Raw genomic sequence first — 57,505 nt, forward strand, 5'->3', positions numbered from 1 at the left:
ATTGTGTGAGACACTTCATATCGAAATTCCAAATGAGTATAGATAACTGCAAATAACAGTTTGTAGGGGAGTTCTGATACTCCCCTATAAAAATGGCTATTTATCAACTGTTTGTTGTGACATAGCCAAAATATTTAACAGGCAAACGCCGCTCCTCCGGATTCTCCTAAAACATGGTAAACTTCATCTTTTCATGGCCGCCGCAGGGAAGGCCGGAGCTCCCATGAACTCCTGTATTCCCGGAATAAGGCCATCTTCATTTTCAATAACAAATACATCAAGCAACATGAACCATCCCTATCTGGACCCCTCCTTCCTCGTTTCCTGGTCACGGCTCACGCCGGACGCCATCAAGCCGGACGTTACGGAAGCCATCTCCCGCGCCAGGGCGAACATCCAGGCCATCTGTGACCAGCCGCTGGACTCCCTGACCTATGAAAGCACCTTCGGCGCTCTGGAAAAAGCCTCTGAGGAACTGCACCTCGGCTGGGGCCGCATCATGCATCTGGACTCCGTCAATGACGAACCCGCCCAGCGGGAAGCCATCGGGGAAATGCTGCCGGAAGTGGTCGCCTTCTCCTCCTCCGTTCCGCTGAACCCGTGCCTGTGGACGGTCCTGAAAGCAGCCGCGGCCTGTGACTGGGTGAAAAACCTCTCCCCCGTCAGGCAGCGCTTCATTCAGGAAACGCTGGCGGACTTCCGTGAAAGCGGGGCGGACCTGCCGGACGAGGTGAAGCCGGAATATGCGGAAATAGAAGCCCGGCTCTCCCTGAAGACCAAGAAATTCGCGGAAAACGTGCTGGACTCCACCAACGCCTGGGAACTCATCGTGGAAAATGAAGCGGAACTCTCCGGCCTGCCGGACTCCGCGAAGGAAGCCGCCCGGCTGGACGCCCTGGCCAACGGCCACGGCACGGAAGAAGCCCCCCGCTGGCGTTTCACGCAGAAATTCACCTCCCTCCAGCCCGTCATGCAATTTGCGGACTCGGACGGACTGCGCCGTAAAATGTGGGAAGGCTCCTGCTCCATAGGGAAGGACGGGGAATATGACAACGAGGCCCTCATTGCGGAAATCCTGGAACTGCGGGATAAAAAGGCCCATCTGCTGGGGTATGGCTGCTTTGCGGACTACGCCACCTCCCGCCGCATGGCCGGGAGCGGAGCCAACGCCTTGAATTTTATTAATGACCTCCATGACAAGGTGAAGCCCTCCTTCCTGAAAGACATGGAAGCCGTACGGCGGTACAAGGAGGAAAAAACCGGAAAACCCGTGGAAAAGCTCTCCCCGTGGGAAACCGCCTACTGGTCTGAAAAACGCCGCCGCGAGCTCTACTCCTTTGACGAGGAAGATTTGCGCCCGTACTACTCTGTGGAAAAGGTGATGGACGGCCTCTTCTCCATCTACTCCGGCCTGTACGGCATCACGGTAATGCCGCGCCCTACGGTGGCGTTCAAGCCCGGTGAATTCGGGGAAGTGCCGGAAGGCGCGGTGGAAGTATGGCACCCGGACGTCCTGTTCTATGAACTGCATGATGCGGAAAGCGGGGAACATCTCGGTTCCTTTTATGCGGACTGGCATCCGCGGGACTCCAAGCGCGCCGGAGCGTGGATGAACTACCTCAGCGTGGGGGAACCCCCGCACGGCGGCAAGCCCCGCGTGCCCCATCTGGGCCTCATGGTCGGCAACATGACCAAGCCCGTTGGGGACAAGCCCGCGCTGCTGTCCCACCGGGAGGTGGAAACCATCTTCCATGAATTCGGCCACCTGCTGCACCAGCTCCTCTCTGATGTGGAGGTGAAATCCCTGGCTGGCACCAACGTGGCCTGGGACTTTGTGGAACTGCCCTCCCAGATCAATGAAAACTGGTGCTGGGAGCGGGAATCCGTGGACCTCTTCGCCGCGCACTATGAAACGGGTGCAACAATCCCGGACGAACTGTTCTCCAAAATGCGCGCCGCCCGCAACTACATGAGCGGCACGGACTTCATGCGCCAGCTCTGCTTCGGCAAGCTGGACCTGGAGCTTCACGTGAACTGGCCGCGGTACAAGGGCACTCCGCTGGAAGAAACGGATGAACGCATCCTGGCGGACTACCGGGTGCCGATGACGGATCGCGGCCCCTCCGTGGCACGCCGCCTGACCCACATCTTCGCGGACCCCACGGGCTATGCCTCCGGCTACTACTCCTACAAATGGGCGGAAGTGCTGGAAGCGGACGCCTTCAGCCGCTTCCTGAAGGAAGGGGTGCTGAACCCGCAGACCGGGCGCGACTTCCGCCGCTGCATCCTCAGCAAGGGCAACAGCAAGCCTGCCGCGGAACTCTACCGCGACTTCATGGGCCGTGATCCGGACGCGGAAGCTCTGCTTGTCAAATCCGGCATCCTTTAAATCAATCTCTCTAACACAATCCTCATGCCTGAACAAAAAAGACTCTCCCTCGCCGGCATCGGGTGCGGCTCCCGCACGCGCACCTACATGAAGCTGGCCATGGAACAAAAAAACCGCTACCGCATCGCCGCCGCGGCGGACCCCGTAAAGCAGCGCACGGAAGCCGTGCGTGACTTTGCCCCGGAGGAGGAGCGGGACTCCATCCGCCTGTTCAAGGACGCCGCCTCCCTGCTGGAGGAACCGCGCCTGGCGGACGTAGCCATCATCGGCACGCAGGACGACTACCACTACGCCCCGTGCAAAAAGGCCATGGAGCTGGGCTACCACGTCCTGCTGGAAAAACCCATCGCCAAGACGCTGAAGGAAGCGCTGGAACTGCGCGACCTGGCGCGCCAGCTGAAACGCCGCGTGGCCGTGTGCCACGTGCTGCGCTACACCCAGTTCTACCGCACCCTGAAAAAAATCATCGCCAGCGGGGAAATAGGGGACGTCATCACCTTCAACGCCAATGAAGGCGTGGGGGCGTGGCACTTCGCCCACTCCTTCGTGCGCGGCCACTGGGGGAACAGCAAGACCTCCACCCCCATGATCGTGGCCAAATGCTGCCATGACATGGACATCCTCTACTGGCTCATGGGGCGGCGCAAGTGCCTCTCCGTAGCCAGCTTCGGGGAGCTCACCTTCTTCACGAAAAAAACGCTCTCTTCCCCCCGGCCGGAACGCTGCACGGACTGGACCACCCCGGTGGGGGAAGACCCCTGGGACGCCCGCAAATACGCCACGGACGACGAATGCAAGCGCTGGCTGGGCATGGTTTACGACCGCGCGCAGGAAGCCACCGCAGAGGAAATCTGCGAATGGCTTGAAACCTCCCCGTGGGGCAGGGACTACCTCCAGTGCGACAACGACCAGCCGGACCACCAGGTTTCCATCATGCGCTTTGAAGGCGGCCTGACCGGCACCTTCACGATGACGGCCTTTGAACAGGGCCGCCATATTGAAGTATACGGCACCAAAGGCAAAATCCGCGCCGGAGCCTTCTACAAGGAAAACGGCCCCGGTGAAATCACCGTCACGCCCCACTTTGGCGGAAAAACCCGCGTGGTGGAGCTGGAGGAACTGGCTGGCGGCTACCAGGGCCACGGCGGCGGTGACTGGGGGCTGGTGGAAGCCCTTTACGATGACATGCTGACGGTTCCCTCTCCGGCGAACATGACCACCTCCATTGAAGAATCCGCCCACTCCCATGTCATGGCCTTTGCCACGGAACACGCCCGGCTGACCGGCCAGGTGGTGGACGTGGCCGAATTCGAGCGCCGGGTCATGAGAGGTGAACTGGACTACTGATCCGGTAGTTCAACACTTCAATTTCCAGAAAACGGACGGGAAACCGTCCGTTTTTTATTGCTGGTTCCGGATGTGAAACCGTAGATGGCTGCAACCATCTTCCTCCATGAAAAACGGAATAATTAATGGAATTCGTGGAAATACAGAAAAAGAATATTTGGTAAAGTCTGGAAATCATAAATATTCCGGTTTTAAATGATAAAAAATAACTTATTGGTCAGGACAGGGTTATAAAACGGACGGATTTGGAATCCGGAGTCAAGCCTACAAAATTGAAAGAAAAACGTTTTAAGGAAATTTGGCTTGGCAATATCCTGGAAATTGCCGTAGGGATTTCCTGATATAACAGGCTTTCTTTTTGTTCCGCAATCATTACTGACCGTCTTTGCATGTTGGCGGCGGTAGTCGTCAGGGCCGGCGGTATAAAGCTGTGAAAAGGGGGAATGGGGAAATGTTGCAGAGCATCAGGAAGAACAATTTTTCACGGCTGTAACATCCATACCGGATTCCAAATCCGGCATATATCTTGTGAATTGGCTAAAACCATGAAGAAATCATTCATTCTGCTATTATTGGCAGGCGCCGTCTCCGCGGCTTCTGCGGCTTCCCTGAAAATTAATCTGGGTTCTTCCTCTGCGGGGGATCCGGATTGGATCAGTGTGGCTACCCAGGCTTCCTCCATCACGGGAGGAAAAGCCACCTCCTACGCCTCCATTGCTTCCTTGAGCAAAAACGGGGGAAACGTTTCCCCGTCCGTGGTTCTCGGCAATCTGGGCGGTCAGGACGTCACGCTCACCATGGCGTACAAAAGCACCGCCGCCATGAATGCGGGTTACCTGGACGCGACAGGCACGTCCCCCTCCATCAACTCCCTCTTCCCGGACAGCATGGCGCAATCTTCCATTTCCGGCAAGTGCAACGGGGTGAAGGGACAGACCGTCGGCCTGCAATTCACGTTGAGCGGCCTGGCGGCCAATACCACCTATTATCTGTACGTTCTGGGCAACAACGGTTTCTCAACCAATAAAACCAGCATGGCCCTCTCGGGCGGTGTCAGCAATGTCACAGGCAGCCTGATGGACGGCTATGAAGGAGCGGGAACGGTGACCGGTTCAACCTTCCAGGGGACGACGGATTCTTCCGGCGTGGGGATGGAATGGGCATTCACCACAAACAATTCGGGCCAGGTGACGCTCACTTATGAACGCTCCGCCGGAGCGGCCGCGGATGTGGTAAATGCAGATGTCAGCTTGAACGGATTCATGCTGGCAACCGAACCCATTCCCGAACCGGCCACGGCATCCCTGGGGTTGCTCGGACTGGCGGCGCTGCTGTTGCGGCGGCGCAAAAACTAAGGAGCATTCAGCATTATCTTTGACGAGATGTCCGGAAAGAAGGGATGGACCGCCCATGTTGTTCATCCCTCCTTTCCGGCATTTTTTATTTGCAGAAGTCTATCTGTTAGATTATTTAATAACCTTATATCTATGAAAAAGAAATATCTCTTCGGCGTCCTTGTGGCGGTGGCTCTCTCCGCTCTGGGGAATCCGGGGCAGGGTGCGGGAACGGTGGAATCCTTTGGCGTGGACTTCGGCAATGCGGCTTCTGCGGCACAGCCGGGCTGGACGAATATGGGGGTGGTGACCACCACGCCATCCTCCACGCTGAAAAGCGTGCCCCTGCGGAGGAATAACCTGGAAGCCTCTTCCTCCCCCGTGCTGGCTGGAACGCTATTTGGCCGCTCCGTTTATCTGGCGGTAACGGCCAAATCGGAAGCGAGCGTGGGAAACATGTGCTATAACAACGCCAATTCAACGTGGCGGGAAAAGGGGGAAACCCGCGGAGGGCAGCCGGGCGGCGTGCTGCAGGCGGAAAGCGCCTTCTCCTTTCCGAATCATGGGGAAGCCCTGAATACGAGTTTGCAATTGTTTACCAACGGCATGGCGGTCCGGGCCGGCACGGTGCGCGTTTCCCTCTCCGGACTGGCGCCCGGCAAGGAATATGCCGTTTCTTTTTTCCTGGGCAGCGGCAAGCCCGCGTACCAGTCCGTTTCCCTGGTATCCGGCGCTCATGTGGACGTAAAGGCGCTTCAGACCTCCACCGGTTCCCGCACGGAAGACACGTGGAAAGGGGGCGTCAACACGGCGGACGCGGATACCTATATGGCGGTGGAATGGACCGCGGCAGCGGATGAGGCCGGGACGCTCGTTTTTGACGTGGTGAAGGAAGGCAGCTCCGCCGGAACCGGAACCCTGAATCTGAATGCGCTGACTGTCCGCACGGATGATACCCCGGCCCCTCCCGCTCCGGAGCCGAAGCCCGTCAGCGTGCTCCACAACAGGGTGCTGACCGTTCTTTCCTCCCCGGTGGCGCTTCCCGTGCCTGCGGATGCCTGGACCGGAACGGGGGAAATGACTTGCGAACTTTGGGTCAGGCCGGATGGGGACGCCGCCTCCGGCGCTATTCTTTCCCTGGGGGCTTCCACGCTCTCCCTGAACGGAGGCCGTCTGCATCTGGAATCCGGGAATGCGGAAACTCCCGCCTCCGTGGAGGCTTCCGGCCAGCCCTTCGCCGCCGGAACCTGGCACCATGTGGCCGTGGCCCTGGGAACGGAAAACGTCAGCCTGTATGTGGACGGAACATTGGCGGGAACCGCTCCTGCCGCGCCTTACCTGGCCTCCATGAAAAACGGCTGGACAGGCCTGGTGCTGGCTGCGCAGTTCAAGGGAGCCCGGGACGAACTGCGGTTCTGGAATGCGGAGCTGGGGACCGGAGCGGACGACTTTTTCCTGACGGGGCCGCTGCCCATGGCCCACCCCAGGTATGGCCGCCTGGTGGGGCTGTGGCGGCTGGACGGAGACTTCCGGGACGCCAAGTGGACGGAATTCGCGGACAAAACGGGCAGCTCCTTCACCCGCCCGTACCAGGCGGTGACGCCGTCCGGCACGGAATTCTCCATCGTCATGGACAACAACACCTTCCGCTACATGCTGGTGACCGGGTACGTCCGCGAAAGCCATATCATGTGGAACTGGCCGTCCCGTCCCCACATGATCAATAACTCGGATATCATTTACATCGGCGCCGCTTCCGCCGCCGCCAATGGGGACATCAGCTTTTCCTACCCGGACAACGACGTGACGGAAAGCCGGGGCGTGCAGCTTCTCCCCGCTGACGGCGCGCGGACGAACGTTCTGGAATTCACCGGAGAAGACGCTTATATGAACGTGGGCAACGGACTGCTGGCGGGCAGCAATGCCAACGCGTTCACGATTGAAGTGAACCTGGCTCTATCCGCCGGGGAGCAGAACGTCACCCTGTTTGAAAACGACAGCGTGTCCATGACGCTGGCGTGGGCGGACGGCCATTACAAGGCGCGCCTGCAGGCGGGCTCCACGGCTGCCTGGGAGGCGGACCTGCCCGCCGTAGCCCTTCATGAATACTTCTGGCTGGCCTTCATCCGCAATTCCACGGCGGGAACGGCCGTCTTTTACCTGAACGGCGCCCCCCTGCAGACGGCGGCGGTTGCCGCCGGGGAGATGAACGGCACGCCGAATGCCGTCGTGGGCCGGAACCTGAAGGGGAAAATAGACGACATGCGCGTGTGGCATCTGGCCCGGCCCGTCAACCGTTTGGGCACGGAAGTACAGCCCAACTGGAATGACCGTCTCATCGTGGCCCACTGGGGGAACAGCGACGTCTTCGGCCGTGATACCGCCTCCTGGGCGGAACATGTCCGCACGCTGCGCGGCATGACGGAAGGGGTGGGAGGCATGCGCATCCGCCTGGGCATTGCCGGAGGCGCGTGGAGCGCCATGCTGCCGGATGCCGCCGCCCGCCAGAGGTTTGCGGACGGCATCAGGGACCTGTTGAAAAAATATCCGCTGGACGGCGTGGACCTGGACTTTGAATGGCTGTACCAGGGGGACGGAAAATGGACCAGTTACGGCCAGCTGGCCCAGGCCATCCGGAAGACCAATCCGGACATGTTCTTTTCCATCTCCCTGCATACCGTCGCCTACTGGTTTCCCGCGGCGTACATGCAGTATGTGGACTACTTCACCTTCCAGAACTACGGGCCGTCCATTGACGTGAATACTTATAACAGCATGGTTTCCGCCTGCGGAAAATTCCGGAACCAGGGCTTTCCGGACAACAAAATCATCCTGAGCGCCCCATTCCAGGGAACGCCCGGAACCGCCGGGCTGCCTGACGGCAAAAAACCGGGGGACTACATCAAGGGCTACAGGGACATAGCCGCCAACTGTCCGGAAGCGGACAACCCCGATCATGACACGGCCGTTTATTCCTATTCCGGCCTCAATCTGACGCTCCATTACAACGGCGTCACCACCGTCAAAAAGAAAGCCAAATACATCAGCGACCAGAAGCTGGCCGGCTTCATGTACTGGGACATGGGGCTGGACGTGGCGGACGCTTCCGGAAGCAATAACTACTTTGACCGCCGCTCCCTGCTGCGGGCCGCCAACCGCTACGTCTCCTCCACGTCCTTTCCTATGACGGCTTCACCGTTCGGCCTGTCCCGGGTGGGGGCGTCCGTTCCCGCCGCCGGAGGGGCGGTGGATGTGGAAGTGCAGATGGAAGAGGAAGCCCTGGGCTGGGTGGTGGCGGACTCCCCGGAATGGGTTTCCGTTTCCGCCGCTTCCGGCATCGGCCGGACCACGGTCATCCTGACGGCGTCGGAAAACAAATCCGCCGCCGGACGGTCCGGAACGGTGGTGTTCCGCGCTTCCGACAAGCAGGAATGCGCCGTCACCGTCACGCAGGCCGGGGCTGACCTGGCGGGCTATGACAAGTGGGTGCAGGACTCCTTCCCGCCGGACGCCACGGCGGACCGGACGGCTGCGGATGCCGCTCCCGCCGGGGACGGCGTCACCAACCTGATGAAATACGCCACGGGCCTGGACCCGCTGAAACCCTGCGGAAGCGTGACGAAGGTATCCGTGGAAGAAGGCGTTGAAGGAAGCAGGCATCTGGTGTTGCGGTGGCCGGTAAATCCTCAGGCGGCGGAGGTAAAGCATGAAGTGGAAGTCTCCCCGGACCTGGTTAACTGGACTTCCCTGGGGGAAGTGGAAACCGCCGGAAAAACGTCTGCCGAATTCCGGGATGCGGAGCCCGTGCAGGACAGCGCCATGAAGCGGCGCTTCCTGCGCCTGAAAGTGACACGGGAATAACTTCAGCAGCCCTCCTTGTGGAGGTGCCTTTCCGCCCCTGCTTACGCCTTGGAAAGCAAAATCCGTCCCGGCACGGCATGGCCGGAACAGGGAGCGCCATATACCCATGCGGGCGGCCCGAACAGCCACGCATGGCAGAATGCACGAACCTTGAATGGGCCTCCTCATCTTAAAAACAGGGAATGTCCCGTTGAAGAATCGCGCTCGCTTTCCTCACCTCATTCCCAGCCGGCCGCAGAGGCCTGCGGCGCTCCCTGCTCCCGCAAACCCATTCCGGGGCATTCACCGGGCAAAGGCGCAGCCTATTTCCCCGCCTTCTTCTTAATCTTTTCCTTCACCCGCTCCACATTGGCGCGGGCGTCTTCATTCCCCAGCTCCGCCGCCTGTTCATACCACTTCCTGGCTTCCGCCAGGTCCTTGGCCACGCCCGTTCCGCGTTCGTACATGGAGCCCAGGTTGTTCATGGACTTGGCGTCGTCCTGTTCCGCTCCCTTAATGTAAAACTGGTAGGCCAGGGCCATATCCTGCGGAGTGCCGAGCCCTTCCTCATGCAGGTAGCCGAGCAGGAAATACATGCCGGGCACGGCATGTGTCTGGTTCTGTTCCAGCTTGGTCAGGATGTCCATCGCCGTTTTCGGGTCCGGCTCCATATCCTCTCCCTTGATGAGCAGGCGCGCCTTTTCCACCAGGGCTTCCGGGTCTTTGGTTGCGGCGGCTTTCAGCACATAATCCTTGTGAAGCTCCTTGTTCGGCTGCACGCCGATCCCCTGCTCGTAATACCGGGCCAGCCTCTTGAGGCCGCGCACGTCCTCCTTCTTCACCAGCGCGGTGGCCGCCGTCATGGCGGAGGCCAGCAGCTGCTGCCGTTCCGCAGGGTCCTGCACGTTCCCGGCCACGGTTTCATAATAATTGGCCAATTCGTCCAGGGCGGTCAGGCTGCCGAGTTCCACGGCCTGTTCCCAGAACTTCACGGCTTCCGGATTGATGGTTTTCGGGGCAGGGGCCTGGCGTTCCCTGCCGGACGGCGTCATCCAGGGGGGGACGGCTCCGGCGTCCGTCAGCGTATCTTCCGCGTTATCCTTCTGCCCCGGCTTGCGGAGCCACGGCGGGGTGTTTCCTTCCTCGCTATTCAAGCTCAGCTTGACCTGCTGGTAGGCGGAATGGGAGGTATTCCGGCTGGCGTTCTGCGCCGCCGTTTCCGCCGTATCCTGGGGATAGGCCGCCTGGTTGGCGAGGAAGAGCAGGGAGGGAATGTGGCCCCGTGCCGCCAGGCCGTGCATCATGGCGCTGTAAGGCTGAAGGTTTTCATTATTGGAGCTCCACATGTCCGCCGCGTCCACATGGCCCTTCAGGGCCCCCCGGAACATCCAGGAATCCCCTTCCGCCATGCGTTTTTCCAGGCCGAATTCGTAAATAAGGGCGCGGCCCAGCACGTACATGCCGCAGGGATCCCCCTGTCCGGCGGAAAGCCGGGCCCAGGCCAGGGCTTCCGGATAGCCGGATTCCTCGCTCCTGTAGCTGAACAGCATCAGGTAGGCCAGGTCCGCCTGGCTGCGGGCGTCCCCTTCCTGAGCTTTTTTGCGGAGGCTGGCGGTCAGCTCCTCCCACTGTTCCGGCGTGACGTATTCGGAAATGCCTCTCAGCGTAATGAAGTCCCCGGAGGCGGCTTTCGCCAGGCAGTCGGTCAGCAGCGTTCTGGCGGGTTCCGCGGCCGGCTTGTCCATCAAATCCGGGTTTTCCATCTGGGCCAGGCGCAGCTTGGCCAGGGGATGGCCTTCTTCCGCCGCCTGCTTGTACCACGTGCGCATGTTCTCCTGCGCTTCATGGGCTTTGCCTATGGAATCCATGGTATTGGCCAGTTCCTCCTTCCACAGCTCGCCCAGCTGGACGCTGGAATCCGCGTCTCCAAGCTGGGAGGCCAGCTCCAGCTCCTTGTGCGTTTTGGCATAGGGGGGAAGCTGGTTGAGCTTTTTCTGGGGAAGGGAAAGCGGTTCCTTCAGGAAGGGCATGCCCCGTTCGTCATGAAGGGCCAGCAGGTCCAGGGCGGCCTTGCGCAGCTCCTGCTCCTGCGGTGGCTTCGCTTCGGAAACCAACTGGGCGTACCAGGCATAGGCATTATTGCTGCCCAGCTTGCGGGCCTGGTCAAACAGGGTCTGGAGCAGGTAGCCGTCCACGGTTCCCCTTTTCTCCTTCATGCAGCCGGAGAGATCGCCCAGCAGGGTTTCCAAATCTCCCCTGGAGCGCAATTCCGCCAGAAGCTTTCCGGACTGCTCCGCGGCAGTACCCTTCGTCATCTCCGCCAGCAGGCGCATGGCTGCCGCGTGTCCCTTCTCCGCGGCCTGGGAAAGGGGCTGGACGGCCATGTCCCGCCACTTCCTGCCGTCCGGATCGTTGCCGGAGGGCCCCCCGCCCAGGGAAAGGGCCAGTTCCCCCATCCGGGCCAGAAGAACCGGTTTGGCGTTTTTCCGGTGCTTCTCCAGGGACTCAAGCACCTTGCCGGGGTCTTCCTTCAGCCAGTCCACCCTGATAAAGGCGAGCTGGGCAAGCGCGTCCTGGTCGCCGGAGGCGGCTTTCTTTTCCAGAGGGGCGAGGTAGCGCTTCAACTCGGCTTCCGGCAGGTCCGTAACGGTGTACAGCGCCGTGACGGCGTCCATGTCTCCCTTCTCGGCCAGCTTGCGGCAGGCGTCCAGCCATTCCGCATGCTCCGGCTGCATGGACTGCGCCTTGAAAATCCCGAAAATCCCGTAGGGGTCCGTCATCATGAGCTTGGGAGCCGGATGACCGGATTTGGCGGCCGCTTCACGGAAGAAATGCTGCATGTGCTCCAGGCAGGCCAGCGGCAGGTCCCCCCGGTTCAGGTAATAAAGCCCCATCCAGTACTCCCCGGCCAGCATGTTGGCCCGGAAGTCTCCCGCGGCAGCCTTGCCGAGCAATTCCCCGTACGTCCAGCCGCCGTCCATGGGCAGCTGGGAAAGGTCCCGGACCGGGACTTGCTCCACCTGCACGGGTGGATTTGCCCCTGCCTGGGACGGAACGTCCTGGGCATGAACCGGAACGGAAAAAATAAAGGGAATAAGCAGAAGACGGGCACGCATGGATCAACTCTTTTCTAACAGGAAAAACCTCTGCCCTACAAGCGTTTTTCACGTGCCTGAATGTTTAATTATTGATGATGTCACGTTCTTTTTTTAAAGAAGACAAATGAAGCTGTGACGGGAGGCTCCGGGCACGTGTGCGGCAGCTCCCAAGGCAAAGGATAATGATAGCCGGGAAAGGCGGAATGGACAAAGTAAACAAGGGATATTAAGCCCCCCTGTGCCCCTTCCGTCCATCCAGTCCATCCAGTCCATCCAGTCCATCCGGTCCATCCGGTCCATCCGGTCCGGATTATTTAAAAAAGAGCCCCTGGAGGATGCGCCTCACTAAACCTCCCGCAGTTTTTCCGGGCATTCCTCCAGCAGCGCGCGCAGCCGGCGGCGGTCCAGTTTTCCCATCACCGTCAGGGGAATGGGCGTTTCCATGACGGCCCGGATGCGCTGGGGGCCGGGAGCAGCTGCATTCCATTCGCGGCACGCGCGTTCCAGCGGCACAGCGGCGGGACCGCAGGCGACCAGCTCCATTCCGGCCCGCGGGTGCGGAACGGCCTCCACTACCGCCTCCGGAACACGGCGGCGCAGCGCATCCTGGACGGCGTCCGGGTCCACCAGTTCCCCCAGGACTTTGACGAGCCTGTCCGCCCGGCGCAGGAAGGTCAGCAGACGCCCCTCCAGGCGCACCAGGTCGCGGGTGCTCCACCACTCCTGCGGCTCCACCCGTTCCAGCAGAAAACCTCCATGAGGCTGCGTCAGCAGGCGGCCGCACAGCTTGCCTTCCCCCTGGAAGCGCAGGAGGCCGTCCTCGTCCGTCTTTGCTTCCCAGTGGGGTAGCAGGGAAAGGCGGTCCGTGTGGTACGGATCGCCGGGGAAAGCCGTGGCGAGCTGGGAGCCGGACTCCGTCATGCCGTAGCTCTGCACCACGGGCCAGCCGAGGGCGCGGGCTTTCCTGCCCGTCTCCATGTCCAGCGCCCCCCCTCCTACGATGATGCATCCGGCGGTGGAAGGCGCGCGGAGGCGCAGATTGACCAAGTCCACCACCTGCGTGGGAACCAGGGAGGACCAGCAGGCCCCGGAGCTTTTCATCAGGTCCGCATAGGCCTGGGGATTCCACCTGCCGTGAAGCGCATGGACGTCGGTCCCGGCCAGGGCCGCGCGCAGGTAAATCATGGCGCCCCCCACGTGCCAGACGGGCAGGGGGCAGCACCAGTCCCCGCATTCCGCGTGCAGGTGTTCCAGGGCTCCGCGCGCGCAGACGTCCAGGGCGCGCCGGGTGAATAAAATGGCTTTGGGCGGCGAACCGGAAGAACCGGACGTGGCAAAGGCCGTGACCTCATCCATGCCCCGGCGGGAAAGGAAGGCGGCGGCCTCTTCCGCCCAATCCCTCAAATGGGGGGGGGCCATCACGCAGGGGCCGTTGTCCCGGTCCCAGGGCAGGGGTGTTCCGGAGGCGGACATGGCGGCGGCAGGCTACCGGAGGGCTTTTCTGCGCAGGGTGTGCCAGCGTTCCTCCATGCGGGGCTTCAAATGATGTTCAATCCAGGCATAGGCCGCTTCCAGGCCTCCTGCCTTGAAGGTGCGGCCTATTTCCGCTTCCACGCCTGTGGCGTTGTCGGTGCGGCGCAGGAAATCATTGCTGGTGAATTCGATGAAAAGCTTTCCGTTGATCGCTCCTTCCTCCGCCAGAATCCATTCCCTGACGTACAGCGCCAGAATGGCGTCCCCTACCCATGCCTCCACGCGGAGGCGTTCTTCTGTGGCCTTGTCCATATGATGGTTTATGAAAATCTGGCAATGGCGGTTTTCCCTCCCAGCGGATCCTTGATGGGCGGCGGGGGCACACCGGGAGCCTGGTTCCCGGCGGGGGAGGCCGGCTGGCGGTTTTCCCGCGGAAGCTCCGGCAGGTTGTCCGTGGGGGTGGATGCGGGCGCGCCGGGCGCCGGGGGATTCTCCTTGCGGTCCTGCGGCGCGGGGGCGGCTCCCGGCGTAAGGGGCACGTCCAGCACCCTGTCCTGGGCCGCGCGGCGGTTGACCGCATCCTTGGCCTCCAGGGATTTGCGGAGCGCCGTCTCCGATTCCGAATTCCAGTACCCGGAATCCAGTTCAATGTAAATGTTGGAATAGGGGAGGGATGTCTTGGTCTTGATGACCAGCACGTTGAACTGCTTGGCGGCGTCTTCGATCAGGGAATTGATCGTGCGGCTCATCAATTCAAAATGCTGGCGTCCCGGAAGCATTTTATTGATATTATTGCGGTAGCGCTTGATGCCGGGGGCGTAATCCTCCGTAACGCTGCGCAATTCCGAGCTGATCATGATGCGGGGCACCACGTGGGCTTCCTCCTCCAGCATGTTCAGCACGTCCAGAAGCACTTCATCGGACGTCTTGTCGGAGACCATGGTCTTGATGCCGGCTCCCGTATAGGCCGGGAAGGAGGACTCCGCAATGACAATCCAGTTTCTGGCTCCCACGATCGCCAGGTTTTTATATAACTGGTCCTTCCATTCCCGCTCTGCCGGGTTGGCGTCCTGGCAGCCGCTGAGCAGGCTGATGATACATACGGGCAGGATGAGGGGGAGTCGGGTCATGGGAGGGACCCCGCCTTGCGGGGCTGGAAAATGGGCTAGAATTTATGGGACCGGGGTTCGCGGCAGGCGCTGGGGCAACGGCCCTGTTCCGTGGCGAACGGCGCTCCCTGGGTGGGGGCCGCCTCCGTAAAGGCGACGCCCGGCAGTTCAGTAGGTACGCCCTGAACGGGGAAATCCTTTCGCAGGGGGAAATAAGGATAGCCTTCCCACATCAAAATGCGGCGCAAATCCGGGTGGCCGGAGAACTTGATGCCCATCAGGTCCCATACTTCACGCTCGTGCCAGTTGGCGGACTGGAAGATTTCCGTGACGCTGGGCACTTCCTCTCCGTCGTCCACCTTCGTCTTGAGGCTCAGGTTCACGCCCGTTTCCGCCTGCGTCAGCGTATAATTGACTTCAAAGCGGGGGCTTTCCCCCATGTTGTCCACGGAGCAGAGGTTCACCATCATGTCAAACCCGGCGGAATCCCGCAGCCAGCGGACTACGTCCGCCACGGCATGGCGCGCGACGGTCAGCGTGATGTCGCCCCGGAACTCGTAGCGGTCCGTGATGACGTCTTTCCCAAAGCGGTTCTGGGCGTTGTCTGCGGCGGTCTTGATCTGTGATTCTAGAGAAGGCATGGAGAAGAAATGGTAAAAGATGGAACGGAGTAAAACGGTCGGAAAAGGTTTATTCGAGAGGCATTTCCGTCTCGACCGGCACGGGGGCATTGGCTTCGCGCGGTTCCTCCTTCTTGAAGAACGTGCGTGCGGGCTGCTGGGTATCCAGCTTCTTGCGGAGGGTAAGCAGGGCTTCCAGGATGGCCTCCGGGCGGGGAGGGCAGCCGGAAATGTAAACGTCCACGGGAATAATCTTGTCCACGCCCTGGAGCACGGAATAGGAGCGGAACATGCCGCCGGTGGAGGCGCACGCGCCCATGGCGATGCACCACTTGGGTTCCGGCATCTGGTCCCAGATGCGGCGGACGGCCAGGGCCATCTTGTAGGTGACGGTGCCGGCCACGATCATCACGTCCGCCTGGCGGGGGGAAAAGCGCGTTACTTCCGAACCGAAGCGGGAAAGGTCATACCGGGAGCAGGCCACGGCCATGAACTCGATGGCGCAGCAGGAAAGCCCCATCGGCATGGGCCAGAGGGAATTTTTACGAATCCAGTTGATGGCGGCGTCCAGGGTGGTGTAGACAAAATTGCCTTCCGCGTTGGAGTCCAGTACTCCTGTTTCGTAAACATTCGGTTCGTTCGTGGTGACCATGATAACAGATGATTCTTGCTGAAGCCAGATTAGCGAGATGCCTTCAACTCTCAAGCCTTAATTTGGTTCAGCCATGATTTTCTGCGGCCTGTTCCGGCCCTGTTTTCCGGGTGCCCCGGAGCGGGGATGAATAAACCCGCACAGGGTTTCCCCCGTGCGGGTTTTTATCCAACTATATTACCTATGAAACTCAGAACTCCCCATAATGGGTGGCGGTCTCTCTACCTCCCGCCGCCCGGTTTGTTACTGATGCAGGTTAGAGTCCCGGGTGGGGGCTTGCGTTCAAAAAGGAGAAAATTTTTATGACAGGCCCATGGAAGGAAATACAGGATGCTTTGAGAATGAATGCATCATGTTTTTACTGCCCTGAAAGTGGAAATAGAGGGTAGACCCGGTTTCCCTGCAATGTTGGCGTGAAGGGTGCTTTTGGGAAGGAGGGAGGATGCTTTATCCTCGGTTATCCCTGTGCCGGGAGGAGCGGATGACAAGGTGCGCGACTAGCCAGAGGCTGAGGGCAATAGTGGCTAAAAGAGCCGGCATGCTTTCCGTGATGTCTCCTAACAACAGCACGGCCAGGTCCGCTCCCAGAAGAAGGATGCCCATGAAACGCCAGTACGGGGATTCCCCGTCATGTCTGGCGCGCGGGGAAAACTCTGCTCGAAGGGACGGGATATCCAGCAGAAAGGAAAGAAGGTCAAACATGGTTTTGTGAAAGGAGTTGGAAGGAGGAAGTTGGTGGATGAGCTTTGTTATCGGAAGGCCGGGATGTTATGGACTAACTTATTTACAAGGGCCGGGAGGCCCTTGTTCCCAAAAGCGCGGTCATGATAGGAAATCCGGGATGGGACAATTCCAATGACATGCATGAGAAGCGGTCGCCTGGGAACGAAGGCCTCCCGGCCTTCGTATCTAAACTTCCCCTAGGCATAACCACGGCAATTTTATTTATAGTCATGATTCCGGAGGGATTGGACAATAATATAAGCGATCAGCCAAAAGGCAAAGACCATGCCGAGAACAAGAGCCGCCATGCTGTTCATATGTATCCATAAGAGCAGAGATCCCATGACGATTGCCAGGAGAATAATACCCGTCCATTGACGCCTCCGGGATTGTTCGTCATCCCTGCCACTCCCGGGAGGTCCAATCAATGAGGATAAAATATCTTTCAAAAAATCGGAAAGATCGAACATAGGGGCACACAGGAAGTTTAACGATGCAAATTCGGGAAAGGAATGACGAACATTACAGCCGTTCCTGGATCAGCACGTGGAAATGGCCTCCTGCGCCGTGTTCGTCCGTCAGGAAGGCGTCCTGCGGCGTGTTCTCCGCATAGGGGAGCAGGTAATCTCGCTGGGTCATCAGGGTGACCGTATCCCCCAGGCAGTTGCGGGAAAGCTCCAGCAGGTCCGTAAAATTGACGTCGCAGGTCAGGTCCGTGAGGCCGGGGTGCCGGTACAGTTCCTCCCCGGTCAGCACCTGGTGGCTTTTATACCCGCGCAGGGAACCCTGGGGGCGGCGGTAGTAAAGCCGCTCCATTTCGTCCCCGTAGTCGATGACCGTCATGACGCCCATGTTCCAGAGGGGCAGCCAGCCGGTGAACCAGCGTGCGTAGGAATCGTGAATCTCCAGACGCTGCCCCGGCTGGGAATCATATTCCAGCATGTGGGAAAAAAGCGGCTGTTGGCGGACGGGGCGCAGTTCCTCCCGCACGGCTCCGTCCTTTACGGTAAGCCCCACTTCCCGCCAGCCCTCTTCCGTGTACTCAAACACGCGGGCCGGGAAGGCGTCCACCAGCTCGTTGGAAAAAATGAAGGCTTTGCCGCCGCAGTGCTTCAGCGCCTTTTCCATGGTAGCATAAATTTTGGCCTGGCTTCCCAGCAGAAGGTGCTGGAATTCGCGCAGCCGGGGGGAGGACTCCACAATCACGTAATCCGTATTCAGGCGGTTCCAGAACCCCAGTTGTTCCAGAACCTTGACGGCCAGGGCTCCGGAGCCGGCGCCTATCTCCAGCAGGGGCAGCCGCCTGCCGCAGCGGGCGCAGGCCTCCTTCCAGCGTGCGGCGACGGCCTTTGCCAGAATGGGGGACAGCGTGGGAGTGGTGGAAAAATCCCCGCGGCTCCCGATGTTTTCAATGGAGGAGGAATAATACCCCTCCTGCGGGTGGTGCAGGGCCAGCTGCATGAAGGCTTCCAGGGAAAGCCAGCCGCCGGCGGCCGCGATGTGGTCGGAAAGGCGTATCATGCGGGGGAAAAATGGGTCAGGATTTGGACTGCTCCAGCATGCGCAGCAGCGGGGCTTCCGCCCTCTTGCGCAGGTCTTCCGGCAGCTCCAGGGCGGGGGAAAGGTCCCGGAGAGCCAAGTACAGTTTTTCCAGCGTATTCATCTTCATGTACGGGCAGGTGCTGCAGGAGCACTGCTCCGTGGGGGCGGGAATGAACTCCTTGCCCGGCACCAGCTTGCGCAGGCGGTGCAGGATGCCGGATTCCGTGACGATGATGAAGGATGAAGCCGGGCTTTCCGTGCAGTAGGGAATCATCTTCTCCGTGGAGCAGATGTGGTCAGCCAGCAGGCGCACGGCCTCCGTGCATTCCGGGTGCGCCACCACCAGTGCGCCGGGGTGCTTCTCCTTCAGGGCCAGAATCTGGTCCCGCGTAAATTCCATGTGCACGTGGCAGGCCCCGTTCCACAACTCCATGGGGCGTCCCAGCTGGCGGCCTACCCAGGCGCCCAGGTTCTGGTCCGGCACGAACAGGATGGGACGGTCCTCCGGAGCCTGGGAGACAATCTTCACGGCGTTCCCGGAGGTGACGATCACGTCCGCCAGAGCCTTCACGCCGATGGAGCAGTTCACATACGCCACCACGTAATAATTCCTGTCGGCGTTCTCTTTCAGGAAGGCTTCCAGTTCCCCGGCGTCGCAGGAGGCTTCCAGGGAGCAGCCGGCGTCCGCGTCCGGCAGGATGACGGTTTTGTCCGGATTGAGGATCTTGGCGGTCTCCGCCATGAAATGGACGCCGCAGAAGGCGATCACGTCGCAATCCGTATGCTGCGCCTTGTAGGCCAGCCCCAGGGAATCGCCCACGTAGTCGGCCATGTCCTGGATGTCCCCGGTCTGGTAGCTGTGCGCCAGAATGATGGCGTTGCGTTCTTTTTTCAGGCGTAAAATTTCCTCTTTCAGGTCAAAAGGTGCCATGCGGGAAAAGATGGGGGGAAGCCCCCGGCAAGTCAAGCATCATGTCCCATGCAGGGCGCACTTGTTGACGGGGGGCGGGAAATGTGGCACAGTCTGGCGCATCATACGATTATGTTTTCACTTTTAGCTGATAAACTGGATAACACGTTCCGGAAGCTGCGGGGCCTGGGCAAGATTTCTGAAAAGAACATTGCGGACGCCCTGCGGGACATCCGGCTGGCCTTGCTGGAAGCGGACGTGGAATTTGGCGTGGCCCGGGAATTCATCGGCCGCGTGAAGGAGCGGGCCATGGGGCAGGAAGTGCTCAAATCCATCAAGCCCGGGGAACAGATCGTCAAAATCTTCCGTGATGAAATCGCCGCCCTGCTGGGCGGAGACGCCGTGGGACTGGACCTGACGGACCCCGCCAGAATCATGGTAGTGGGCCTGAACGGCGCGGGCAAAACCACCACCAGCGCGAAGCTGGCCCTGCGTCTGAAAAACGAGGGGCGCCGCCCCCTGCTGGTGGCCTGCGACCTGGTGCGCCCCGCCGCCGTGGACCAGCTGGCTACGCTGGCGGAACAGATAGAAGTGCCCGTGTACAAGCCCGCTCCCGGCAGCCGGGACGTGGTGGCCGTGGCGCGTGAGGCCCTGGAATGGGCCCGGACCCAGAACGGGACCGTCATGATCTTTGACACGGCGGGCCGCCAGGAAGTGGATGAAGCCCTGATTGACGAGCTGCGCCACCTGCACGCCTTCCTCTCCCCGCGGGAAACCCTTCTGGTGGTGGACGCCGCCACGGGCCAGCAGGCCGTGAACGTGGCCCAGACCTTTGACCGGGCCGTGAATGTCACGGGCATCGTCCTGACCAAGCTGGACGGGGACGCCCGCGGGGGCGCTGCCCTCTCCATGCGTTCCGTGACGGGCAAGCCCATCAAATTCTCCGGCGAGGGGGAAAAGCTGGACCAGTTCGGCCCCTTTGTCCCCGGCCGCATGGCGGACCGCATCCTGGGCATGGGTGACATCGTGGGGCTGGTGGAGCATGCCGCCGCCCGCATTGACGAGGAACAGGCGGCCAAATCCATGGACCGCATGATGTCCGGCAAATTTGACTTTAACGACTTCCTGGACCAGATGAAGATGATGCAGAACCTGGGGCCGCTGGAAGGCCTGCTGGGCCTGCTCCCCGGCTTCGGCAAAATCAAGAAGCAGCTTCCGGACGGCGCGCTGGACCCCAAGAGGATGAAGCACATGGAAGCCATCGTGCTCTCCATGACGGCGAAGGAAAGGAGCAATCCCAACCTGCTGAACCCGTCCCGCCGCCGCCGCATTGCCGCCGGCTGCGGCCGCTCCCTGATGGAGGTGAACAAGCTCATCAAGAACTTTTCCGAAATGCGCAAGATGATGTCCGGCAAGGGCAAGATGGGCGCCATGATGAAACAGATGGGCGCCATGAAGGGGAAAGGGGGCAAGATGCCCGGCCTTCCCGGCATGGGCGGCGGTCTTGGCGGCCTGAAAGGCCTTGGTGGGCTTGGTGGTGGCCTGGGCGGTCTCTTTGGCGGCCGCAAATAGGCGGAAAAACGGATTTAACCCGGGGCGCGGCGAAACATGGCCGCGCCTTTTTTAAAGAAAGGGCGGGGAGTGCCGCAAACCCTTGCGCCGGCTGAAATGAATACATCCGTCAGGACGTCCTGTTCTTGGGAAAAAGAATTCACCGCCGCCCGCCTTTATCTTCCGTTCCCGCAGGGGCCTGCGGCGCTCCTCTTTTATTGAAAGAACGGAATGCTGCTCCCCGTACTCCCGGAATGATGAATAAGGGGCGTTTTTACCGGATGGCGGCGTGGCTGGCTCTGGCCGGGTTCCTGAACGCCGGCATGGCGGAAATGCTCCCGGCGGAGGAGGTGCTGCTCCCCGCGCCTTCCGCATGCAGGTCTGACCGGTCCGCTGTGGCGCGTCTCCCGCTGCGGCTGGCGGTCTATGCGCCGGAAAAGGATGTTCCGGCGGTGGAGGCTCTCCTTAATGTGCTCAACGCCCAGGGCGTCCTGTCCGGTCTCTCCATGACCGGGGACAGGGACTCCGCAGACGTGGTGTGTTCCGTGGAAGGAACTCCTGCGGGAACGGGGGAAGGGTATGAGGCGCGCCTGGACGCCGGGCAGGGGGGCCGGGGCGTGCTGCGCCTGAAAGCGGCGGCTCCGCGGGGCCTCTTTTACGCGTGGCAGAGCATGGTGCAGGTACTGAACGCCAACCGGACGGAGGACGGCTTCTCCGTGCCCGTTTTCTCCATCAGGGACGTACCCCGCTTTGAATGGCGGGGCATCATGCTGGACGTCTCCCGCCACTTCTTCACCATGGCGGAGGTCAAGTGCATGATTGACACCATGTCCCTGTTCAAGCTCAACCGGCTTCACCTGCACCTGACGGACGGCCCCGGCTGGCGCATGGAAATCAAAAAATACCCCCTCCTCACTTCCATGAGCGCGTGGCGCGTGCCGCTGGCCAACGGGGAATGGAACTGGCAGGAAGTGAAGCTGGCCATCCAGGAGCATGACCCGGAGGCCACCTACGGCGGCTTTTACACCCAGGATCAAATGCGGGAAATCATCGCTTACGCCCGCAGCCGCCAGGTCACCATTGTGCCGGAAATAGACCTTCCCGGCCATTCCTATGCGGCCATGCATGCCTACGGGGACTTGATCTGCGACGGGGTGGACTTTCCCGTGGAAGGGAAAAAAGGCCGGGACGCCGTCTGCATGGGGCGTCCGGAAACGCTCCGCTTCGTAAAAGACGTGGTGGATGAACTCAAGGCCGTCTTCCCGCCCGGCTCCCCCATTCATCTGGGCCATGACGAGGTATCCGCGGAAGCATGGAAAAAATGCAGGTACTGCCAGAACCGTTTGAAAGACCTGAACGAGACGGATCTCAAGGCCCTGAGCCGGGACTTCCTGCAACAAATTGCGGACTACGTGCGGAAAGACGGTTATGACGCCATCGTCTGGGATGAGGCAGGGGAACTGGAGGCAGACAAACACATCTTCGTCATGGCATGGCGCGGCAATGACTTTGCCGCGGCGGCGGCCAGAAAGGGGCATCCCGTCATCCTGGCCCCGTGCTCCCACTTCTACTTTGACTACTACCAGTCTTCTGCCCCCACGGAACCGAAGGCCATCGGGGGCCTCATACCGCTCAGGCAGGTGTACGGCTATGAACTGCCGGAGCTGTCCCCGGAGGAAGCCTCCAAGGTGCGCGGCCTCCAGGCCAATATCTGGACGGAATACCTGTACGACATGGGGCTGGTGGAATACATGGCGTGGCCCCGCGCCCTGGCGCTGGCCGAACGGGCCTGGAGCGACTGCGACCCGCGGGACTATAAATCCTTCCGCAGCCGTGCCGCCCTGGCTCTGAAGCTTCTGGAAAAACTGGCCGTGAAATACCGTCCCATGGATGAAGAGGATTAAGGCCCCTCCCGGGTGGCCGTTCCTTTAAAAGGGTTTTCATGGACCTGCCGCGCCTTTTCCTTTTAGCATTCCCGGACGGCTCCGTTCTCACGAACGGTAACAGGGAAAACAGGCCGGAGGCCCCTGTCCCTCCCGTGCGCTTCTGATAAAAAGTTTCCACCCTTGTCAACATCCCTGCCGGGATATTTCCGGATGCAGGGAGGGGGGAATTTCCTTCCGTTTCCGTTCTTCCTGACCGGGGGGATGCCGGAAATCTGCGTTCCCTCTCCTGCCGCCTCAACGAGGAAGGCGCCGGTTTCCGGTCTTGAGCGGTTTGTTTCCTGGGTTTTATTGACAGCGGATGCCGGGTCATGTATGAAATGACTCTAGCTGATTGCCTGTTTATGAAGAAACACCGGTTCCTGTTCCTCGCTTCCCTGATGGCGCTCGTGCTGCTTGGCGGCATGGCGGTAGTGGCTTGTTCCAATAACTTCAAGCATGTGCCCCGGACGGGCTTCGTGACTCATCAGGTAAAAAATTGCGACTCCCATATCCCGTTTGATGCCTACTGGAATGCTGATGATAAAAAAATCTGGAATGACAAGGTAAACGGCGTGGACGGCAAAAAAGTCCTGATGGCCGTCGTTCCGGTGGATACGGTGCACATGGATGTGAGGCCGGATACCGCGGAAGGATTTGATGCCCTGCACCGTCTGGCGGAATACTTCCGGAAGAGCGTCACGGCCAGCATGGAAAAGGAAGTTGCCGAAAATCCGCACTTTGAGATGGTGCCTCCGGGAACCAGGGGGGCCTATACGCTGGAGCTCGCCATCATTTCCATCACGCCCACGAACGCCAAAGCCGGCATTTTTGTCACGGCGTTGAGCGGCATCAAGGGGGGCGGCCTGGTCAAGCGGTTCATCAAAAAGGGCCACATCGCCATGGCGGGACGCCTGCGGGATGAGGACGGCCGCATCGTTTCCGAATTTGCGGACTACGAGGAAGACCACAGCGCCCTGCTGGGCGTGGATACCAAGGATTTTAAAAAATACGCCCACCACCAGCGCACCATTGACGAATGGGCCCGTGAAATTACGGATGTGTATTCCTCTACGTACGGGCACTGGACGCAGAAGCGCATGATCTCATTCAACCCCTTTTAAGGGATAAGCCTCCGCAGACCGTATGCGGGGGAATTGCCCCGCAACCGGGTAACCGTCCTGAAAGGAGAACCGTGAAATGCGGTTGAAACGGCATTCCCGGCGGAACGCGTGGCGGAAGGAATAGCCCGCGCTTCTATTCTCCGTATTCCGCCCAGGAACTGCTGGTCTCCCACACGCGCACGCGTTCCAGGGTGACGCAATCCCGCACGGGGTATTCGCCGGAACCTTCCCTGGCCTTTTCCAGCGCATGCCGGGCGAAGTTGAAAATGGTGCGGGCCATTACCTCGCTGGTGGGGTCCTCCCGGTCAAACGGGATGATGCGCTCTCCGTACGCGGCCACGAAGGCGGCGTAATTGGGGTCATCCGTATTCACGCACAGGGAATGGTCAAACTGCTGTAGAAAATCCCCCATCATCTGCTTGACGGCCTTGAAATCCACCACCATGTCGTTGGCGTCCAGCGTATCCGCCCGGAACACCATCTCCACGGAACGCGTATGGCCATGGGGGAATTTGCAGTTGCCGGGGTGCTTGGACAGAAGGTGCCCGCTTTCCAGTTCAATGGATTTGCAGATTCGGTAGGCCATGAAGGCAGGATAGCGTGGGAAGGGGCGGGGGGCAATCCCAATCAGAGTCTGCCTGCGGTCCGGTTCTCTGTGTGCGGAACGGGGTTCGTAACGGATTCTGCCGGCCGTGGGCGGCTTTTCCTTGCGGGCGGCTGTGATTTCTGGCAACCTTCGGAAAACCAGACTCTTGCCCTATGGCCTACCTCTCATGGTCCTTCCTGAAAATGGGAGAAAAATCGGATCGCAGGACAAGCCTCCTTTTCCTGCTCATGGCGGGCATTCCCATCATTTTTACCGCCTTCTTCGTCTTCATGCTGGGGGCGGCCACGGTCTGGTACGCCTGGCCTGTTCTGCTGCCGATGCTTCTCCTCCTCTATCTCCCCTTCGCCCTGCGGAAGGAAAAGGTGCAGAGCGTCCATTCCAGGAATATCCTCTTTGGCCGGGACCCGCTGACAGTCGTCTTCAGGCCGGTGGTGAGGAACTGGGTATATGCCGTTTATGCCGTGCTTCCGGCGTTGCCCCTCCTGTTTTCCGGTTGGAAAATGCCCTTGGACAGTCTCGGGAACGGAAGGAATCTGGCGGAATTCTTCCTGATGTGGATATCCCTGTATGCCGTCTTTACGGTGCTGACGGTTTTCCTGGGAAAGGCACGGTATTTGAAGCCGGGCAGGCTGCTGCTGGCCGCTGGCGCCAATCTGGCGCTGATGCTGCTTTATTCCCTGCTTGCGTGAAGCGGGCGCACTGTGTATCCGGCGTGTTCCCCTGCCTTCCCGTGGACGGGGGCTTTTCCGTGGCGCCTGCTGCAATGGGGGAACCGCGTTGCCCTGCCAGCCTGGCGTCCATCTCCGGAGTTGTTGGAGTGGACGGGCTCTATTGCCGTTCTTTCCCTGAAACGCCTGCCCCGGGCATGGGAGAATGGCATGAAAAGACAGGAATACTCTCCGGGACGGGGAAATTTGCTGAAATTGAAAATCTTGAAATAATATTGTTTTTCTGTAAAATATCCGCACCGGGTTGATCCCGGATTAAAAAGGAGGTGTACCATGTGAATGACTGTATCATACTAACCAGGCTGATTGAGTTACTCATTGTAATGTTCAGTTAACGAAAAGCCCCGTCCTGCTGACACAGGACGGGGCGATTTATTAGAGGTAAATGTGATTTGTATGATACTAACCGGAACCACTATGAAAAATTTCCATAAATAGTCAAGCAGGAAAAACTTCCGGCAATGTCTTACAAACGGTTTTTTAAAGGCTGGAGATTCTCCCTGTAACGGGTGGCGGATTCCACCTGTTTATATCTGCGCTTCTTCCTCCTTCCGGATTTAATGAATGCTTGAAACAGCGTGCCGGGGATATTCGGAAGAATCTACCCAAAAGCTCAAGGGAAAAAGGAGGGGAGATAAAACGAGTTTTCCCGTAAAGGACCGTAAAAAATCCCTGTTCCGCGCGGCATGGCGGAACAGGGAGAAAAAATCCGGCGCTCTGTCCGGGCGGCTTAATGGGCGCAGCCGGCGCAGGCCCAGCCTTCGCGGATCTTCGCGAAGAAATCGTTGCCCTTGTCGTCCACCAGAATGAAGGCGGGGAAGTCCTCCACCTCAATCTTCCAGATGGCTTCCATGCCCAGTTCCGGGTATTCCAGCAGTTCCACCTTCCTGATGTTATTCTTGGCCAGGATGGCGGCGGGACCGCCGATGGAACCCAGGTAAAAGCCGCCGTGCTTCTGGCAGGCGTCCGTCACCTGCTGGCTGCGGTTGCCCTTGGCGATCATGATCATGGAGCCGCCGTTTTCCTGGAACAGGTCCACGTAGGAATCCATGCGCCCCGCGGTGGTAGGGCCGAAGGAGCCGGAGGGATACCCTTCCGGGGTCTTGGCCGGACCGGCGTAGTACACGGGGTGGTCCTTCATGTACTGGGGCATGCCTTCACCCTTCTCCAGGCGTTCCTTCAGCTTGGCGTGGGCGATGTCGCGCGCCACGATGATGGTGCCGTTCAGGCTCAGGCGCGTGGTGACGGGGTACTTGCTCAGTTCCGCCAGCACTTCCTTCATCGGGCGGTTCAGGTCAATGGAGACGGCCTCGCTGGAGGTCATGCGCAGCGCTTCCGGAATGTACTGTCCGGGATTGGTTTCCAGCTGTTCAATGAAGATGCCTTCCGGCGTGATCTTGGCCTTCGCGTTGCGGTCCGCGGAGCAGGAGACGCCCAGGCCCACCGGGCAGGAGGCTCCGTGGCGGGGCAGGCGGATGACGCGCACGTCCAGCGCGTACCACTTGCCGCCGAACTGGGCGCCCAGGCCCAGCTTGCAGGCTTCCTCATGCAGTTCCTTTTCCAGCTCCAGGTCGCGGAAGGCGCGTCCGTACTCGTTGCCCGTGGTCGGAAGGTTGTCGTAATACTTGGTGGAAGCCATCTTCACGGTTTTCAGGCACTTTTCCGCGGATGTGCCGCCGATGACGAAGGCGATGTGGTAGGGCGGGCAGGCCGCCGTGCCCAGCGTGCTCATCTTCTCCACCAGGAACTTCTTCAGCGTGGCCGGATTCAGCAGGGCCTTCGTTTCCTGGTAAAGGTAGGTCTTGTTGGCGGAGCCGCCGCCCTTGGCGACGAAGAGGAAGGAGTACTTCATGCCTTCCACGGCTTCAATGTCAATCTGCGCGGGCAGGTTGGTGCCGGTGTTCTTCTCCGTATACATGTCCAGCGCCACGGTCTGGGAATAGCGCAGGTTGTTCTGGGTGTAGGCGTCGTAAACGCCGTGGGAAAGCTGTTCGCAGTCGTCGCAGCCGGTCCAGACCTGCTGTCCCTTCTTGCCCACGATGGTGGCGGTGCCCGTGTCCTGGCAGAAGGGCAGGATTCCGGCGGAAGCCACTTCCGCGTTGCGGAGCATCGTCAGGGCCACGCTCTTGTCATTGGCGCTGGCTTCCGGGTCGTCCAGAATGGCGGCCACCTGCTTCAGGTGGGCGGGGCGCAGGAAAAAGGCCACGTCATGGAAGGCTTCCGCGGCCAGCAGGCGCAGGCCCTCCGGTTCCACCTTCAGCATGGGGTGTCCTTCAAAGTCACCCACGCTCACGTAGTCGGACGTGATGAGGCGGTACTGGGTGTCGTCCTTTTCAATGGGAAAAGGATCCTGGTAATGAAAATCCGGTGTTGCCATAACGGGAGGCAATATAGCGGAGCGCCGCCCCCGGTTCGAGCAAAAAAATCAGGGGCGGTTCAGGCCCGAATCAATCATTAAAAAAGGCTTCTGTTCGCCCAGCGTACGGAAAGGAACGCAGTTTTTAAAGAACCACGGACTGACGGGAAACAGCATATCCCTGGAGACGTGATACAGGAATTCCCGGTGCATGCGCCGTTCCTCTTCCGGAGTGAGGATGTAAATGACGGAAATGGGCTGAATGAATGTGATCACGGGGATTCCCCACATCTGCAGCAAGCTGTCTCTGATCTTGAACATCTGGTGAACCTTCCCCTGAAAGACAATCGCCGCGGCCACGGTTCCCGCAGGGCTTGCGTCCATGAAGGCATGCATTTTTTCCCATGCACGGGGCAGCAGTTGGCAGGTAATCGTGCCGTCCTGCTCCCGTGCCGCGTACCGGATATCCTCCGGGCCGATCAGGGATTCCGGCCGGATAAAGGCCCAGGATGGAACAGGCTCCGGGAAATCAGGGCGGGTGTAGGGGATGGAGCGGAACCCGCTTTTCAGATGAATGGTTTTCCCTTGCCGGAGTTCCGGGAGGAACCGCTGTTCCAGCTCCGTGCTGCGGGGATGCACGGGATAAACGGCCAGCTTCTTTTTCACCTTCCTCTGCTGTTGTTCCGTGAGCGGCGGAAACTGGGTATTGATGGCCGCGCAGAGGGCATCCAGCTGGCGGTCATCTCCCGGCACGGGAATGAGGGTGGCGTGGGAAGGCATTTTATGGAATACGGGCGTAGACAGGATGGCGCCGCGCAGGACCACGGCCATTCTGTCCTTGCCGGGCCGGAGGGCGGCGCAGGCCTGTTCCAGGTTCCTGTACGCTTCTTCATTCCAAACGATGTCCAGATGCCCTGGATAATCCAGATTGGGGCGTGCGGACTGGGCGTAATCCCCGGTGACGATGGGGGCGTTCCCCAGAAACAGGTATTCCTTCTCCGCGTCTTTTTCTTCCTCCGCGCCCGGGCGGCTCCAGAGCCGGTAGCCCGGTACGGAAAGCGTCCCTTCTTCCACCAGCCGGGCGTTCTCCGGATGGATGACGTACAGGGCCAGATCCCGCGGAATGAAAGGGGTGGTTTTCCCCGTGGCGGTCCGGTGGTTGAGCAATTCCGCCAAGTTGGCGGCTTCATTCTCCCCGTCCAGTCCGGAAATTTCAAAAGCACGGGAAATAATGGCCTGAACCACCGGGGCCGAATTGACTTTTCCCTGAACGACGACAGCCAGCCTGTCATGTCCCAGCCTCATGGCGGATGTAGCCGTTTTCATGGCCCTCCCTCCCGGCGTGTTCAGGGTGATGTTGAGATGCTCCGGTCTGCTCGGATCGACGCCTGCCCGTTCCACCTCCGCCTCCGTAATGACCGGTTCATCTTTCAGGAACAGACGTTCCCGCTGCATCTTTCCGTGGCGGTCGCGGAATTCATACACATAAGGCGTGTATCCTTCCGGAACCGGTTTTCCTTCCCGGTCCAGCTCCAGGCTGTCCGGATGCACCATCCTGACGGCAATGGAGGGAACGGCCGGCGGAGCCGCCTCCGCACGGGCGGAAAGAGGGAGCCAGAAGGCGGAAATGAACAGCAGGCAGAGTAGTTGTCTCATGGTCAATATGATAGAACCCCTCTAACACGTCAGGCAAGAAAAAAGAGCGGACGGGAGCGGCGCAAGCCCCTGCGGTAATTAATATCCCCATCGTGCCCTGCGGATACGCGTATTTTAAATCGTTTGCGGAAACCCATCCCGGTTTCAGTTGCCGCAAGTGTTTGAGTCGTTCCCGGGGCCTTGACAGGAAAATCCCCCGGAACCGCAGGGAGCCGGGGGATTTCAGCCGAAGGGGGGCTCAGCGGGAGGGCGGTGTCCCTGCACGGGGGGTGCCTGCCATATCCGCCATGGGTTATTGCCGCGGCTTGCGGCGGGGAGAAGAAGGTTCGGAGAATGAGGAACTGGAAGAGGAGGAAGGCCTGGGAGCGCCGTACTCCTCCGGAATTTCCGCTGCCAGAGGGATGTCGTTCGGGAGGCTGCTTTCGTCGTCGTAATAATTCTTCATCCTCTTCTGGGCGTCCTTGATCAGGGTGGCTTCCGCCCATTCCTCCACCGTCATGTTGTCTCTTCTGGCGGCTTCTTCGATGAGTTTGTAATCCTCGGCGCTCAGCATGACGGCGAAGGGTTTCCAATGGGCTCTTGCCGCCTCCTTCAGTTTTTTCTCCCTTTCCGTCTTTTCCATCATGAGCCGGATGAGAGCTTCCTTGTCTTTGGGAATGGCTACCTTGGCAAGCCAGTTGCGGACCGTGTTGGGAGACACGAAGCATTCCTCCGCAAAATCATTGCGGGAGATGTTCTGCTGTTTCAGCCAAGCCTTGATCTGCACTTTGAGTTCATCCTGATTCTCACTCATGCATATCTTTGTAACGAAAATGGTGCGATTTTTCAACCTTTTTTGCATAATATCATTTTAACGGCATATTTTCGTTGACTGAAATACCGTTTCAGGTGCATTATTGCATCGTAAGCGGGTTATTGAAGCCCTTATTGCACCAAAAGAAGGATTTTTATGAAGACGGGAAATAAGAAAAAGAGTCAGAAAAAAATTCAAATCAAGGGAAAAATGCCGTTATCCGTCCATTTTTTCCGGGATGCGGAAGCGGACGCCCTGAACGTGGAGCGCTGCCAGCTTGATAAGGCTACCCTCATTGCCTGTGCCGTCAAACGTCTCCGGGAAGATCTGGGCAACGTCCCGGATTCCGGTAAAAAACCTTCCGCATGACTCAGGAGATTTACTGGGAACTTCTGGCGTGGCTGTTCCGCTCTTTTCTGGCGGTGACTACCTTCGCCTTTGTCGTGGCCGGGTACCAGGCCCTGCGCTGCCGTCCGCGGGACGGCAGCAAGCGGAGAAAGTAGGGAATGGCAAAAAGGTCCGCGGTTCCCCGCCGGCAGGCCGGGGAGGACGCCGGGGAGGTTGACTCACGGCTTCGTCTCCCTTATCTTCCGGGAATGTCCCGCCGTGTTTCGGATGAAGCCGCCCTGTCCGCCATGAGCCTTGAAGAACTCTGGCGCTTGTTTCCCGTCATCCTGAGCGAATCCAGGCCGGAGTGGGCGGAAATCTACCGGAGGGAGAAAAAGATGCTGGAATCGGTGGTGCCCCTCTCGCGCATCAGCCGCCTTTCCCACTTCGGGAGCACGTCCGTTCCGGGCCTGGCGGCCAAACCCACCATTGACATTCTGCTGGAAGTGCGGCCCGATTCATTTGTTTTTGAAACGCTTCCTCTGCTGGAAAAGTGCGGCTACCGGGAAATGCACCGGGACGAAGCGCAGATGCGCCTGGTTCTGGTGAAGGGCTATGCCGCGGACGGCTTCCGGGGGCAGGCGTTCCATCTGCATGTGCGGCCCTGCCGGGATTGGGATGAATTGTACTTCCGGGACTACCTGGCCGCGCATCCGGATGAGGCGGAAAGGTACGCCGCCCTCAAGCGTTCCCTGAAAGAGAAGTTCGAATTCAACCGGGATGCCTATACGGAGGGAAAAACGGAGCTGATCGCCGCCATGACCCGCCGGGCGAGGGAAGAAATGCCCGGCAGGCACGTCCCGGCATAAGGCCGTTAAACCGGGTTGCTTTTTATAGGGCAGGGGATGCGCGGAAAGACGGAAGGAAAGGGCAGGCGGACATTCCAAACTTGCTTGATGGTGAAACTTCCATTGTCGTCCACAAGGGCATGGATTTGGCACGACCTTTCCGGAGGGACATCTGCTTTGAACCACCCTTTCCATGTTTGGGAAACTGCCCAAAGAGCGGAAGTCTAATTTTTATCCTTCCGGGCAATACTCGCCCGCCGCGGCATTAAAAAGCCTGCTTCCGGCTGTTCGAGCCATGGATACGTTTATTTTGGCGGCGGGAAGAGGATTAAGCCGGTTGGAAAGGAAGGCCTTTCCGGGGGTGAAAGAAATTCCGCCGCTTCCCGCAGCGTGGATGAGGCTGAATGACAGGCATGTTTTTAAGGTCCGCTCCGGATGGAAATCCGTATTGCCAGAAGTGGGGAATGGCGGTAACATTCCGCCGCTATGAGTATTGAGAGTTTCGCAAACCGGCATGTGCTGGAATTGGTGGCTTACCAGCCGGGCAAGCCCATTGAGGAGACGGCCCGGGAACTGGGCCTGGATCCCCATGATATTGTGAAACTGGCGTCCAATGAGAACCCGCTGGGGCCGTCCCCCAAGGCGGTGGAGGCCATTGCCCGCGCGGCGGCAGGCGTGAACATTTATCCGGACGGCGCGGCCTTCCGCCTGCGCTCCGCCATTGCGGAGTTCTGCGGCGTGGAGTTTGGCCAGACGGTGGTGGGCACGGGCAGCAGCGAGGTGATTGAGCTGATGTGCCATGCCCTGCTGAATCCCCGGGCGGAGGTAGTGGCCGCCAGGCACGCCTTTTCCATGTACCCCATCATGTCCAAGCTGTTCGGCGCCACGTACGTGGAAGTGCCCAACAAGCCGGACTGGACGCACGATCTGAACGGCTTCCTGGATGCCATTACGGACAACACGCGCATCGTGTTCATTACGAATCCCACCAATCCCGTGGGCACCGTCGTGACCCAGCAGGAGATTGACGATTTCATGGCGAAGGTGCCGGAACACGTGCTGGTATGCTTTGACGAGGCGTACCGGGAGTTTTCCGACAATCCGCCGGATACCCTCAAGTTCGTGCGGGAAGGCCGCAACGTGATTGTTCTCCGCACCTTCTCCAAGGCTTACGGTCTGGCGGGCCTGCGCGTGGGCTACGGCATTGCCCCGGAACACGTGTGCAGCATGCTGCACAAGGCGCGCGCGCCGTTCAACCTGCACGTGCTGGCGCAGGAGGCGGCCCTGGCCGCCCTGGAAGACCGGGAGCACGTGCGCCGCACCGTGGAGAACAATGCCGAGGGCATGCGTTTTTACGAACAGGCTTTCCGGGACATGGGGCTGGAATGGATTCCCAGCCAGGGCAATTTCATCCTGGTGAAGGTGGGGCAGGGCAGGAAGGTGTTCCAGGACATGCTGGCCAGGGGCGTGATCGTCCGCGCGCAGGACGGCTACGGGCTGCCGGAGTGGATCCGCATCAGCATAGGCACCCCCGCGGAAAATGCCCGCTGCATTGAAGTTTTGAAGGAAGTACTTTAAACAGTTTCGCCGTTTTTCCTGTCTCACCTTTTATGATCTCTCCGGAACAGTACATTGACGGTCTTGAATGGCGTTACGCCTGCAAGAAGTTTGACCCCGAAGCCCGCATTGAGAAACCCACCTGGCATGCGCTGGCGGAAAGCCTGCGCCTCAGCCCGTCTTCCCTGGGTCTTCAGCTCTGGAAGTTTGTGGTGGTGACGAACAAGGAATTAAAGGCGCGCCTGCGGGAAGTCTCCTGGAACCAGTCCCAGGTGGAGGACTGCTCCCATTACGTGGTGCTTTGCGCCCGCAGGACGGCCACCCAGCGGGACGTGGACCGCTACCTGGCCCAGATTGAGTTCACGCGCCACCCGTCCGCGGAAAAGCTGGCTTCCTCCGCTGATTTCTATACTGGCTATGTAAAATCCCTGACTCCGGAAAAAATGCACACCTGGCTGGATTGCCAGGTGTACATTGCCGCAGGCTTCCTGCTCAGCGCGGCCGCCGCCCTGCGGGTGGATTCCTGCACCATCGGCGGCATGGACCGCGATAAGTATGATGAGATTCTGGGCCTGGACGGCACGCCGTACCGCTCCGTGGTGAGCGTGGCGCTGGGCTACCGCGCGAAGGACGACGATTACGCCCGCGAGGCCAAGGTGCGCTTCCCCGCCGGGGAGGTGATCGACATCCGCGCCTGATTTCTCCTTCCCTTTTCCCCCTGTCCGGGGCCGGATTTCCTGATTGGAGGTCCGGCCCCTTTTTTTGTCCGGCAGGGCGTTTACCTTCCGGGCGCATGGTCTTTTTCCCGCGTCCGGAGCGTGCCTGTTTTTTAATCTCGCCAAGAACGGGATGTTTGAGATAATAACTTGCCTGAACAAGATTGGCCGGTCCTCCCGGGCCCGGCGGTTTTCCTTCATGAAACCTGACGCGCGGCAATCCGCCCGGCGGAATGCCTGCCCGGACGGCGGAACGAAGGAGAATTCACCCGCTTTTTCCCCTTTCCCTGCAAGAAAAGGACGGCGGGCGCGTAGTTCTTGGCACGAACCAGATCCTCCTTTTCCCTGAAACGACACGATAACATGAAGAAGAACCTATTCCTGATGATCGCCGCTTTTGCCGCATCTCCCTTGATGGGGCAGGACGCCAAGCAGATTGCGGATTCCCTCACCATCCCTCCGGTGAAAGCGGGCGCAAAACAACTGCCGATGCCAAGCGCCTCCGGAGCCCAGATCAAATTCCTGGGGGCCGACTATGAGCAGCTTGTTAACAGCAAGGGAAAGATAGCCCCCGTTATTTCAGACACCCCCGTCAACGTCAGCTTCAAGGTGACCAAGGACGGCAAGGAAGCCATCAGCAAGGATTATGAAATCATGCTGCAGGCCCCGGACGCCGCCCAGGGCAATCCCAAGCCGCGTATCATTCCGGAGATCCTGCAATGGAAGGGCGGCCAGGGCGAGTACAAGCTGGGGAACACGGTTTCCGTAGCCTGCCCGGAAAAAGAGCTGGCGCAGATATTCACGGCTGATCTGGAAGACGTGGCGGGGAAGAAGGTCAAGCTTGTCCCGCCCGGCGCGAAGGCGGATATTTCCTTTTCCCTGCTGAAAGGCGGCAACCTGGGCAAGGAGGGGTACAGGCTCCAGGTGACCAGGGACGGCGTCCGCATTGGCGCGGCTACGCCCACCGGGCTGTTCTGGGGCACGCGCACGCTGCTGCAGATGCTGCGCCAGACCCCCGGCAGCGTTCCCTGCGGCACGGCAGTGGATTTCCCGCGCTATGAGCTGCGCGGCTTCATGCTTGATATTGCGCGTACGCCCTATCCCCTCAGCTACCTCAGGGACGTGATCCGCACCATGGCCTGGTACAAGATGAATGATCTGCACCTGGTCATCAACAATAACTTCATTTTCCATGAAATGTATGTGGACAAGGGCCGCGATCCGTTCAAGGAGCTCTATGCCGCCTTCCGCCTGGAATCCAGCATGAAGGGCAAGGACGGCGTTCCTCTTACGGCGAAGGACCTTTTCTACACCAAGAAGGAGTTTGCGGATCTGGTGGATTACGCCGAACGCCGCGGCATCAGCATCGTTCCGGAGATTGACACTCCCGGTCACGCGCTTTCCTTCACCCGCCTGCGCCCGGACCTCATTTACAAGGGACCCATGAACCATGAAAAGCGCCGCAGCGAGATGCTGGACGCCGCCAACCCGGAGACGATCAGCCTGGTGGGCAAGGTATTTGACGAGTATTTGCTGAAAGACCCCAAACTGGGCCGCCCGGTGTTCGGCAGCAAGGTGGTGCATGTGGGCGCGGACGAGTTTTACGGCAACAAGGAGGATTACCGCCATTTTGCGGACGCCGTGCTGAAGCACGCCCTGAAGCGCGGTTATACGCCCCGCATCTGGGGCAGCCTGAGCACCAAGCCCGGCAAAACCCCCGTGGTGAGCAAGGGCGTTCAAATGAACCTCTGGAGTACCGGATGGATGAGGGCCTGGGAGGCCGTGAACCAGGGCTATGACGTCATCAATACCAATGACGGCGCCCTGTACGTGGTGCCCTACGCCAACTATTACCGCATGGACAGGAACCACAAGGGGCTTTATAATAACTGGATTCCCAACCGCATCGGGAATGAAACCCTGCCTTCCGGCCATCCCCAGCTCATCGGCGCGGCTTTTGCCGTCTGGAATGATGAGACGGACCTCAAGCACTCCGGCTATGCCCCCTATGACATTTGGGGCGTTATTTCCGGCTCCATGGACGTGCTGGCCCAGAAGATGTGGGGGAAGGCCAAGGCTCCGGATTCTTTTGAAGAGCACCGGGAGCTGGTCAAGGCCATCGGGGAAGCCCCCCGTACCAACCCCCTCCACAAGTGGAAGGATTCCAAGCCCTTCTCCGTGGTTCCGGGCAAGCTGCCCCAGCAGTTGAACCAGCCCGCCCTGGGGCCCGGCTACCGCCTCACCATGGAGCTTGAGCTTTCCGCCGCTCCGGAAGGGAAGGAGCAGGTTCTGCTTTCCGGCCCGGAAGGGAAGCTGTTCGCCGTCATGAAGGACGGCACCATGGGCTTCCGGCGGGATGACTCTCTGGAATTCTCCTTCGGCGCCAAGCTGCCCGTCGGCAAGAAGGTGAAGGTGGAAATTGTGGGAGAGCCGGAAAAAACCACCCTCCTCATTGACGGCAAGCCTGCGGGCACCATGGTGCTCAAGAGCTTCCGCAATCCGGACGAAAACTTTGAACCCCGCACGAAGGGCGTGCGCTCCACCTTCGTTCTCCCGCTGAAGGTGCTCGGCTCCTCCTTCCAGGGGAAGGTGTTTGATCTGAACGTCCAGCCGTTGTAACGGCCCGTGCCGGAAGCGGCGCGGCCTGGATAATCCCGGGCGGCTTTTTCCGGAGCCGGGCGGCCTCATGCGCCGCACTCTTTCCAGCGCCCCGCAGTCTCCGGACTTGCGGGGCGTTCCTGTTCCCGGCGCCGTTCTGGAGCGCCGGAGATGGAGGAGTTCCGCGCAGCGGTTCAGTCCCGCATGCCCCTGTACCTCATGGGGCGGTAGCCGCTGTTCTCCAGCATGGGGCGGCTGAAAACGCGCTCCGCGCACTTCCAGACCGGCAGGGGGCCGGCTTCACTGCCCAGGAACCTGTCTTTTTCCGCTCCCTCCCAGCGGATGAACAGGAGCACATGGCGTCCCGGAGCAATCAGGATGTCCCCCGTTTTCAGCTCATCCCAGGAGGGGAGGGAAATGGAAAGAGCGGGGAGCTCCCGTGTGGAAAATGGCCTGGACAGGCGCCAGCAGCGGGAGACGAAGCCGGAGCAGTCCACCCCGGCGGCAAAGCGGCTGGCGGCGGCATCCCCCGCGGCCTGCTTTTCCGGGGTGCCCATGTCCCCGGCCGCGGCGGGGGAGCCCCCGTTGGCGGCATCCGCCTTCAGGCGTTCGGCGAACTGCCGCGGGGTGTCGAACCCGCCCCATTTGTACGGCATGCCGGTGTAACGCGCGCCGGGCCGCCACCACGCGCCGGCATGGCCTCCGGCTGCGGAGGCGTCCGGCGTGTCTATCCGGATGCCGTCCTCGTCCGTCCCGTGGCGGACGTTCCGGGGAGAGCCCCGCCAGGCCATGGAAGTATAGGCCCGGCTGGTTTCCAGGGCTTCACGGCGGGTGACGGAAGAAGCGGGAGGCAGGATTTCCGGCGCGCCGGGAACACAGGCCCCCAGGCAGGCGGAGAGGGTGAGCAGCGTCAGGGTGTTGGTCATGGACTGCATGTGTAGCCACTTCCCGCCGCGGAGGCAAGGATGATTGCAGGAGAATGCTTTTTATTCGGAAAACGAACGGTCTGGAAGCTTGACTACCGGGTGGAATATGTGAAAAAGGGGTTAACTGAGGCGGAAAGGAATGGAAGAGGTTTCCGTTCGCCCTCCCGCTTCCCATCGCCTTGCATTTTTTATGGACGAAGAACAACAAATCATCCAGGAGCCGGTTCAGGAACCCGCCCCTGAAAAACAGCCCGACAAGACCCAGGCCACTCTTACGGCGGTTTCTCCGCTGGTGTCCGTCTTTTTCGGTTTCTCCACCGGCGTGAACATCATTCCGCCCCTGATCTGCTGGCTGGTCTGGAAGGATGCCAACCCCCTGGTGGACAAGGTAGGAAAGAACGTTCTGAATGCCCAGATTTCCTGGGCGATTTATTCGATTGCGGCCTTCCTGTTATGTTTTGTCCTGATCGGCTTCGTGCTGGCTCCCGCGGTCGTCATCGCGTGGATTGTTTTTGCTATTATCACTGCCGTCAAGGTGGCGAACGGGGATTACGATTACGTGGCGCCCCTCACGATTACGTTCCTGAAGTAACGTTTTTTCCACTTGCCCATTTATGAAAAAGCCGCCGGCATTCTGCGCCGGCGGCTTTTTTGCGGAATGGGATCCGTTTTCCGGAGAGGTTCAGATGGGCATGTCCTTTTCACTGCCGCCGTACATGAACGTATGGAGCAGGCGCGTGACCTGGTTCTGTTCCGCGCGCAGCTGGGCGGAGGGGCGCAGCGCGGCGTACGTCAGGCTGTCATGCCCGGTGAATTCCCTCATGTGGAAGCCCTGAAAGCTGGTCATGGGTTTGCTGTCATGGAAGAGCTTGCCCCTCCGGAGCAGTTCGTCAAAGACGTGTTCCGCCTCCCGCGTGCGCGTCAGCGCGTTTTCCGGATGGGGCACGCGGATGACCAGCGCGCCGCCGTCCCCGCGGAAGTTGATGCCCGCTCCGGCCATGACGTCCGCGGAAGGCTGGCTGGTAACGCTGCCCAGAAGCAGCACGCCGTCATCTATCAAATGGATGCGGCTGGCGTGGGCTTCCTCCTTCACGTGAAGCACGCCGCCGTAAATGTGGGTGGATACGCTGCCGGAAAGTTTTTTGATGCGCATCAGGCCGTGCTTGATGACGAGTTCCGAGCCCTCGGCGGGCAGGTCCACTTCCGAGGCGAAGAGCCAGCCGTCCGTCATGGCGATTCTGCCTTCATGCTCTCTGGAGCCCTGAATGCGGCCCTGGCCCATCAGAAGGCGGCCGCCGTTGATCTCCAGGCTGCCGTTGGCCTTGTTTCCCAGGAAAACGGTCATGTGGTCCGGCAGGTTGCCCAGGAGCGTCATGGTGCCTCCGTTACGGATGACCAGGTGGGCGGTGCGGTGCCCGTGGTCCGGCTGGTTGGGGCCTCCCACGTAAACGGGGGCGTTGATGATGTAAAGATTGCCGCCGGAATCAACGGTGAGGGAATCCTGGATGTCCGTCTGGCCCTGCACCACGTCATTGCTGATGGTGACCGGGCACATGTAGGAGACGCGGTTCATGGATGAGGCTGAAAGCGGCATCATCCCTGTTAGAATGAATGGGTTGATATTGCTCATGACGCTGGTTACATAGTTGGTTTGACGTTTGAGGCGCGGTGGATGCGCGCCAATGGTATTAGACCGTCCGGGCGGATAAAATGTTCGGGTAAATTCACCTTATTTTCTTCCGGACGGGAAAAGCGCGGTTCACTCCCATTCCACCCGGGTCAGTTCCAGTTCCCGTCCCCGGAGGATGGCCAGGGCGGGGTCTCCGCAGCCGGGGCAGATGTAGCCGTGCTCCGTGAAGGAAAAATCCGCGCTGCAAGCGTCGCAGCGGCACAGGGCCTCCACCCACGTGACGTCCAGGGCGGCGTCCTGCGCGGCATACGCGTCCTTCAGGGCCAGGAAGGCGGATTGCAGGGCTTCCGGCACCACGCCGCTCAGGCTGCCGATGGTCATGTGCACGCGCATCAGCCGGGTTCCCCCGTTCTTTTCCATGAGCCGCCGGGCCATGCCCAGCGCCCCCTCCATGATGCCTACTTCATGCATGCGCGTCTTTCCGGGCCTGGTATTCCTCCAGGGCGCGGGCGATGAGGGTTTCCACGAGGTCCAGCGCCTGCGGCACGGCCTCCCGCACTTCCGCGGACATGGGCTGGCAGAAGTCCGTATGCCCGGCCTCCACCCCCACCAGCGTGATGATGCGCGGCAGGGTGCCGCACAGCTGGGCCGCGCCCAGCACTTCCTTCATGCCGATCTGGTGCGGTGAGATGACGCGGGAGAAATGGCGGGGGAGTTCGTCCCGGCTACGCGTGACGACGGTTCCGGGCCGGGTCCCCGTCTTGACGGCGTCCAGCAGGATGACCGTATCCGCGTCTTCCAGCAGGGGCAGCAGGGTCATTCCCAGCGTGCCTCCCTCCTCCACATGGACCAGCGGGCCGTAGTCCCGTTCCTGGAGGCGGTGGGCAAGCTCCACGCCTATGCCGTCATCCCCCATGAGCGGGTTGCCCACGCCCAGCACGAGCACGGGATAGGCGTTCCCCTTCACGGGGCAGCCCCGGAGTTCTTCCGTGTATGGCTCCAATTCCATGGCAGATGCGGGGGAAGGGTTATTCATCCCGGAATTTGACGCCCTTGCGTAGCCAGCGCCCTCCGCTGAACATGGAGGAGATGGTGCCGTCCCGGTCCACGTTTCCGGAGAGGATGGAAAGGTACACGTGAACCATGGCGAAGATGATGAAGCACCACATGCCGATCAGGTGCACCAGGCGCACGTACGGAACCCCTATCAGGTCGTTCAGGGGCATGAACCAGTGGTAGAACCAGTGGCGCGGCTCATACAGGGCGTACAGGGCCAGCCCGGTCACCACCATGGTGGTGAACAGGACGTAGACGCCCGTGTACGTCCACTGCTGTAAAGGATTGTGGCCGATGTAGCGGGGGCCGTCATAACTGCGGGCGAACACGTAGTCCACCGCCGTGGTGAAGAGGTCCTTCCACTGCTGCCTGGAGATGGGGAAGAGGGCCCGGAAACTCTGGTACTTGTTGGAGGCCATGAAGAAGCAGGAGAAGCGCAGCATCATCACCACCACCAGGGTCCACCCCAGCGCGTAGTGCACGAAGCGGAGCGTGCCGAACTGGAAGGCCCCGTGCAGGTCCCCCATTTTCAGGAACCACCCTTCCGCAATGCAGATGCCGGTGGAAGCCAGCCCGATGATGCAGAACACCCAGGTCCAGTGCAGCACGCGCAGAGGCCAGTCCCAGACGTGGAAGTAGCGGAAATTGGCCTTGGCCATGGAAAGGCGGCGCACGTCTCTCATGGCATGCATGGGCACCACGCCCAGCAGGCGCCACGGCGCGCCGGGCCGGTGGACGGCCACGGCCACGGGTTCAAAGCCGGAGGGGGAGTATTCCTCAAAAGCCTTGTTCATGCGCTCTTTTTCCAGATGGCTGACTTCACACAGCTTTTCCAGGGCCTTCAGGCTGCCGCGGGCCACCATGAAGGGGGCGGCGTCCTCCTTGTCCGCGGCTTTCAGCATGGCCGTGCTGTACGGCCTTTCCCGGGAGGGAGCCTCCCAGGAATTCTCCTGCTGGGCGTAGGGCAGGGCCACGCCCCGTTCCCGCGCGGCGTGGAGCAGGGCCAGGTCCCCCGGGTCCGTGCTGCCGTTGGGGGAGGCGCACACGGCCAGGGCCAGGATTTCCTCCGGCGTGTAAACCGGGCTGGCCGGAATGGCGTCCTCCACCGCCAGGGTGAGGTCTTTGTCGATAAGAGTCGTTTTCACGGGTCCTGTCTGGTCAGAATGGCCTCCCCTTCTTCGTCAAACAAGTGGACGGCGCAGGATTGGCACGGGTCATAGCTGTGAACGGTGCGCAGGGGTTCCACCGGGCGGGTGGGGTCCACCAGCGGGTGTTTTCCGGTATGGGCCAGGGAATATTCGTACGGCCCCATCTGCCCCTCCGCGTCGCGGCCGGAGCTGTTCCAGGTGCTGGGCACCACGGCCTGGTAATTCACCGTCTGGCCGTTTTCAATCCGTACCCAGTGGCTCAGGCTGCCGCGGGGCGCTTCCACCCAGCCCACGCCCTTGCAGGAGGAGGGCCAGGTTTCCGGCTCCCATTTTTCCGGGTTGAAGGTGGCGGTTTCCCCGTTCTTGATGCGGTCCGTCATCTCCTGGAGCTGGTTCACCATCATGTCCACGTTGATCAGGGCGTCCAGGGAGCGGCCGTACACGCGGCCCAGCGTGGAGTTCATGAAGGCGTTGTCGCGCGGCAGCCCCAGCTTGTCGCAGGCGGCGTCCACCCGCTCCACGATGGCGGGCACGCCCTGGGCGTAGCCGATCATCATGCGGGCGTTCGGGCCCACGGCCATCGCGTGGCCGTCGTAGCGCGGGGCTTTCACCCAGGTGTACTGCGGATGGTCGGAGAGCCACTTGTAGGGCGGCCTGGGGCCGTTGTAATCCGCGTTCGTCTCCCCGTCGTACGGGGCCAGGCCCGCGTCCCGGCCTTCCGTGTACTTGTACCAGGCGCTGGTGACGAATTCCTTGATCTTGTCCTGGTCAAAGGGAAGCACGTTTTTATAGTCCCCGTTCAGCAGGACGCCGGGCTTGATCATCCCCTTGCCGGCGGGAGCTCCGGTGTTAATCTCGGACGGGTCCCCGGTGCAGAAAAAGTTGGGGTTGGACGCGCCGATGTGGGCGTAATCCTTGTAAAATCCGGCGATGGCCACGATGTCCGGGTAGTACACCTTGTGGATGAAGTCGTGGCAGGTCTGCACCAGCTGTTTCAGGTAGCTCAGGGCAAACTGGTTGATGGCCTGGTCATTGTTCATGTTGATGGCGCAGGCCATGCCGCCCACCAGGAAGTTCGGGTGCGGGTTCTTGCCGCCCAGGATGGTGTGGATCTTGATCATGTCCCGCTGCCAGACCAGGGCCTGGAGATAGTGCGCCACACCCAGCAGGTTCACCTCCGGCGGCAGCTTGTAGGCCGGGTGGCCCCAGTAGCCGTTCGTGAAAATGGAGTACTGGCCGTGGGCGATGGAGTCCTTCAGCTTTTTCTGCACCCCGGCAAAGTACGTGGCGGAGGACAGGGGCCAGTCTGAAAGGGATTTGGCGATGGCGGCGGTTTCCTTGGGGTCCGCCTTCAGGGCGGACATCACGTCCACCCAGTCCATGGCCTGGAGCTGGTAGAAGTGGATGACGTGGTCCTGGATGCCCAGGGCGCCGCTGACCAGGTCGCGCATGAGGCGGGCCTGGACGGGCACCGGGTATTGCAGGGCGTCCTCCACCGCGGCCAGGGCCGCAATGGCGTGCGTGCCCGTGCAGACGCCGCAGATGCGTTCCACGAAGGCCCATACGTCCCGCGGGTCCCGCTTGCAGGCGATCACCTCAATGCCGCGGTACTGCGTGGTGGAGGTCCAGGCGTTCTTGATGACGCCGTCTCCGGCCTCCATCTCCACGCGCAGGTGGCCTTCAATGCGCGTCACCGGGTCAATGACCACCCGGCTGGATTCCGGAACGTCCGCTGATGTGTAATTGCTCATGGTAATCTGGTGGTGAAAGCTTCTGGTTATTCTTCAGTTTCCTTGTCGGGCGAGCCGGGAGCGTCCCCGAAGGCGGGCAGGGAGACGTTCGCCTCCTCCTTCATGTGCTGCTTCTTGTAATGGATGGCGGAACCTACGGCATGGGCGGCGATCGCCGCGCCCGCGCCGGCCACGCCCACGGCCCCGATCACGTTGGCGGAGGCCTCCACGCCGAAGCCGTTCACGTTCGGCAGCGTCTTGTAGAAGGGGGTCATGCGGTCAAAGAAGTACAGCTCCGTGCAGCCGATGCACGGGTGGCCGGACTGGATGGGGAAGCTGACGCCGCCGTTCCACTTCACGATGGGGCAGGGGGAAAACGTATCCGGTCCCTTGCAGCCCACCTTGTACAGGCAGAAGCATTCCCGCGCGTTCTCATCGTCAAACACGTTGACGAACTGGCCGGCGTCAAAGTGGGCGCGGCGCGGGCAGTTGTTATGGATGCGGGTGCCGTACGCCATCAGCGGGCGCGTCTCCAGGTCGCATTCCGGGGCGCGGTCAAAGGTCAGGATGTACATGATGACGGCGGTGATCACGTCCCCGATGGGCGGGCAGCCTGGCACATTGATGACCGTGCGGTCCGTCAGGATGTCCCGGATGCCCACGGCCCCGGTGGGGTTGGGGCGGGCGGCCTGGATGGAGCCGAAGTACGCGCAGGAGCCCACCGCTAGGATGTAGGAGGCGTTTTCCGCGCAGTGGCGCAGCATGTGCTCCACCGTATCCCCGGCCACAGTGCAGTACACCCCGCCGTCGTTGACCGGGACGGAACCGTTGATGACGAGGATATGGGGTTCCTTGATGGCCTCTTCCAGGGCGGCGTTGGCTGCGTCCCCGGAGGGGGCCATCAGCAGCTCCACGTAAGGCATGGAGACGGCGGAAAGCACCATGTCCCCGATCTCCTCGTTATAGCTGCGGATGGTGCTTTCCAGGCACCCGGTGCATTCCTGGAGCTGGAGCCAGATGACCACCGGGCGTTTCAGGGCGGCCATCTTGTCCGCAATCTCCTGGGCGTTGGAAACGCCTCCGGTTACGGTGGCCACACCCATCAGGGCGATCATTTTCAGGCACCATTTATTGAATTCGCGCCGGCTGACGCCGCGGCGCTCCATGTGTTCCCCCAGGGTTTCCCCGGGACGCCATGTGGTTAAAATCTCATGATTCAGGGAGGCCTGCTCCGCCTCCTGCATGGAAGGTTGCTGCGTGCGCTTCATGTGCGTGGTCCAAATAAATCGTTTCCATTTAGACACGATTTCCGGGAAATGCGATCAATATTTTCCAATTTTTCAGGGGATGCCCCTACCAGGACCAGACGTTCTGGATTTGGAAAACCACGGCCGTCTGGCCCCTGCGGCCGTTGACGGGATTCTTGACGAGCTGAATGTCAGGCTGGAGCGTCATGGTGGGCGTCACCTGGGCCACATAGGTCAGTTCAATGCCGTATTCATTCTTGTTCACGTACGGGCCGTTCTTTTTGGCGCCCTGCTGCCAGAGGAAGCCCAGGCCCAGGTAGCCGTCATTGGAGGCGCCTTTTCCGCGGAAGGGGGAGAGGAGCACCAGCCCCGTGGTGGCCGCGCAGCGCACGCCGGTCAGCGTGGCGGCGTCATCGCTGGCCCAGCCGCCGCGGAAGAACCAGCCCAGGTGGCTGCTGCGGCCAAGCTGCTGCTGGAAGTTCACGGCCACGCCGCCGCCGTTTTCACTGTTGCTGGTGGTGAAGAAGGGCTGAAGACGGTACACGCCGGAACCCATGCCGCAGAAGTCCTCCGCCACGTAGCCGAATTCAAGCACGTTCGTCCAGTTGTCCGAATTCAGGTTCCTGAACGGGTTGTGGTTCTGGGTCATGTTGTTGGCGGCGGTGGCTCCCATCACGTAAAAGGAGGTGGTGGGCTGCCATGCGAAATGGAAGCCCAGGGAGTTGTCCGTCAGGGGCAACATGGGGTTGTTGCCGAAGACGCTGTTGGTCAGGTTATTGTTGTGTGAGTTGGCGTAGGCGTTGTGGTCCATGTAATTGGTGGTGTCCAGCTGGCCCGCCATCAGCAGGAGCTTGCCGCCCGCTCCCACCCATGCCAGGCTCAGGTTGCTGAGGTGGGGGTCCGGCCCCTGGAAGGAACTGGTGGGATTCTGGAGGGAGCCCAGCGTGGTGGCGGGGCCCTTGCTCCCTTCATTGAAGTCAAAGCCGTTGCCGAAGTCGAACTCGGAGGCCAGGTACAGGCCGCTCCCCGTGGAGTTGTTGCGGAAAATGGTAATATTGGTCAGCAGGGAGCCGTTATAGGAGGGGAAATCCGTCTTTCCGTTCAGGCCGCCGCCCGTCAGTCCCGTGTAGTTGAAGCCGAACTGGGCGGAATAGGTGATGCCGTATCTGGACAGGGCGGTCTTGATCTTCTGCGCCCCGGTGGAAATCATGTCTTCACGGATCCAGGCATTCGGTTCCGCGCAGGTGTTGCCGAAGACGTAGGAACTGTCCAGATACGGCATCATCTTGAGAGGCTTGGCCGCAAACCATTCAATGCCGGGGGCGGAGGGCCTGGCCTCATGCTGGAGAAGAACGCTGGGCCTGGTGGGAACGCCGGGCGTCCTCTTGGTGATTTGTTCTTCCGGACGCATGCCCTTCAGCAGGCTGGGGCTTATTTCCCTGCCTTCCAGGGTTTTCACGCGCAGGCCGCGTTCCGTGTTCAGGTAGGGAGGCGTGGTCGTCACTACGGGTGCGGGCTGCTGGGCCAGGACGGGATCGCAGGAGGCCACGACGGCGACGGCGCACAAGGAGGGAAGCATGACATGTTTCATATAGACAATCAGACAAGACAGCAGACGGAAGTGTCATAACTCAACTGAAATGCTGACACGAATACCTGTTTTTTCCCGCCTTTCCGCAAAAAGGGAAGACTGCCCCTCCCGCCGCCTCATTCAACCGGGCATGAGCAAGCAGATGCGGTTCTCCGTTTCCTGGCGTCCGTGCCGCCGTATTCCAAACAGCGTGGAGGGGGAGGAAGGAGGAAAGGCATGCCCCCTGTTCCGTCCCGGATTCCCTTGGTTGGCAGTTGGCCGTGGAAACGCTTCCATAGAAGAACGGGAATGGGAATATGAGAGAAGGAAGGGAGGGCTTTAAAGGTAAAAAGGCTGGTTATAACCGGGGCTCTTGTACGGATTTCAATAGAGAGTGGAGAGTGGAGAGTGGAGAGTGGAGAGTGGAGAGTGGAGAGTGGAGAGTGGAGAGTGGAGAGTGGAGAGTGGAGAGTGGAGAGTGGAGAGTGGAGAGTGGAGAGTGGAGAGTGGAGAGTGGGGGCGCAAAGAAAAAGGCGGAGAAGGCAGAAAAAAAGAGGGCCGTTCCGCGCTGGGGAAGCGGAACGGCCCTTGAAGGTAAAGGGAGGCTTGGGAAAGCCGGAATAGGGGGGTTATTTCACGGCGATCGTCTGTTCGCGGTCGGGGCCCACGCCCACGGTCGTGACGGGGCAGCCGATGAGCTCGCTCATGCGCTTGACGAATTTCCTGGCGTTTTCCGGAATCTCTTCCCAGGAACGGCAGGCGGAGATGTCCTGCATCCAGCCGGGCACCGTTTCATACACGGGCTTGCAGCGTTCCCATTCGTCCACCGTGGCGGGCGGATAGGCCAGGATTTCACCGTCCAGGTCATAGCCTGTGCAGATTTTGATTTCCGGGCACTTGTCATAGCCGTCTAGGTTGGTCATGGCCATTTCGTCAAAGCCGTTGAACATGGCGGAGAAGCGGAGCAGCACGCCGTCCGCCCAGCCGCAGCGGCGGGGACGGCCCGTAGTGGCGCCGAATTCGCGGCCCATGCTGTGCAGGTGGTTGGAGATTTCTTCATCTTCCGTGACGAAGGGGCCGGAACCCACGCGGGTGGTATAGGCCTTGCACACGCCGATGATGCGGTCAATCTTGTGCGGCGGAACGCCCGTGCCGGTGCAGGCGCCGGCGGAAGAGGTGTTGGAGGAGGTAACGAACGGGTAGGTGCCGAAGTCCACGTCCAGGTAAGCGCCCTGGGCTCCTTCAAAGAGGATGCTCTTTCCGGAGGCCACGGCTTCATGCATGACCGGGATGGTATTGGTGATGTGGGGGCGCAGCACGTCCGCGGCGGCAGTCACTTCCGCCACCATTTTTTCTTCATCCATGGCGGGAAGGCCCATGCGTTCCATTTCCGCGTTCGCCATCTTGATGCGGCGGCGCAGCACTTCGTCAAAAATCCTGGGATCCCTCATGTCCGCCATGCGCACGCCTATGCGGCGGGCCTTGTCCGCGTACGTGGGGCCAATGCCGCGCTTGGTGGTGCCGATGGCTTTTTTGCCGAGGGCGGATTCCTGGGCGGCGTCCATTTCCTTGTGGAAGGGGAGGACCACGTGGGCGCGGTCGGAGATGAGAAGGTTGTCCTTCGTGATGGAGACGCCCTGGCCGCGGAGTTCATTGATTTCCTCCACCAGGCCGATGGGGTCCAGCACCACACCATTACCGATGACGCAAAGCTTGCCCGGCCACAGGATGCCGGAGGGGACAAGGTGAAGGATGTACTTCTTCCCGTTGGCGATTACGGTATGGCCCGCGTTGTTGCCGCCCTGGCCGCGTGCCACCACGTCGGCGGATTCCGTCAGGAAATCGATCATTTTGCCCTTGCCTTCGTCGCCCCATTGGGAGCCGATAATAATGGTATTCATGATAAAAATGGAACTCGGAGACCTTAATGAGATTCCCTCCTTATGGCAAGACAATCTTACAAAGTTGTTAAGTTTTCCTGATAAGATGAGTTTGAAGAAGGGAAACGTTCCGGGGAGCGGAGCGGGGAGGATGAGCGTGGCTGTGCCGGATTCTCCGGGTTCAGGACAAGGAATGAGGCAGGGAAGGCAATGCCGGAGGAGGAAACCGAAAGAACATGCAATCGTAAAAGGAAACGGTGGAAATGCTGATTCACGGTGGTTTTGCGCCTCCGGCGTCCTGGGAGCCGGAAGATTCTCGCCTCTCGCAGGTAAAAGCTTTTCCGGAGCGCAGAGGCGGCTTTTCTTTCAAATACCCGTCGCTCCGCTCCGGCGGAGGCTGCGATGAGGGACGGAGGCCCTCATTTCCAGGGGCGGCCGGACGTGAAAAGAACGATGGAAGTGTTTGCTAACCGCATATTTGCGGTTTCCGCCCAATACCCAGGGCATCCGTAAGGGGAAACTTTTCCTTCCTGTAAAACCTCCCCGGCAGGTAGCAGGTAAGCCGCCGTTGGAAAAGCACTGGAGAGTGGCCGCACAGACTTTTTAAAGAGGAGGTCAGCGGAAATGCAGGGCGGAGCGGTGAGCCTCCGCGGGAACCAGAGTTTTCCAGATGTCTTCATCCGCGGCGATCATGCGCTGGATGTCCCGCGGCGTGTGGCGCAGCAGGAATTCATTGAAGAAGGGGACGTCAACCACCAGGCCGTTCGCCAGGAAGTGCTGGTACAGGTGCACGTATTGTTCCGGGGCGCGGAAGGTGCGCGCCGTGACGAATTCCCCGGATTTGCGGTTGAGCCAGGGAGAGACGTACAGGCGCGTCTTGTTCTGGAAGGTGCGGCCGAAGGATTCCAGGATGCCGCCGGGGATGTCCTCCGTCCATTTTTCCTTGAACAGTTCGTTCAACAGGCCGATGGAGAGGGCGATGGCGATGGGCTCGTTCGTGTAGCGCGCCAGCAGCTCGGACAGGTTGTCAAAACGGGCCATCTTGGTAATCAGCACGTTCTTGCCCAAGGCTTTCAGGCTGTCCGCGCGGTCCAGGAATTCCAGATGGTCCACGTCCCCGCCGCGGAGCAGGTTGTTCATGGATATTTCACAGATTTCCAGGCAGCGGTCCGCCTGCGTTTCATTGATGTGCGAGAGGAAGCATTTTTTCACCTGCGCCATGACTTCCAGATGCAGGTTGCAGACGGGATTGAAGCTGCCCCTCATCAGCACGATGGGGCGTTTGTACAGCACGTCCGCCGCCTGGGCCACCTGGCCGTTTGCCAGGAACAGGGTGGCCGGCGTCAGACCGGATTTGACGAGCTGGAGCGCAAAAAGGCGGTTGTCCACCATGGAGAAGCCGTGGCCCTCAAAGCGGACGACGTCTATCTCCACCAGGCGGGGATCCAGATTGTCCACCAGGGATTCAATGAATTCCTCCAGCCGGTCCCTTTTGAAAAAGACGGCGTGCAGGATGTTGACGCCCAGGATGCCCAGGTCCTTCATCTGGCTGTCGTGGTCCGGGTCATTCAGGCGCACGTGAATGATCAGGTCGGACGGTTCCGCCTCCGGCTTCAATTGGAAGCGCACGCCTATCCAGCCGTTCCACGGGCCGTTGTCCCGGTAGCCTTTCACCTTCACCGTATTGCAGAAGGCGAAGAAGCGGGTGTCCTTGCCGCGCTTGGGCCCCAGGCGGTTGACGAGCTGGGTGAATTCGTAATCCAGCATGCCTTTCAGGCGTTCTTCCGAGACGTAGCGCTTGACGGGGCCGTACAGCGTGTCGCTGACGGTCATGTCATAGGCGGAGATGGTCTTGGCCACCGTGCCGGCGGCCCCGGAGGCACGGAAGAACCAGTTGGCCGTTTCCTGGCCGGCGCCTATTTCCGCAAAGGTGCCGTAAATGGTGGTGGCCAGATTGAGTTGGAGGGCTTTGTCCTGTGTTTGCGCTAATGCTTTGGAACTCATGGAAAACGGGAACCGGTTCTGGATTGTCAGTTGGTGGTGGGAAGGAGGTTGCGGGTGGCGTCGCTCATCCATCCGGAATACAGTAGCTTGTCAATAATGACGGACTGGTTGCCGGGCAGGTCCGCCGGGTAGTGAATGAGCACGCAGGCGCGCACGGGGCCGTTGTAAAGGAGCTTGGTCAGTTCCAGCGCCAGCGGGGAATACCTGTCCACGTACGCGTTCAGGCGCTCCCCGTTGGGGAATTCCAGGGAGAAGTTGATGTAGGCGGTATTGCGGTAGCTTTCCGCGGAGGATTCCTCCAGGAAGGGCGGCTGGTAGATGCCGGGCATGCTGAGGGCTATTCTGACGGGGACGGGTTTGGAGGGCTTTTTGGCTTCCAGCTCCGCCGGGAGCATGGGGGAGTAACCCTCCCAGGCTTCCCAGTCCAGCTTCCATTTGCCGGAGTTCCGGTCATACAGGAAGATGGCCGGGCGGACGGTGTTGTCATCCATCAGCACGGATATCTGGAGCAGGTCCCCGTTCTTGGAGCTTTTCCCCGCTTCCTGCGGCAGGTAGTCCTTGTACCGCCCGTAGGAGGCCCAGTGAGCCATTTTGGGGCGCACGGCCTCGGGCTCCATCACGTAGTTGAGCCTTTCTTCGTCTGATTCCGCCATGCAGTAGAGGGCCAGTTCATTCATGGCTGCCGTGATGTGGGCGGAGACGGATTCCACTTCCCGGTCTTCCTCCCTGCGGGGATGGGTCATGAGCCGGTATTGCTGCTCCCTCCGCTCCAGTTCCGCCAGCAGGTCCTTGTTCACGTCCAGGGAGAAGACCGCTTCATGGTCCACAAACCGGTCTGAAATGTTCAGAATCTTGGAGCCTTCCGCTTCCATGTCCTTTCCGCGCAGGAACATGAACACGCCCAGCGAGGCCAGCACCAGGCCGGAGACAAAGAGCCAGATGTGCCAGGTGGGGCGGCGCTCGCTGCGGGCGGCTTCCCGGGCGGTGGGCTGGTATTCCGGCTCTTCATGCGCCAGGGAGGCGCTGCGGGCGGCTGTGATGGCAGGGGCGGCGTCCTCCTTTTCCTTCCGCTTGCGGATTTTGGTGGTGGGTTCCACAGGGATGGGGATGGAAGGCTTGGTAACGGCAATGCTCCGTTTATCCGTCTTTTTCTGAGGCGTAAGAGATTTGTGGGAAGATGCGGACGGGGAAGCGGAGGGGCTTTCCTCCTGCGCGCCGCCGTGCCGGACGGAGGCTGCTGGTTCAGGCGTCCCTTCCGGGATTTCAGGCGCTTTTTCCGGAGCTTCAGGCATCCGTTCCGGGGCCGTTGCTGGCTCTTCCTCCTGCCGGGTGGCCGTGACGGTGGAATGGCAGACGGGGCATTTCACCTTGTTCCCTATGCAGGAGGGATTGACGGCAAAGGAATTGTTGCATACGTTGCAGCGGCAGGGGACGGCGGCCTGTTCTTCCGTTTCATCCTTGACTTTCTCTTCCTGCCGGGCGGTGACCGGAGCGGCGCAGATGGGGCATTGCACCTGGCTTCCCAGAAAAGACGTTTTCACGGCAAAGGGGTTTCCGCATGACGGGCATGTGCAGGCTACCGTATCCTGGGAGGGGGAGGGCATGGAAGAAAAGGGAGTTACAGGTGGATGAATTCCGGAACGGGGATGGTGATGGGCTTGGGAGCGGGCAGCGTGATGCTCGTGTCCGTATGGTCCGGAGAAACGGGGTCTGCGGAAAGGGCCTGGGCTTCCGGCACGTTTTCACCCGCGCCCAGCAGTTCATAGTTGCGGTTGGCGGGACCCTGGTTCAGCTCCGTGTGGTAGGGGTCGTCCCCCTGGAGGATGGCCTTGGTGGGCAGGATGGGCGGCAGGGGCAGGATGCGGTTCTGCGCCGTGAAGGGTGAGACGGGGGCGGAGATGTCCTCCCCGTGGAGGTCGCAGAAGGGAAGGCTGGAATCCCCCTTGCGGAGGTATTCAAACATGGTGTGGCGGCGGTATTTCTTGTCCACCGGGTCAATGTCATAGCAACTGTGCGTGGCTCTCTTCCCGGTGGTCAGGCAGATTTCCACCCGTTCCACGCTGGGGGGCGGGGCCAGTTCCCCGGCGGGGAAGAGGCGTTCCGCCTCCGTGACGGCGGCGCCCAGGACGGAGGCGCAGGTGTCCGACGAGAAGGCCCCGTTGTAAATGGGTTTTTTCCCTTCCAGGAAGCCTACCCAGATGCCGCAGGTGATGCGGCTGTCATAGCCGAACAGCCAGTTATCCGCAAAGTCATACGTAGTCCCCGTTTTCACGCCCCCCTTGAAGTCTTTCGGCAGATGCGGGGCCACGCGCTGGGCGGAGCCGTTTTTCAGGGAGGAATTCAGGATGTTGTGGAGCTGGAAGGCCGTGGCGGTGGAGGTGGCCCCCTTCCGCACCTGGGCGTTGTTCCGGGTTTCAATGGCCTGGTTGGATTCCCAGATCAACTGGCCGTCCTCATCCTCTATCCTGTCCAGGTAATAAATGTCCTGCGGGCGGGAGCCGCCGTTCGGGATGGCGGTGTAGGCCAGCGTCATTTCCTTCAGGGAGGCGGGTTCCGTGCCCACGAAAATCTTGGGGCGGTAAACGGGGTTCACCTCCGTGCTGCCCGCTTCACGCACGGGCTTGCGGATGCCGAAGTCCGTGAGCTTTTTCACGAAGGGGGATGTGCCCATGTCCATCCCCATGCGCAGGGAGGCGGCAATCTTGGAGGCGGACAGGCCGCGGTGGGCGGTAATCATGCCTTCATAGCGGTTTTTGGAGCTTTCCGCGCCCCATTCCCCCAGGATGCCTTCCGAGCCGCCGATGCCCGTCAGGCGGTTGTCAATGGCGTCGTCCAGAATGCGGGTGACGGGGCTTTTGCCCGTGTCAAAGGCCGTAGCGTACAGGAAGGGCAGGATGGCGGTGCCGGTGGGGCGGGCGCCGTCCTTGATGGCGTCATACTGGCGCTTGGTGTAGTCCCTGCCTCCGTGGTAGGCCAGAACGGCGCCGGACTGGTTGTCCACCACCAGCAGGGCTCCTTCCAGGTAGCGCGGCTTGTCCCCGGAGGCTCCGTGGTAGTCCGCGGCCTTCTGGTGGCGGTAGCCGGGGCGTTTTTCAATGTTTTCCAGGGCCTGTTCCAGGGATTTCCCGGTGGCCTCCTGAAGCTTCCTGTCAAGGGTGGTGTAAATCTTGAGGCCGGCGGCATTCACGCGGTCCTCCCCCAGATAGGCGGTAATCTCTGCGGAAATGCGGTCGTAAATGTGGGAGACGCCGCGTTTCAGCGGCCTGGGGTTGAGTCCCAGGTCCATGGCGGAGAGGCGTTCCGCTTCATCCGGCGTAATGTACTTTTCCCGTGCCATGCGGTTGAGCACATGGTTGCGCCATTTCAGGTTGCTTTCCGGATTATTGAGAGGGGAAAGGCCGTTCGGGTTTTTAATCAGGGCGGCGATGGAGGCGGCCTCCCGCGTAGTGAGGTCCGCAGGTTCCTTGCCGAAGTAGCCCAGAGAGGCGGCGCGGATGCCGTAGAACCCGCTGCCGAAGTAAACGCGGTTCAGGTAAAACTCCAGCACCTGGTCCTTGCTGTACCGTTCCGTAATGCGGCGCGCCAGCGCTATTTCCACGAATTTGCGGCCAAAGCTGCCTTCATTCCTGGCCTTGGCCCGGTTCTTCAGGTCGTACGCGTTTCTGGCAAGCTGCTGGGTGATGGAAGAGGCTCCCTGGTTGGCGTCCCCGCTGTTGTGGATGTATTCCCTGCCTGCCCGCAAAATCCCCAGGAAGTCATAGCCCGGATGCTCCCGGAAGCGGGAATCCTCCTGGGCGATCAGCGCGTTGACCATGGCGGGCGAAATCTTGTCCAGCGTGACGTAGCTGCGGTTTTCCACATAAATGCGGCCTATTTCCTCCCCGTTCCGGTCGTAAATGATGCTGGGCTTTTCCAGGTCGTTGATGCGTTCCAGGTCAAACTCCGCCGCCCAGTTGTCATAGCGTTTCCAGGCCATCATGAAGCCAAAGTAGCCCACGGCCCCCCCGATGGCGGCCAGAACCAGGCACCACAGCGCCAGCTTCCGGATGAAGCTCCAGAATCGCTTCCTGGGCTTGGCCTTGGGTTGGCGCCTTTTGTTGGCCTGCATGTGCCTGCGCGGAGCTTGTGAACTTAATTCAGCCATGAAGATGAAGCAGGATTTGTCCTGGGAGGAGAAAAAACGTGCAAAAATCCTAGCGGATTCCCGTTTGTTTAGCAATACCGTACACTGTTGGCGAGCGAAAAAAGAAGGCATGCGTCCTGGGAATCTCCCGGAACCCCGCAGGCTACTGAATCATCCTGCGTCCGCAGGACGCGCCGGCTTTAAGGAAAAAGCGCGTCCGTTCCCCGCGCGTTTATATTTTAATGCCGCAAGGGCTTGCGGCGGTCCGGGCGGCTAATGGTCCTGCACGGCGTTGAAAATGTTGCCTGCCTTCGTGATGCCGTGTTCCATGGTGTACAGCACGGCGTCCGCCGCCTTTCCCAGCATCACGTCCAGAAGCTCGCGTTCCTCCGGGCGGAATTTGCCCAGCACGTGGCCGATCATCTCCCCCTTGCCGCGTGGCAGGCCGATGCCGAAGCGGAGGCGCGGGAACTCCTGCGTGCCCATGTGGGCGATGAGCGACTTGATGCCGTTGTGGCCGCCTGCGGAGCCTTTTTCCCGCAGCTTCATCACGCCCAGCGGAAAATCCACCTCGTCATGAATGACGAACACGCTGCGCGGGTCCAGCTTGAAGAAGCGCATCATGGGCCCCACGCACAGGCCGGATTCATTCATGAAGGTGGCGGGCTTCACCAGCAGGACGCCGGGGCCGGCCGCCAGCTCGCACTTGCGCTGCCTGTCCGTCTTGAACACGGCGCCCCACCCGGCAGCCAGGCGGTCCACCACCATGAAACCCGCGTTGTGGCGGGTATCTTCATAAGTCCTGCCCGGATTGCCCAGGCCCACGATCATTTTAACGGGTGCGTCCACGATGGAAGAGAAGAAAAAAAATGAAAACTGCCGCTTACGGCGGCACGGAAGGCGCGCGGGAAATCCTGCACCCGTTCCGCGGCGCAATCAACCGTTCCGTGAGACAGCCGGGCGCTTATCTGCCCGCTTTCTTCTTCTGCCGCCCCATCAGGAACCCGGTCAGCACGTCCTCCAGGGCGTCCCCGGTCCTGACCAGGCGGTAATCCGCGTTAATGTCCGTGCAGATGCGGCGCGTTTCCTCCAGGTAGCCGGCCACGATGGCGCGGTACTCGTCCGCGATGAGGTCCGGTTCCGTAATCAGGGAGCCGCCGCCCTCCATGTCCACAAAGCGGATGGGGCGGTCAAAGTCAAAATCAATTTCCAGCTGGTCCACCAGGTGGAACACGGCCACGTCATGCTTGCGGAAGTGGAGGTGCCGGAGGGCGTTTTTAAGTTCCTCCGTATCCGTGAACAGGTCGGAAAAAATCAGCACCAGGGCACGGCGGCTGACGCGTTCCGCCAGTTCATGCAGAGTCTCCGCCAGCACGGTTTCCCCCTTGGGGTACTGCGTATCCATCTGGCTGATGAGAACGTTCAGGTGGGCTGGGCGGCGGGAGGCCGGAATGTGCAGCGTGGCGCCGTCCTTCGTCTGCCGGGAAAAGCTCAGCCCCACGGCGTCCCCCTGCCGGATGGCGATGTAAGCCAGGTTGGCCGCCAGCCTGCACGCGCGCAGGTACTTGGACTCCACCTGCTCCGGGTGGTAATTCATGGAGCCGGAAAGGTCTAGGACGATGTAGGCGCGCAGGTTGGTATCCGCCTCAAACTCCTTGATGTAATACCTGTCAGACCGGGCATACGCCTTCCAGTCCAGTCGGCGCGTATCATCCCCGGAAACGTACTTGCGGTACTCCGCGAACTCCACGGAGGAGCCGCGGTTGGCGCTTCTGTGGCGGCCGGATACGTTCCCCGTCATGCTGTGGCGCGCTTCCAGGGGAAGATTCCCCAGGCGGCTGAGCAGGTCGTGGTTCAGGTACTTCATGGGTGGGCAGGGCAAGGGAGTGGATAACGCGGGGACGGTTAGACTTCCGCCGCCAGGCGCGCCACGGCCTTGCGGGGCGTGATGCCCTGGGACTCCGCGGCGAAGTTCGTGACCACGCGGTGCATCAGCACGGGCTCCACAATGGCGTCTATGTCCTCCTTGCGGACGATGTAGCTGCCCTGGAGGGCGGCGCGGGTCTTGGCCCCCAGAATGAGGAACTGGACGGCGCGGGGGCCCGCGCCCCAGGCCACGTACTGCTTCACCCATTCCGGAGAAGTCTCCAGGGAGGGGCGGGTGGCGCGCACCAGCTTCACGGCGTACTCGTAAATATGTTCCGGGACGGGCACGCGGCGCACCAGGTCCTGGTAAAAAATGATTTCCTCCCCGGAGAGGACGTGCTTGAGCTCCTCGCTGCGGTTTCCGGTGGTCTCACGGGCGATGCGCATTTCCTCCTCCTCCGTGGGGTAATCCACTTCAATCAGGAACATGAAGCGGTCAAGCTGGGCTTCCGGCAGGGGATAGGTGCCTTCCTGCTCAATGGGGTTCTGGGTGGCGAGCACGAAGAAGGGAGGCAGAAGGGTGAAGGTGCGGCCCATGACGGTGACGCGGCGCTCCTGCATGGCTTCCAGCAGGGCGGACTGGGTCTTGGCGGGGGCGCGGTTGATTTCGTCCGCCAGCACGATGTTGGCGAAGACCGGGCCCTTGATGAACTCAAACTGCCGCTTGCCGCCGGCGGAATCATCCTGGATGATATCCGTGCCGGTGATGTCCGCGGGCATCAGGTCCGGCGTGAACTGGATGCGGTTGAAACTGAGGTCCAGCGTCTTTGCCACGGAGCTGATCAGCAGCGTCTTCGCCAGGCCGGGAACACCCATCAGGAGCGCGTGCCCGCGGGAGAACAGGGCGATGCTCAGCAGCTCCACGACGCGCTGCTGGCCGATGATGATCTTGCTCAATTCCGCGGAAAGCTCCTTGTAAATGGCGCCGAGCCGGTCAATGGCGGCTACGTCGTCGTCAGGCAGAGATGGGGTGGTGGGTTCCATATTGCATGTACATAACACTTTTCATGCCCTTTTCCATCAAATAATCGCGCCGCATTCATTTTCCCTGCTTGGAATGGGAGGGGAAACGGGGTAAGGAAGGGGCATGCCGAAAATCGCACTCATTCAACTGTCCGCAGACGCCCGGCCCTCCGTGAACAAGGAAAAGACGGAAGCCGCCATCCGGGAGGCCGCCGCCCATGGGGCGCAGATCATCTGCACGCAGGAACTCTTCACCACGGAATACTTTTGCAGGACAGAGGAATGCGACCTTTTCAACTTGGCGGAACCCATTCCCGGAGAACTGACGGAAGCCCACTGCAAGCTGGCCGCTGAACTGGGCGTGGTGATCGTGGCCTCCGGCTTTGAAAAGCGCGCCACCGGGCTGTACCACAACACCGCCTGGGTGGTGGACGCGGACGGAACGTTCCTGGGCATGTACCGCAAGATGCACATTCCGCAGGACCCCGGCTTTGAGGAAAAATTCTACTTCACCCCCGGCGACCTGGGCTACAAGGCGTTTGAGACCAAATTCGGGCGCATCGGCGTGCTCATCTGCTGGGACCAGTGGTACCCGGAAGCCGCGCGCCTGACGGCCATGCAGGGGGCGGAAATCATCTTTTACCCCACGGCCATCGGCTGGCTGCCGGAGGAAAAACCCCTGCTGGGGGAACAGCAGCACTGCGCGTGGGAAACCGTGCAGCGCGGCCACGCCGTGGCGAACGGGTGCTACGTCTGCGCCGTCAACCGCGTGGGGACGGAAGGGGAAAGCGAATTCTGGGGGCAGTCCTTCGTGGCGGACTACTACGGCCAAATCGTCGCCAAGGCCCCCGTCAGCGATGAAGCCATCCTGTACGCGGAGCTGGACCTGGACGCGCTGGAAGACCACCGCCGCATCTGGCCCTTCTTCCGCGACCGCCGCATAGACTCCTACGGCGGCATCACGGAACGGTGGGGAAAGTGAATCTGTAGAAGACCCGGCTCATGTATTCGCGGGAACCCATGGACCGGCAACGGGAGCAGGCCGTGGAAGTGCTTCTTGCCATGGAAGGACAGTGCCGTGAATTAGTCATCGATTGTCGGCAGGGAATGCTGGGAAAGCAGGGGTGCCAGGTAACCGTGTTGAGACGTGAACACATCCTGTCCCTCTTGCAGGAACTGAACCGTCTGTATGATTCCGGAATCCCCAGAAGGGAGCTGAATGATGATAAGGAGGAAGACGACGAGAATTGCTGTTTTTCCTGGATTTATGAATTTGATTTTTTCCTTCAGGAGTCCGGCTTCCTGCTGCATTTCGTCATTGATGCCGCCCTGGATTCCGACGGCGTCATCAAGAAATATTTGACGCTGGAGAGACAGGTGCATCGGGAAGGGGCGTACCTTAAAGTGAGCGAACCCATGGTTCTTGACCCTGACGCATTGGTGCAATTGAAAAGAAAAGTCGCGGCTATCATGACTGTTCCT

General features: G+C 60.5%; 48 protein-coding genes (1 of these 48 cut by a window edge). 19 read left to right on the forward strand and 29 right to left on the reverse strand.

The genetic code is table 11. From position 1 onward, the window contains the following. Positions 1-286 precede the first annotated feature (286 nt). The 4 genes from QSJ36_RS07640 to QSJ36_RS07655 all read left to right on the forward strand — a co-directional run bounded on the left by QSJ36_RS07640 (position 287) and on the right by QSJ36_RS07655 (position 8,931). The gene (locus QSJ36_RS07640; RefSeq protein WP_285468007.1) at positions 287-2,389 is read left to right on the forward strand and encodes a M3 family metallopeptidase; all 2,103 of its coding nucleotides are present in this window, start codon (positions 287-289) and stop codon (positions 2,387-2,389) included. A 24-nt stretch (positions 2,390-2,413) separates the two neighbouring features. Continuing rightward, positions 2,414-3,736 carry a Gfo/Idh/MocA family oxidoreductase gene (locus tag QSJ36_RS07645; RefSeq protein ID WP_285468008.1) on the forward strand — a complete coding sequence of 441 codons (1,323 nt, stop codon included), beginning with the start codon at positions 2,414-2,416 and terminating at the stop codon, positions 3,734-3,736. Between the two features lie 545 nt (positions 3,737-4,281). Beyond that, on the forward strand, positions 4,282-5,091 hold the full coding sequence (locus QSJ36_RS07650; RefSeq protein WP_285468010.1) for a PEP-CTERM sorting domain-containing protein: 810 nt from the start codon (positions 4,282-4,284) through the stop codon (positions 5,089-5,091). A gap of 132 nt (positions 5,092-5,223) precedes the next feature. Next, positions 5,224-8,931, forward strand: a complete 3,708-nt coding sequence (locus tag QSJ36_RS07655) for a LamG-like jellyroll fold domain-containing protein (protein WP_285468012.1) — start codon at positions 5,224-5,226, stop codon at positions 8,929-8,931. A 302-nt stretch (positions 8,932-9,233) separates the two neighbouring features. Here QSJ36_RS07655 and QSJ36_RS07660 read toward each other — a convergent pair whose 3' ends face one another. The 10 genes from QSJ36_RS07660 to nadA form a co-directional block, all read right to left on the reverse strand. After that, entirely contained in the window at positions 9,234-12,026 is a 2,793-nt protein-coding gene (locus QSJ36_RS07660; RefSeq protein ID WP_285468013.1) for a hypothetical protein, read from the reverse strand. Positions 12,027-12,353: 327 nt separating this feature from the next. Continuing rightward, a complete protein-coding gene (locus QSJ36_RS07665; protein WP_102731363.1) occupies positions 12,354-13,481 on the reverse strand; it encodes an AMP-binding protein in 1,128 nt (375 codons plus the stop codon). 12 nt (positions 13,482-13,493) lie between these two features. Then, entirely contained in the window at positions 13,494-13,793 is a 300-nt protein-coding gene (locus QSJ36_RS07670; RefSeq protein ID WP_285468015.1) for a hypothetical protein, read from the reverse strand. A gap of 8 nt (positions 13,794-13,801) precedes the next feature. Further along, complete coding sequence (locus QSJ36_RS07675) at positions 13,802-14,611, reverse strand: hypothetical protein (protein ID WP_022397388.1); 810 nt, start codon at positions 14,609-14,611, stop codon at positions 13,802-13,804. Positions 14,612-14,646: 35 nt separating this feature from the next. Continuing rightward, on the reverse strand, positions 14,647-15,231 hold the full coding sequence (locus QSJ36_RS07680; RefSeq protein WP_022397387.1) for an NADH-quinone oxidoreductase subunit C: 585 nt from the start codon (positions 15,229-15,231) through the stop codon (positions 14,647-14,649). A gap of 49 nt (positions 15,232-15,280) precedes the next feature. Next, positions 15,281-15,862, reverse strand: coding sequence for an NADH-quinone oxidoreductase subunit NuoB (gene nuoB / locus QSJ36_RS07685; RefSeq protein WP_022397386.1), 582 nt, complete (start codon positions 15,860-15,862; stop codon positions 15,281-15,283). A gap of 447 nt (positions 15,863-16,309) precedes the next feature. Continuing rightward, positions 16,310-16,564: a hypothetical protein gene (locus tag QSJ36_RS07690; protein WP_102721505.1), complete on the reverse strand. Its 255-nt coding sequence runs from the start codon at positions 16,562-16,564 to the stop codon at positions 16,310-16,312. Positions 16,565-16,803: 239 nt separating this feature from the next. After that, on the reverse strand, positions 16,804-17,055 hold the full coding sequence (locus QSJ36_RS07695; RefSeq protein WP_022397384.1) for a hypothetical protein: 252 nt from the start codon (positions 17,053-17,055) through the stop codon (positions 16,804-16,806). Positions 17,056-17,107: 52 nt separating this feature from the next. Further along, entirely contained in the window at positions 17,108-18,106 is a 999-nt protein-coding gene (locus tag QSJ36_RS07700; protein WP_022397383.1) for an SAM-dependent methyltransferase, read from the reverse strand. A gap of 16 nt (positions 18,107-18,122) precedes the next feature. Further along, a complete protein-coding gene (gene nadA, locus QSJ36_RS07705; protein ID WP_253231590.1) occupies positions 18,123-19,058 on the reverse strand; it encodes a quinolinate synthase NadA in 936 nt (311 codons plus the stop codon). A gap of 111 nt (positions 19,059-19,169) precedes the next feature. Here nadA and ffh point away from each other — a divergent pair, with 111 nt between their 5' ends. The 3 genes from ffh (at position 19,170) to QSJ36_RS07720 (ending at position 23,634) form a co-directional block, all read left to right on the forward strand. Next, positions 19,170-20,609 carry a signal recognition particle protein gene (ffh, locus tag QSJ36_RS07710; RefSeq protein ID WP_102727094.1) on the forward strand — a complete coding sequence of 480 codons (1,440 nt, stop codon included), beginning with the start codon at positions 19,170-19,172 and terminating at the stop codon, positions 20,607-20,609. A gap of 233 nt (positions 20,610-20,842) precedes the next feature. Continuing rightward, a complete protein-coding gene (locus tag QSJ36_RS07715) occupies positions 20,843-22,492 on the forward strand; it encodes a beta-N-acetylhexosaminidase (RefSeq protein WP_285468025.1) in 1,650 nt (549 codons plus the stop codon). Positions 22,493-22,875: 383 nt separating this feature from the next. After that, a complete protein-coding gene (locus tag QSJ36_RS07720; protein ID WP_180971737.1) occupies positions 22,876-23,634 on the forward strand; it encodes a hypothetical protein in 759 nt (252 codons plus the stop codon). Positions 23,635-23,767: 133 nt separating this feature from the next. Here QSJ36_RS07720 and QSJ36_RS07725 read toward each other — a convergent pair whose 3' ends face one another. Then, positions 23,768-24,220 (reverse strand): 6-carboxytetrahydropterin synthase, encoded by a 453-nt coding sequence (locus QSJ36_RS07725; protein ID WP_102721531.1) that lies wholly within the window; start codon positions 24,218-24,220, stop codon positions 23,768-23,770. 173 nt (positions 24,221-24,393) lie between these two features. On the opposite strand from QSJ36_RS07725, the gene QSJ36_RS07730 reads away from it, so the two are divergent. Next, the gene (locus QSJ36_RS07730; protein ID WP_022397377.1) at positions 24,394-24,930 is read left to right on the forward strand and encodes a hypothetical protein; all 537 of its coding nucleotides are present in this window, start codon (positions 24,394-24,396) and stop codon (positions 24,928-24,930) included. Between the two features lie 769 nt (positions 24,931-25,699). On the opposite strand, the gene QSJ36_RS07735 is transcribed toward QSJ36_RS07730, so the two are convergent. The 3 genes from QSJ36_RS07735 to QSJ36_RS07745 all read right to left on the reverse strand — a co-directional run bounded on the left by QSJ36_RS07735 (position 25,700) and on the right by QSJ36_RS07745 (position 29,774). Then, positions 25,700-27,346, reverse strand: coding sequence for a fumarate hydratase (locus tag QSJ36_RS07735; protein WP_022397376.1), 1,647 nt, complete (start codon positions 27,344-27,346; stop codon positions 25,700-25,702). 48 nt (positions 27,347-27,394) lie between these two features. After that, positions 27,395-28,981: a hypothetical protein gene (locus QSJ36_RS07740; protein ID WP_285468030.1), complete on the reverse strand. Its 1,587-nt coding sequence runs from the start codon at positions 28,979-28,981 to the stop codon at positions 27,395-27,397. 292 nt (positions 28,982-29,273) lie between these two features. Then, the gene (locus tag QSJ36_RS07745) at positions 29,274-29,774 is read right to left on the reverse strand and encodes a helix-turn-helix transcriptional regulator (RefSeq protein WP_102721513.1); all 501 of its coding nucleotides are present in this window, start codon (positions 29,772-29,774) and stop codon (positions 29,274-29,276) included. Positions 29,775-29,984: 210 nt separating this feature from the next. On the opposite strand from QSJ36_RS07745, the gene QSJ36_RS07750 reads away from it, so the two are divergent. The 7 genes from QSJ36_RS07750 (at position 29,985) to QSJ36_RS07780 (ending at position 35,841) form a co-directional block, all read left to right on the forward strand. After that, entirely contained in the window at positions 29,985-30,143 is a 159-nt protein-coding gene (locus QSJ36_RS07750) for a hypothetical protein (RefSeq protein ID WP_156340781.1), read from the forward strand. After that, on the forward strand, positions 30,140-30,277 hold the full coding sequence (locus tag QSJ36_RS07755) for a hypothetical protein (RefSeq protein WP_022397372.1): 138 nt from the start codon (positions 30,140-30,142) through the stop codon (positions 30,275-30,277). The genes QSJ36_RS07750 and QSJ36_RS07755 overlap by 4 nt, the downstream gene beginning before the upstream one ends. Positions 30,278-30,370: 93 nt before the next feature. Continuing rightward, positions 30,371-30,970 (forward strand): GrpB family protein, encoded by a 600-nt coding sequence (locus QSJ36_RS07760; RefSeq protein ID WP_285468034.1) that lies wholly within the window; start codon positions 30,371-30,373, stop codon positions 30,968-30,970. 172 nt (positions 30,971-31,142) lie between these two features. Then, entirely contained in the window at positions 31,143-31,439 is a 297-nt protein-coding gene (locus QSJ36_RS07765; RefSeq protein WP_102753024.1) for a hypothetical protein, read from the forward strand. After that, positions 31,436-32,527, forward strand: a complete 1,092-nt coding sequence (gene hisC / locus QSJ36_RS07770; protein WP_102728093.1) for a histidinol-phosphate transaminase — start codon at positions 31,436-31,438, stop codon at positions 32,525-32,527. Before QSJ36_RS07765 ends, hisC begins: the two co-directional genes overlap by 4 nt. 32 nt (positions 32,528-32,559) lie before the next feature. Continuing rightward, positions 32,560-33,204: an NAD(P)H-dependent oxidoreductase gene (locus QSJ36_RS07775; RefSeq protein ID WP_102727101.1), complete on the forward strand. Its 645-nt coding sequence runs from the start codon at positions 32,560-32,562 to the stop codon at positions 33,202-33,204. Between the two features lie 381 nt (positions 33,205-33,585). Next, positions 33,586-35,841 (forward strand): family 20 glycosylhydrolase, encoded by a 2,256-nt coding sequence (locus QSJ36_RS07780; protein WP_285468045.1) that lies wholly within the window; start codon positions 33,586-33,588, stop codon positions 35,839-35,841. A gap of 173 nt (positions 35,842-36,014) precedes the next feature. On the opposite strand, the gene QSJ36_RS07785 is transcribed toward QSJ36_RS07780, so the two are convergent. Continuing rightward, positions 36,015-36,746 carry a hypothetical protein gene (locus tag QSJ36_RS07785; RefSeq protein WP_285468047.1) on the reverse strand — a complete coding sequence of 244 codons (732 nt, stop codon included), beginning with the start codon at positions 36,744-36,746 and terminating at the stop codon, positions 36,015-36,017. Between the two features lie 190 nt (positions 36,747-36,936). Between QSJ36_RS07785 and QSJ36_RS07790 the strand changes: the two genes are divergently transcribed. Further along, on the forward strand, positions 36,937-37,338 hold the full coding sequence (locus QSJ36_RS07790; RefSeq protein WP_022397366.1) for a DUF4870 domain-containing protein: 402 nt from the start codon (positions 36,937-36,939) through the stop codon (positions 37,336-37,338). 90 nt (positions 37,339-37,428) lie between these two features. Here QSJ36_RS07790 and QSJ36_RS07795 read toward each other — a convergent pair whose 3' ends face one another. The 11 genes from QSJ36_RS07795 to QSJ36_RS07845 form a co-directional block, all read right to left on the reverse strand. Next, positions 37,429-38,376 carry a hypothetical protein gene (locus tag QSJ36_RS07795; protein WP_146021083.1) on the reverse strand — a complete coding sequence of 316 codons (948 nt, stop codon included), beginning with the start codon at positions 38,374-38,376 and terminating at the stop codon, positions 37,429-37,431. A gap of 129 nt (positions 38,377-38,505) precedes the next feature. Beyond that, positions 38,506-38,847, reverse strand: a complete 342-nt coding sequence (locus tag QSJ36_RS07800) for a hydrogenase maturation nickel metallochaperone HypA (protein ID WP_285468049.1) — start codon at positions 38,845-38,847, stop codon at positions 38,506-38,508. Then, positions 38,840-39,385 (reverse strand): HyaD/HybD family hydrogenase maturation endopeptidase, encoded by a 546-nt coding sequence (locus tag QSJ36_RS07805; protein WP_285468051.1) that lies wholly within the window; start codon positions 39,383-39,385, stop codon positions 38,840-38,842. The genes QSJ36_RS07800 and QSJ36_RS07805 overlap by 8 nt, the downstream gene beginning before the upstream one ends. A 19-nt stretch (positions 39,386-39,404) precedes the next feature. Then, a complete protein-coding gene (locus QSJ36_RS07810) occupies positions 39,405-40,577 on the reverse strand; it encodes a cytochrome b/b6 domain-containing protein (RefSeq protein ID WP_102721521.1) in 1,173 nt (390 codons plus the stop codon). Further along, positions 40,574-42,331, reverse strand: coding sequence for a nickel-dependent hydrogenase large subunit (locus QSJ36_RS07815; protein ID WP_102721522.1), 1,758 nt, complete (start codon positions 42,329-42,331; stop codon positions 40,574-40,576). Before QSJ36_RS07815 ends, QSJ36_RS07810 begins: the two co-directional genes overlap by 4 nt. A gap of 26 nt (positions 42,332-42,357) precedes the next feature. Continuing rightward, positions 42,358-43,578 carry a hydrogenase small subunit gene (locus QSJ36_RS07820; RefSeq protein WP_022397360.1) on the reverse strand — a complete coding sequence of 407 codons (1,221 nt, stop codon included), beginning with the start codon at positions 43,576-43,578 and terminating at the stop codon, positions 42,358-42,360. Between the two features lie 85 nt (positions 43,579-43,663). Next, a complete protein-coding gene (locus QSJ36_RS07825) occupies positions 43,664-45,136 on the reverse strand; it encodes a carbohydrate porin (RefSeq protein ID WP_022397359.1) in 1,473 nt (490 codons plus the stop codon). Between the two features lie 620 nt (positions 45,137-45,756). Continuing rightward, positions 45,757-47,028, reverse strand: coding sequence for an adenylosuccinate synthase (locus QSJ36_RS07830; protein WP_102722494.1), 1,272 nt, complete (start codon positions 47,026-47,028; stop codon positions 45,757-45,759). Between the two features lie 594 nt (positions 47,029-47,622). Continuing rightward, positions 47,623-49,011, reverse strand: coding sequence for a hypothetical protein (locus QSJ36_RS07835; protein WP_022397357.1), 1,389 nt, complete (start codon positions 49,009-49,011; stop codon positions 47,623-47,625). 26 nt (positions 49,012-49,037) lie between these two features. Beyond that, complete coding sequence (locus QSJ36_RS07840) at positions 49,038-50,615, reverse strand: hypothetical protein (RefSeq protein ID WP_285468053.1); 1,578 nt, start codon at positions 50,613-50,615, stop codon at positions 49,038-49,040. 14 nt (positions 50,616-50,629) lie between these two features. Beyond that, entirely contained in the window at positions 50,630-53,155 is a 2,526-nt protein-coding gene (locus QSJ36_RS07845) for a transglycosylase domain-containing protein (RefSeq protein ID WP_180971473.1), read from the reverse strand. Between QSJ36_RS07845 and QSJ36_RS07850 the strand changes: the two genes are divergently transcribed. After that, positions 53,154-53,411: a hypothetical protein gene (locus tag QSJ36_RS07850; protein ID WP_180971829.1), complete on the forward strand. Its 258-nt coding sequence runs from the start codon at positions 53,154-53,156 to the stop codon at positions 53,409-53,411. The genes QSJ36_RS07845 and QSJ36_RS07850 overlap by 2 nt on opposite strands. On the opposite strand, the gene pth is transcribed toward QSJ36_RS07850, so the two are convergent. The 3 genes from pth to QSJ36_RS07865 form a co-directional block, all read right to left on the reverse strand. Further along, positions 53,408-53,983, reverse strand: coding sequence for an aminoacyl-tRNA hydrolase (gene pth / locus QSJ36_RS07855; protein WP_102722498.1), 576 nt, complete (start codon positions 53,981-53,983; stop codon positions 53,408-53,410). The two genes, QSJ36_RS07850 and pth, sit on opposite strands and share 4 nt — an antisense overlap. Before the next feature lie 115 nt (positions 53,984-54,098). Beyond that, positions 54,099-55,001, reverse strand: a complete 903-nt coding sequence (locus QSJ36_RS07860; RefSeq protein ID WP_102722491.1) for a DUF58 domain-containing protein — start codon at positions 54,999-55,001, stop codon at positions 54,099-54,101. Between the two features lie 38 nt (positions 55,002-55,039). Continuing rightward, the gene (locus QSJ36_RS07865; RefSeq protein ID WP_022397351.1) at positions 55,040-56,044 is read right to left on the reverse strand and encodes an AAA family ATPase; all 1,005 of its coding nucleotides are present in this window, start codon (positions 56,042-56,044) and stop codon (positions 55,040-55,042) included. A gap of 103 nt (positions 56,045-56,147) precedes the next feature. Here QSJ36_RS07865 and QSJ36_RS07870 point away from each other — a divergent pair, with 103 nt between their 5' ends. Further along, a complete protein-coding gene (locus tag QSJ36_RS07870; protein WP_102722490.1) occupies positions 56,148-57,005 on the forward strand; it encodes a carbon-nitrogen hydrolase in 858 nt (285 codons plus the stop codon). Between the two features lie 38 nt (positions 57,006-57,043). Continuing rightward, on the forward strand, positions 57,044-57,505 hold the 5' portion of the coding sequence (locus QSJ36_RS07875; RefSeq protein WP_102749256.1) for a hypothetical protein. 57 nt of this gene lie beyond the right edge of the window; only the first 462 of its 519 coding nucleotides appear in the window; the start codon lies at positions 57,044-57,046; its stop codon lies off the right edge, out of view.

This window comes from Akkermansia sp. NBRC 115031, from assembly GCF_030268505.1.
GTDB lineage: Bacteria > Verrucomicrobiota > Verrucomicrobiia > Verrucomicrobiales > Akkermansiaceae > Akkermansia > Akkermansia massiliensis.

Bases quoted from the DNA above. Each gene is read 5' to 3' on its own strand.
- QSJ36_RS07640 (WP_285468007.1), top strand. From the start codon at position 287: ATGAACCATCCCTATCTGGACCCCTCCTTCCTCGTTTCCTGGTCACGG.
- QSJ36_RS07645 (WP_285468008.1), top strand. From the start codon at position 2,414: ATGCCTGAACAAAAAAGACTCTCCCTCGCCGGCATCGGGTGCGGCTCC.
- QSJ36_RS07650 (WP_285468010.1), top strand. From the start codon at position 4,282: ATGAAGAAATCATTCATTCTGCTATTATTGGCAGGCGCCGTCTCCGCG.
- QSJ36_RS07655 (WP_285468012.1), top strand. From the start codon at position 5,224: ATGAAAAAGAAATATCTCTTCGGCGTCCTTGTGGCGGTGGCTCTCTCC.
- QSJ36_RS07660 (WP_285468013.1), bottom strand. From the start codon at position 12,026: ATGCGTGCCCGTCTTCTGCTTATTCCCTTTATTTTTTCCGTTCCGGTT.
- QSJ36_RS07665 (WP_102731363.1), bottom strand. From the start codon at position 13,481: ATGTCCGCCTCCGGAACACCCCTGCCCTGGGACCGGGACAACGGCCCC.
- QSJ36_RS07670 (WP_285468015.1), bottom strand. From the start codon at position 13,793: ATGGACAAGGCCACAGAAGAACGCCTCCGCGTGGAGGCATGGGTAGGG.
- QSJ36_RS07675 (WP_022397388.1), bottom strand. From the start codon at position 14,611: ATGACCCGACTCCCCCTCATCCTGCCCGTATGTATCATCAGCCTGCTC.
- QSJ36_RS07680 (WP_022397387.1), bottom strand. From the start codon at position 15,231: ATGCCTTCTCTAGAATCACAGATCAAGACCGCCGCAGACAACGCCCAG.
- nuoB (WP_022397386.1), bottom strand. From the start codon at position 15,862: ATGGTCACCACGAACGAACCGAATGTTTACGAAACAGGAGTACTGGAC.
- QSJ36_RS07690 (WP_102721505.1), bottom strand. From the start codon at position 16,564: ATGTTTGACCTTCTTTCCTTTCTGCTGGATATCCCGTCCCTTCGAGCA.
- QSJ36_RS07695 (WP_022397384.1), bottom strand. From the start codon at position 17,055: ATGTTCGATCTTTCCGATTTTTTGAAAGATATTTTATCCTCATTGATT.
- QSJ36_RS07700 (WP_022397383.1), bottom strand. From the start codon at position 18,106: ATGATACGCCTTTCCGACCACATCGCGGCCGCCGGCGGCTGGCTTTCC.
- nadA (WP_253231590.1), bottom strand. From the start codon at position 19,058: ATGGCACCTTTTGACCTGAAAGAGGAAATTTTACGCCTGAAAAAAGAA.
- ffh (WP_102727094.1), top strand. From the start codon at position 19,170: ATGTTTTCACTTTTAGCTGATAAACTGGATAACACGTTCCGGAAGCTG.
- QSJ36_RS07715 (WP_285468025.1), top strand. From the start codon at position 20,843: ATGATGAATAAGGGGCGTTTTTACCGGATGGCGGCGTGGCTGGCTCTG.
- QSJ36_RS07720 (WP_180971737.1), top strand. From the start codon at position 22,876: ATGAAGAAACACCGGTTCCTGTTCCTCGCTTCCCTGATGGCGCTCGTG.
- QSJ36_RS07725 (WP_102721531.1), bottom strand. From the start codon at position 24,220: ATGGCCTACCGAATCTGCAAATCCATTGAACTGGAAAGCGGGCACCTT.
- QSJ36_RS07730 (WP_022397377.1), top strand. From the start codon at position 24,394: ATGGCCTACCTCTCATGGTCCTTCCTGAAAATGGGAGAAAAATCGGAT.
- QSJ36_RS07735 (WP_022397376.1), bottom strand. From the start codon at position 27,346: ATGGCAACACCGGATTTTCATTACCAGGATCCTTTTCCCATTGAAAAG.
- QSJ36_RS07740 (WP_285468030.1), bottom strand. From the start codon at position 28,981: ATGAGACAACTACTCTGCCTGCTGTTCATTTCCGCCTTCTGGCTCCCT.
- QSJ36_RS07745 (WP_102721513.1), bottom strand. From the start codon at position 29,774: ATGAGTGAGAATCAGGATGAACTCAAAGTGCAGATCAAGGCTTGGCTG.
- QSJ36_RS07750 (WP_156340781.1), top strand. From the start codon at position 29,985: ATGCCGTTATCCGTCCATTTTTTCCGGGATGCGGAAGCGGACGCCCTG.
- QSJ36_RS07755 (WP_022397372.1), top strand. From the start codon at position 30,140: ATGACTCAGGAGATTTACTGGGAACTTCTGGCGTGGCTGTTCCGCTCT.
- QSJ36_RS07760 (WP_285468034.1), top strand. From the start codon at position 30,371: ATGTCCCGCCGTGTTTCGGATGAAGCCGCCCTGTCCGCCATGAGCCTT.
- QSJ36_RS07765 (WP_102753024.1), top strand. From the start codon at position 31,143: ATGTTTGGGAAACTGCCCAAAGAGCGGAAGTCTAATTTTTATCCTTCC.
- hisC (WP_102728093.1), top strand. From the start codon at position 31,436: ATGAGTATTGAGAGTTTCGCAAACCGGCATGTGCTGGAATTGGTGGCT.
- QSJ36_RS07775 (WP_102727101.1), top strand. From the start codon at position 32,560: ATGATCTCTCCGGAACAGTACATTGACGGTCTTGAATGGCGTTACGCC.
- QSJ36_RS07780 (WP_285468045.1), top strand. From the start codon at position 33,586: ATGAAGAAGAACCTATTCCTGATGATCGCCGCTTTTGCCGCATCTCCC.
- QSJ36_RS07785 (WP_285468047.1), bottom strand. From the start codon at position 36,746: ATGACCAACACCCTGACGCTGCTCACCCTCTCCGCCTGCCTGGGGGCC.
- QSJ36_RS07790 (WP_022397366.1), top strand. From the start codon at position 36,937: ATGGACGAAGAACAACAAATCATCCAGGAGCCGGTTCAGGAACCCGCC.
- QSJ36_RS07795 (WP_146021083.1), bottom strand. From the start codon at position 38,376: ATGAGCAATATCAACCCATTCATTCTAACAGGGATGATGCCGCTTTCA.
- QSJ36_RS07800 (WP_285468049.1), bottom strand. From the start codon at position 38,847: ATGCATGAAGTAGGCATCATGGAGGGGGCGCTGGGCATGGCCCGGCGG.
- QSJ36_RS07805 (WP_285468051.1), bottom strand. From the start codon at position 39,385: ATGGAATTGGAGCCATACACGGAAGAACTCCGGGGCTGCCCCGTGAAG.
- QSJ36_RS07815 (WP_102721522.1), bottom strand. From the start codon at position 42,331: ATGAGCAATTACACATCAGCGGACGTTCCGGAATCCAGCCGGGTGGTC.
- QSJ36_RS07820 (WP_022397360.1), bottom strand. From the start codon at position 43,578: ATGAAGCGCACGCAGCAACCTTCCATGCAGGAGGCGGAGCAGGCCTCC.
- QSJ36_RS07825 (WP_022397359.1), bottom strand. From the start codon at position 45,136: ATGCTTCCCTCCTTGTGCGCCGTCGCCGTCGTGGCCTCCTGCGATCCC.
- QSJ36_RS07830 (WP_102722494.1), bottom strand. From the start codon at position 47,028: ATGAATACCATTATTATCGGCTCCCAATGGGGCGACGAAGGCAAGGGC.
- QSJ36_RS07835 (WP_022397357.1), bottom strand. From the start codon at position 49,011: ATGAGTTCCAAAGCATTAGCGCAAACACAGGACAAAGCCCTCCAACTC.
- QSJ36_RS07840 (WP_285468053.1), bottom strand. From the start codon at position 50,615: ATGCCCTCCCCCTCCCAGGATACGGTAGCCTGCACATGCCCGTCATGC.
- QSJ36_RS07850 (WP_180971829.1), top strand. From the start codon at position 53,154: ATGAAGATGAAGCAGGATTTGTCCTGGGAGGAGAAAAAACGTGCAAAA.
- QSJ36_RS07845 (WP_180971473.1), bottom strand. From the start codon at position 53,155: ATGGCTGAATTAAGTTCACAAGCTCCGCGCAGGCACATGCAGGCCAAC.
- QSJ36_RS07860 (WP_102722491.1), bottom strand. From the start codon at position 55,001: ATGAAGTACCTGAACCACGACCTGCTCAGCCGCCTGGGGAATCTTCCC.
- QSJ36_RS07865 (WP_022397351.1), bottom strand. From the start codon at position 56,044: ATGGAACCCACCACCCCATCTCTGCCTGACGACGACGTAGCCGCCATT.
- QSJ36_RS07870 (WP_102722490.1), top strand. From the start codon at position 56,148: ATGCCGAAAATCGCACTCATTCAACTGTCCGCAGACGCCCGGCCCTCC.